Genomic DNA, 57,671 nt, shown 5'->3' on the forward strand with positions numbered 1-57,671 from the left:
CCGCCTTAGCAAAAAACCGCAGACAAGGTTTGCCCAGCTCGTCATTAAAAACCTCAAACTGGTTGAACGCGAGTCCGTTGCGAATTCCCGTACCGAAAGCTTTTGCAGCTGCTTCTTTCACTGCAAAACGCTTGGCAAGGAAACGGACTGGCTGCTGATGCTGCTGATAATGTGCCCATTCAGCATCCGTCAGAACACGGCGAGCCAATCGCTCGCCTGAACGTTCAATAACAGCATCAATACGGGCGATTTCGACAATATCGGTGCCGAGCCCAAGAATCGCCATTAGCGGCGAGCTTCGCGCATCAGACTCTTCATTTCGGCAACCGCCTCCTTCAGACCGCTCATTACTGCGCGTCCGATAATGGCATGCCCGATATTTAATTCGTGCATTTCCGGTAGCGCGGCGATAGGCAGAACGTTATGGTAGGTCAAACCATGACCAGCATTGACTTTAAGCCCTTGCGCAGCAGCGTAAGTCGCCGCATCGCGAATGCGCTCAAATTCATGCTGACGAGTTTCATCATCGGGTGCATCGGCATAGGCTCCCGTATGAATTTCGATATAAGATGCACCGCTGGCAACAGCGGCATCAATTTGCCGTTTATCCGCATCAATAAATAGCGAAACCAATATGTTAGCCTGGCTAAGTTTGGCTACCGCGTTATCGATTTTTTCCTGCTGCCCCGCCACATCCAGCCCGCCTTCGGTTGTCACCTCCTGGCGTTTCTCCGGTACCAGACAGCAAAAATGCGGCTTCACTTCACAAGCGATATTCAGCATTTCTTCCGTGACAGCCATTTCCAGATTCATACGGGTTTGGAGCGTCTCTCTCAGTATCCGTACATCACGATCCGTAATATGGCGACGATCTTCACGCAAATGTACTGTAATGCCATCCGCACCAGCCTGTTCCGTAACAAAAGCAGCCTGAACGGGGTCGGGATACGCCGTTCCACGCGCATTACGCAGTGTCGCGATGTGGTCAATATTAACGCCAAGTAACAGTTCAGCCATGATAAACCCTCGATAAAGTCATGCACGATACGTTGGAGTTTACACCGATGTCACAGCGTCGGGGTACTGAGGAGAAGGGATTATTTATCAGAAGAGGTGGATTTGGACACATTAGCAGCAGGAACGAACTGTCGAAACAGTTCACGACTTTTCAACGGTTTCCCCCCCAGATACGGCTTTAACGCGATGCGGGTGAAACGCTTTGCAGCCTTCAGTGTGCCGACATCAGGAAATTCACGCGATGCCAGCGAGCGTAACTCGTGTCCGGTAAAGCTTTTATTATCGACAATCAGACTGGCAATAAATCCCCTTTCTTCTCGATACTGGTAGGTCATAGTATCTGCTACAGGTTCACCGCTGCCAGCACAATGCAGGAAATCGACGCCATATCCCAGATAGCCCAATAACGCTAATTCAAAGCGTCTTAATGCCGGTTCTGGAGAAGCATCCTGTGCAGCAAGGTGTTGTAAGCAGTGGAGATAATCGAAGAAAAGAGCGGAATAATTAGTTTCATGTTCCAGCACACGAGACAGCAGCTCGTTAACATATAAACCGCTATACAGCATCGAGCCCGTCAGCGGCAGCGCCAACGAGACAGGCTCCGCACTGCGTAAGGTTTTCACTTCCCCCCGCCCGCTCCAGCGTACCAGCAGCGGAGTAAAAGGCTGTAAACAGCCTTTTAGGCTAGAGCGTCGAGCTCGCGCACCTTTAGCAAGCACGCGAACTCGACCATCGCTTTCGCTAAACAGATCCAGCAATAAGCTGGTTTCACTATAAGGTCGCCCATGCAAGACAAATGCGCGCTGCCAGCCTTCCATCGGCGTGAACCTTACAAGTCTTCGCTATAACCCAGGCTGCGCAGGGCACGTTCGTCATCTGCCCAGCCGGATTTCACTTTAACCCACAGTTCAAGGTGAACTTTGGCTTCAAACATCTCTTCCATATCCTGACGAGACTCGATACCAATGGTTTTAATTTTGGCACCTTTGTTGCCAATGACCATCTTCTTCTGGCCTTCACGTTCAACCAGAATCAGGCCATTGATGTCATAACCACCACGTTCGTTAGTCACGAAACGCTCGATTTCAACCGTTACGGAATACGGCAATTCTTCACCCAGGAAGCGCATCAGTTTTTCACGGATAATTTCCGACGCCATAAAGCGCTGTGAGCGATCGGTGATGTAATCTTCCGGGAAGTGATGGGTTGCCTGCGGTAAGTGTTTACGCACAATGCTGGCAATCGTATCGACATTCGTGCCCTTCTCCGCAGAGATCGGAACAACATCAAGGAAATCCATCTGCTGACTGAGGAACTGGATATGCGGCAGCAGCTTAGTCTTATCCGTGACGTTATCGACTTTATTGATCGCCAACAGCACGGGAAGTTTCTGATCGCGCAGCTTATTCAACACCATGTCATCGTCGTCGTTCCAGTGTGTACCTTCAACAACGAAAATGATCAGTTCAACGTCACCAATTGAACTGCTGGCAGCACGGTTCATCAGGCGGTTAATCGCCCGTTTTTCTTCAATGTGCAATCCCGGCGTATCCACATAGATCGCCTGATAAGGCCCTTCGGTGTGAATACCCATGATGCGGTGCCGCGTTGTCTGGGGCTTACGGGACGTAATGGAGATCTTTTGCCCCAGCAATTGATTCAATAACGTCGATTTACCGACGTTTGGTCGACCAACAATCGCGATAAAACCGCAGTGTGTCTGTACTTCGCTCATTCAAGCTCCAGTTTTTTCAACGCTTGTTCAGCCGCAGCCTGTTCGGCTTTACGACGGCTCGATCCTGTACCAATGACCGACTCGCTAAAGCCGCTCACCTGACAGTGGATAGTAAACTCCTGATCGTGTGCTTCCCCACGAACCTGTACCACCAGATAGGTTGGTAGAGGTAGGTGACGCCCTTGCAGAAATTCCTGCAACCGCGTTTTCGGATCTTTTTGCTTATCGCCGGGACTGATTTCATCCAGGCGCGTTTGATACCAATTCAAGATCAAACGTTCGATATTCAGGATGTCACTGTCGAGAAAAATGCCACCAATCAGGGCTTCGACCGTATCCGCCAATATCGACTCACGCCGGAAACCACCGCTTTTTAACTCACCGGGGCCGAGGCGCAAGCACTCTCCCAGCTCGAATTCACGCGCGATTTCCGCCAAGGTATTACCTCGCACCAGAGTGGCTCGCATCCGGCTCATGTCTCCCTCATCAACCTTGGGAAAACGATGATACAGCGCATTAGCGATCACAAAACTCAGGATGGAGTCACCCAGGAACTCGAGTCTTTCATTATGTTTGCTGCTGGCACTGCGATGTGTCAACGCCTGTAACAAAAGCTCGTACTGCTGAAAAGTATAGCCCAGCTTTCTTTGTAAACGATTTATCAGGATGGGATTCATGTGTTACCAATAGATCAACGATGCGTCAAAAACAGCAGCATACGGAACAGCCCTGCTTACCAATTCGGTCAAAACTGTTTCGTTTGCATTGGCTCCCATGAGGGAGCCTGCCTTTCTGCCCGTCATACTTCGCGTTGCATGCACGTTAGCGGTGTTCAAACGATAACGTTTTGCCCTGCAATTCGCATTATTTAGGGCACGTTCTTTCAAAAAGTACTTCAGAAATATTCTACAACGGACAGCATTAGAATGCTGCCTGTATCTTATTTCAGTAATGCTTACTTTGGATTAATGAATGCCACCAATGCGACTCAAACGTACGCCAGTGGGCCATTCACCTTCCTGCTTCTCAAAGCTCATCCAGATAGCAGTAGCTTTACCGACCAGATTTCTCTCCGGTACGAAGCCCCAATAGCGACTATCCAGACTGTTGTCTCGGTTATCACCCATCATGAAGTAGTGCCCTGCGGGAACAACCCATGTAGCAAGTTGCTGCTGCGATTGCTGATAATAACCACCAAGCTGATCCTGCTGGCCCGGTACTAACAAAATATTATGCGTTACATTGCCTAATGACTCTTTGCGCGCGCCCATGCGAACGCCATCGACACTGTTGTCATTGGCAGGCACCTGATAGAAACCGCCACGCGATTCCCCACCAGGCTGGTTAAAAGTCTGAACAAAATCGCTAGGCTGCACATTACTGTATGTCACCGCCAGTGCTGTATCACACGCCTGCTGCCCCTGGCAGGATGGACGAATCGTTACCTGCTTAGTTATTGGGTTATAGCTGACGCGATCGCCCGGCACGCCAACCACACGCTTGATGAAATCCACCTTCGGGTCGGACGGGTATTTAAACACCACGACGTCACCGCGCTTCGGGTGTCCCGTTTCGATCAGCGTTTTTTGCGTAAAGGGTTCTTTAATGCCATAGGCAAATTTCTCCACCAGAATAAAATCACCGATCAACAGCGTTGGCATCATCGAACCGGATGGAATCTGAAACGGCTCATAAATAAAGGAGCGCACAACCAATACCAGTGCCACTACCGGGAATACGGATGCAATGGTTTCGATCCAGCCGGGTTGTGGAATGGCTTTCGACGAAACCGCACCATCAGCCAGATCGGCACCGCTCATGGCGGCAAATTTTTTCCGGCGAGCCGGAGCCCAAACGAAGCGCTCTAAACACCAGACAATCCCCGTGACCAGCGTCACCAATGCCAAAATTACGGCAAACATATTGGCCATGCCAACTCCTCAGAATTTATTTACTGTCCTTGCCGACGTGCAGAATTGCCAGAAACGCTTCTTGTGGCAGTTCGACATTACCGACCTGCTTCATACGTTTCTTACCGTCTTTCTGTTTCTGCAACAGTTTCTTCTTACGGCTGACGTCACCACCATAGCATTTGGCCAGTACGTTTTTACGCAATTGCTTAACCGTAGAGCGCGCAATAATGTGGTTACCAATCGCGGCCTGAATCGCAATATCAAACTGCTGACGAGGAATCAATTCTTTCATCTTTTCGACGAACTCACGGCCACGATATTGTGAATTATCACGGTGAGTAATCAGGGCCAATGCATCAACACGTTCGTTGTTAATTAATACATCAACGCGCACCATATCTGATGCCTGAAAACGTTTGAAGCCGTAATCCAGTGATGCATAACCACGAGAGGTGGACTTCAGGCGGTCAAAGAAATCGAGCACCACTTCGGCCATCGGGATTTCATAGGTTAACGCAACCTGATTGCCGTGATACACCATGTTCGTCTGCACGCCGCGCTTCTCAATACAAAGCGTAATCACGTTGCCCAAATACTCCTGAGGCATCAGCATGTGACACTCGGCAATCGGCTCGCGCAGTTCCTGAATATTATTCAATGGCGGCAGTTTAGACGGACTATCGACATAAATGGTTTCTTTCGCCGTCGTTTCTACTTCATACACAACCGTCGGTGCAGTGGTGATCAATTCCAGATCGTACTCACGCTCCAGACGCTCCTGAATGATCTCCATGTGCAGCAGCCCCAGGAAGCCACAGCGGAAGCCAAAGCCCAGCGCCGTAGAGCTTTCCGGTTCATAGAACAGGGAGGCATCATTGAGGCTCAGCTTGCCTAACGCATCACGGAATGCTTCATAGTCGTCGGAACTGATCGGGAACAGACCGGCATAGACCTGCGGTTTGACTTTCTTAAAACCCGGCAACGCTTTTTCAGCCGGCTGACGCGCCAGCGTCAGGGTATCCCCGACAGGGGCTCCCAAAATATCTTTGATGGCACACACCAACCAGCCTACTTCGCCGCAGTTCAATACATCGCGGTCGATCTGCTTCGGTGTGAAAATGCCGAGACGGTCGGCGTTATACACCTGCCCCGTACTCATCACCTTAATTTTGTCGCCTTTGCGCATCGTACCGTTTTTGATACGTACCAGAGATACAACGCCAAGGTAGTTATCAAACCAGGAGTCGATAATTAGCGCCTGTAGCGGCTCATCAGGGCTGCCTTCCGGCGGCGGAATATCACGTACCAAACGATCCAGAACATCCGGCACGCCAATCCCTGTTTTTGCAGAGCAGCGCACAGCGTCGGTGGCATCAATACCAACAATGTCTTCAATTTCTTGAGCAACGCGATCGGGGTCAGCGGCAGGCAGGTCGATCTTGTTAAGAACCGGCACCACTTCCAGATTCATATCCAACGCGGTATAGCAGTTAGCCAGCGTTTGCGCTTCAACACCTTGCCCGGCATCAACAACAAGCAGCGCGCCTTCACAGGCAGCGAGCGAGCGAGAAACTTCATAAGAGAAGTCAACGTGCCCTGGCGTATCAATGAAGTTTAACTGGTAGGTTTGGCCGTCCTGCGCTTTATAATCCAGCGTTACACTTTGCGCTTTAATCGTGATTCCACGTTCACGTTCCAGATCCATCGAATCCAGAACCTGCGCAGCCATTTCACGCTCGGTTAAACCGCCGCAAATCTGGATAATACGGTCAGATAACGTCGATTTACCGTGGTCGATATGGGCAATAATGGAGAAATTTCGTATATGCTTCATTATAAAAATTTTTCTACCTTGATATTCCTGAAATTCTTGCCGATGGGCATGCGCATAGGTGAAAACAGCAGCGATGTTATTCCACCTGAATCGCAGCATTCTACATGCGGGAAGCGTGAAAACCTAGTCATGTCCGGTGCATTCCCCTTGATTATGACGGTTTTATTTGGAATAGCAGAACAACAAGAGGAAAGCAGGAAGTAAAGTGTCATTACGTGGCAAACAGCGTGTTGAAAGATAGCAAGATAGTGAACACGGTTTCCGCACCACATGCCCTTTGCGCCAACACGTACGAATCAATTTTGCAACAGCGTTCCAGGCAGCGCGATTTGCAGGATAACAGGCTCATAACGCTTATTTTTACCTAACCGTTTTGCCCAACGTTTAACCCCGATAAACGCCAAACCGCCACCCAATAATGCACCAATAACGGCAGCCAGATCGGTACTGAACAACGTTTGGAATATCGCCGCCCCGAACAGCAGCCCAACCAGAGGAACACAGTAAACCAGAGCGGCAGAAAGCAACAACCGCCCTTCGGAAATACCCAACTCCACTTTTTGCCCCACTTCCAAAGGCCGATCGTAAGGGACATGCAGCGTATTTTCAGCAGAAAGCCCAAGCTGGCTTAATAAGCCAGTTCCACACGATGAGCGAGATTTACAACTGCCACACCCCGCACTGGGCTCACAGCGCAGCTCTGCAATGCCATCCTGCCATGACACAACGGTTGCCCATTCTTTAATCATGGTTGCGCCTTCAAAAGGATGCTGTCAGCCACGCGCTTAGCCGTAGAAGGAGGAATATCACCGACAACGGTAATCTCGCGGTTGCCCCGCATGACGGTGTGAATAGAACGTCGACCGGTAAGTAGTGACTGCTCCTCGCTCACGTCAGAAGACGGGCTAATATTAATCGAAAAACTAAACAAACCATCGCTGTACAAGCGAGTTTCAATCGGAATGGACGAACCAGGCAAGATTTTCTTGCTGTGCGAAAGCGCTTTCATTCCTGTCGGTAACCATTCTGGCTCCCAGGTGAAATCCCCTTTTTCTACAGCAGACGTAGGTAAAACGGGAGGCAACTTGATCCCTTCCAGCGGACGCATCACGCTAACCACATCATCGTCAACAATCAGTGATGTCGTTAAGAATTGTTCCAACCGCTTGTCACCATTACGATCCTGTAAATCGATACGCAGTGGAAGTTTAGATTCCGCATCAATCCACACCGTATAACTGTAGCGAGTACCATCGCGTGAAATAACGCGAACGCCTAATGCCAGACGATCGGCAATACGCACCCGCCCATCTGCGGGAACAAAATCATAATAGGGCGATAACTTCTGGAAATCAGCAAAGACGAGGGAAGGCAGAGAATCGACGATATGATCGCTGGCTAGCGTAAATGGCTCAAAACCGGGATCGAAATAGCTGATCTCATTACCACGCTGCACAATCTCGCGTCGCGGCCCATCCATAAACAGCAGTTGCGCCAAGGAATGATTGTTGACCACAGCATGACGATACCGTACCGACTCAAATCCTTGCAGGGTGATATTGATAAATGAAATTTCGTAATTCAGAGAACGAACAGCGCCATTCATCTGTTGCAGCAACGCGCCCGGCTCAACATTCTGAGCCGGGGCGAACGTAGAATAAAACAGGCTGCCAATCAGAAAACAGGCGGCGGACCAAACGCGCTTCATTACCGGGGCTGTGTTCCTAATGATTGAGTGCCGGGAACCTGAATTGCCGCTTGCTGATCGTCCTGCGGCAGAGCATGCTCGGCATGCAACCGGCGCTGTAATTCGTAGTCCTGCAAAATAGCGTTAAGGCGATTACGCTGCATATCAGATTTCTGTTGACCGCTGTGAGGGGCTATATTTTCTGACGGTACACCCAAGCTCACAGGGGAGGCTGTCCCCATAGCGGGTAAGGTACTGAACACGCCGGATTCCACAACATGTTCGGCCGAATTGCCCTGCTGATAATTTTGTACGCCAACAATCACGGCTAAAGATACGCAGGCCGCGACACCAACTTGCGTCAGTTGGCTGCCCCACGGGCGAATCTTGTGCCAGAACGGCATCTTCGCCCACTCGACAGGTTGTGGCTGAGATTCAGGCTGCGCTTGTGGAACCAGACGAACGGGCTCTTTTTCGATTGCAGCGGCAACACGAGAAGCGATGTCCAGGTGAATCACGTTTTCACTCACATCACCACGCATCGCATCGCGGATTAGATGATAACTTTGCCAACTTTGCTGCAACGCGTCATCGCGTGACAATGCGCCTAACAGTTCGGAATCTACTGCTTCGCCATCCATTAAAGCGGAAAGTTTCTCTTTCTGCATACCGACACCCTTACCTTGTCAAATCCATCATTAGTCATGCGGATAGCTGGAAACGCTCGCTAGCGCTGAATAAGCGGTTGTACTTTATTATCAATAGCTTCCCGCGCCCGAAAAATACGAGAACGAACCGTGCCGACGGGACAATCCATAATCACGGCAATCTCTTCGTAGCTTAAACCGTCCAGCTCACGCAGCGTGATCGCTAAACGTAAATCTTCCGGCAAAGACTCGATAGTTCGGAAAACTATGCTTCGTAGTTCTTCTGACAACATTAAATTCTCAGGGTTCGATATTTCTTTCAGTGCACCCGCATTTTCATAGTTTTCCGCGTCATTAGCATCAATGTCGCTGGAAGGCGGGCGGCGCCCCTGAGCTACCAGATAATTCTTGGCTGTATTCACGGCGATACGATACAACCATGTGTAAAATGCACTATCACCGCGGAATGATTCTAACGCGCGATACGCTTTAATAAACGATTCCTGTACCACGTCCGGCACGTCCCCTTGTGGAACATACCGCGATACCAGGCTCGCTACCTTATGCTGATAACGAACGACCAATAAGTTAAACGATTTTTGATCGCCTTTTTGGACTCGCTCGACCAGAACCTGATCTGCCAGTTGCTCGCTCATCCGAGGTAATCTCTACTCAAACCGTTCTCCACACACAAAATAGTACTGCCAGCTATATAAGTCATATTTAGAGCAAGCTCCTCATTAGAACCAAGACATTCAATAAAGTTCCGGGTCATCATTTTTTCTTTTACTTAGCACCGTTACTCGTCTTTGCGATGCGTATCATGACGCATTCTCTTCATCACACATTGTATTTATCTGAACACATTGTATTTATCTGAACACACGGTCTTCATCTGAGGCTTCTACGCTCTTGCGAGGATGATACGATAAATCCAGGGTATTCGCACGATTCACCCTATGACGTCATTCGCTTATTCTTTATAGCGTAGAGAAGAGGCTAAAAACCAATACAGCAACCGACCATTGGGTGCTACCATCAGATTTCCTCTTCTTTTTGCATCCACGACACAACCATGCAAACGACCACTGAATACGTCTGTGATGTTTTAATCATTGGCAGCGGCGCTGCCGGGCTTTCACTGGCATTGCGTCTGGCTTCTCAGGCCAACGTGACGGTATTAAGCAAAGGCCCGCTGAACGAAGGTGCGACATTTTATGCTCAGGGCGGCATCGCTGCTGTTTTCGATGAAGCCGATACCATTGATTCTCATATCGAAGATACCCTGATCGCCGGCGATGGCCTGTGTGAACGGGAAGCCGTTGAATTCATCGCCAGTAATGCTAAACACTGCGTGCAATGGCTGATCGAACAAGGCGTGCTATTTGATACCGAAACCAGCACCAGCGGCGAAGAACGATACCATCTCACGCGCGAGGGTGGCCATAGCCACCGCCGAATTCTACACGCCGCGGATGCAACCGGAAAAGAAGTAGAAAATACGCTGGTGCAAAAAGCGTTATCCCACCCGAATATTCGGATTATGGAACGCTGCAACGCCGTCGACTTAATTACCTCTAATAAGCTGGGTTTGCCCGGTACTCGCCGCATTGTTGGTGCTTATATCTGGAACCGTGAACGCGAACGCGTCGAATCCTGTCGGGCGAAAACGGTAGTTTTAGCGACGGGTGGCGCATCTAAGGTTTATCAATACACCACGAATCCCGATATTTCCTCCGGCGACGGTATCGCCATGGCCTGGCGTGCTGGTTGTCGCGTGGCAAACCTGGAGTTTAATCAGTTTCACCCAACCTGCCTGTTCCACCCACAGGCGCGAAACTTCCTGCTGACGGAGGCGTTGCGCGGTGAAGGCGCGTACCTTAAACGCCCCGACGGCACACGTTTTATGCCCGATTTCGATGCCAGAGACGAGTTGGCTCCGCGTGATGTGGTCGCCCGAGCGATCGACCATGAGATGAAACGGCTTGGTGCAGACTGCATGTATCTGGACATCAGCCACAAACCCGAAGCGTTCATCAAACAACACTTCCCCACTATTGATGAAAAATTACAGTCTCTTGGCATCGATCTGACGCGAGAAGCGATACCGATCGTACCGGCAGCACACTATACCTGCGGTGGTGTGATGGTCGACCAGCATGGACGTACCGACCTTGACGGTCTGTATGCGATTGGCGAAGTCAGCTATACCGGATTACACGGCGCAAACCGCATGGCGTCCAATTCACTGCTGGAATGTCTGGTTTATGGCTGGTCAGCCGCCGAGGATATTTTGCAACGATTGCCGCAAATCAAAGCGGTAAAAAAATTGCCGGATTGGGATGAAAGTCAGGTCGACAATTCCGACGAGCAGGTGGTGATCCAGCATAACTGGCACGAACTGCGTCTGTTTATGTGGGACTACGTTGGGATCGTGCGTACCACTAAACGGTTGGAACGGGCGCAACGCCGTATCCATCTGCTCCAGCAGGAAATCAACGAGTACTACGCCCACTTCCGTATTTCCAACAATCTGCTGGAACTGCGTAACCTGGTGCAGGTCGCCGAACTCATCGTCCGCTGTGCGCTGGAAAGAAAAGAAAGCCGTGGGCTGCATTACACGCTGGACTACCCAGAACAGTTCGAGGCACCGACACCAACCATTCTGGTGCCATAAGTCAGTTAGAAAAGGCAGACGCGGCGATAATGCGTCTGCCAGCTACATGAAAAGATAGAAATCTTTTGTCAGTTGCTGAAAATCGCTCGAATAACGCTTTGCTGCATCACGGATTACCAATGCGGAGTTCACACACGCCCGTTTCTGGCGAGACAGCGCCAGCAAAACGCGGTGCGCAGTTTTATCTTCCTGTTCCGATACGCGAAGCTGCTGATGAACAAACCAATGATGTTGCTGCGCCAGAGGAAGAAAATGCACCACAACCTGAACGGGCAACACCACGCAAAAAAGCCCTTCGGGCATCAGCAGTTGATGCGCGCAGTGCAATAGCGCTTCATGGGTTAACGAGGTGGTATAACGCGCCTGCTCACGCTCAACCGAACCACACGCGATCCCAGGCTGGAAATAAGGCGGATTACTGACAATCAACGAATAATCGGCGCATCGCATCGCGGCGAAATTCACGATATCCTCGGCATAGACCGCGATTCTGTCAGCCCATGGCGAGGCAACAACGTTGTCTTTCGCCTGCTGACTCGCAGCGCTATCCAGTTCGACGGCATCAATGAGAACATGTGGTTCAGAACGCTGTGCAAGCATCAGCGCGAGGAGGCCGGAACCGCTGCCGATATCCAGAATTCGCGTGGCAGAGGAAACCGGAGCCCAAGCTCCCAGCAAAATACCATCGGTTCCCACTTTCATTGCACAGCGATCGTGCGCCACAAAGAATTGCTTGAAGGTAAATCCATCCCGACGCAATGTCAGTTTATTATCAGCCTGATGACTCATGAAAATAAGATTCCAAACGCAAACCGCAGTAGCATAGGTGAAACATCAGCGCAGGAAAAGTGTCGATGTCTGCTTAAACAGGTGAAGAAATCGGCCAATCCGTCTATAATCGGCGCCCCAAATAGAGGTAGACCATGACTGTAACCAATTTCTCCGAGCTCGATCTTGATGAAAGCCTGTTAGACGCCCTGCGTGATATGGGTTATGAACGTCCGACTGCGATTCAAGCCGAGGCAATCCCTCCGGCAATGGAAGGCCGTGACGTGCTAGGCTCCGCGCCAACAGGAACAGGTAAAACCGCCGCCTATTTGCTGCCGGTTTTGCAGCATCTTATCGATTTTCCTCGTAAAAAATCAGGTCCACCTCGTATTCTGATCCTCACACCAACCCGTGAACTCGCCATGCAGGTAGCCGATCAGGCGCGTGCATTCGCGGCACATACGCATCTGGATATCGCCACGATCACTGGCGGCGTGGCCTATATGAACCACGCAGAAGTGTTCAGCGAAAATCAGGATATCGTCGTCGCGACGACTGGCCGTCTGCTGCAATACATCAAAGAAGAAAACTTCGATTGCCGCGCGGTAGAAACGCTGATTCTAGATGAAGCGGACAGAATGCTGGATATGGGCTTCGCCCAGGATATTGAACACATTGCTGGGGAAACCCGTTGGCGCAAGCAAACGCTACTGTTTTCTGCGACGCTGGAAGGGGATGCGATCAAGGATTTCGCCGAACGTCTGCTCAACGAACCCGTTGAAGTCGAATCCGATCCCTCTCGTCGGGAACGTAAAAAAATTCTGCAATGGTATTACCGCGCCGACGATCTCAAACACAAAACAGCCCTGCTCTGCCATCAGTTAAAACAGCCAGATGTTACGCGTTCTATCATCTTTGTACGTAAGCGTGAGCGAGTGCATGAGCTGGTAGCCTGGCTGCGTGAAGCTGGCATTAACTCGTGCTATCTCGAAGGCGAAATGGTGCAAGCTAAGCGTAACGAAGCGATCAAACGTATGAGTGACGGCCGGGTTAACGTGCTGGTGGCAACAGATATCGCAGCGCGTGGTATTGATATTAATGATGTCAGCCACGTATTTAACTTCGACTTACCGCGCACCGCAGATACTTACCTTCACCGCATCGGCCGCACCGGTCGCGCGGGTCGCAAAGGCTGTGCCATCTCTTTCGTTGAAGCGCACGATCATCTGCTACTGGGAAAAATCAGCCGTTACCTGAATGAGCCGCTAAAACCACGCATCATTGAGGAACTCCGCCCAGAAACCAAAGCGCCAAGCGCCAAAACGACGGGCAAACCGTCGAAAAAAGTGCTCGCTAAGCGGAAAGAGAAAAAAGAGAAGGAAAAAGAAAAAGTTAAAGTGAAAGTTCGCGATCGCGATAGTAAAAACATTGGTAAGCGTCGTCAACCCACGCAGAAAACCAGTGAGCCGACCAGCGAATAAAACCGTTGCTGTAAACACAATAAAAACACAGATGTAAAAAAGGGAGCTTCGGCTCCCTTCTTGTTAAGGCTTCAGTAACAACTTACAGGCTGGCGGTAAAAGTACGAGCGATAACGTCGCGCTGTTGTTCCGGCGTCAGTGAGTTGAAACGAACAGCGTAGCCAGATACGCGGATAGTCAACTGCGGATAGTTTTCCGGGTGCTTAACAGCATCTTCCAGCGTCTCACGGCGCAGGACGTTTACGTTCAGGTGTTGACCACCTTCCACACGTACTTCAGGTTTGATTTCCAGTGGAATTTCACGATACTCGATCTGACCCAGATCGCTCACTGGAACGATTTGATCTTCGCTATAAACTGATTTCGCACATACGCAACGTGCCTGTGATTTTTCTTCGTCCAGCAACCAGAAAGAATTGATCAGCGCGCTGTCGTTAGCCTTGGTGATTTGAATACCAGTAACCATAATTGCCTCCGTAAAACGGCGTGTTATTGTCTTAGTTAAAAACTAACTGAGTTAAAATCGCTATCGGCAGAAAAATGCCAAATTTCGTAACGATCGTATAAAACTGTTTGCCTCTGCCCTCTTATATACCAGCCTGATAGCCAGACATCTTTGACTTAAATCAATTTTAAAACCCTGCAATCCCACTACGTGAAGGCAATTTATTGTTTTATATCAATTTTACAAAAGCACTCAATTGCAAATATTTTTGTAAATTTTCAATTTTTTTTCAAAAAACCCTCTTTAATCCCGACAATCGTGGTTACGGTTTTACCTGAGCACGATAGATCGGTAAGCTACCCACAACACCATTCAACCTGTAAAAAAAGAGTGCATGATGGCGACCTCTCTCACCTGGCATGACGTGCTGGCACAAGAAAAGCAGCAGCCTTACTTCATCAATACCCTTGAATTTGTTGGGAAAGAACGAGCAGCGGGTAAGACGATCTATCCCCCTCAGAAAGATGTTTTCAACGCGTTCCGTTTTACCGAACTGCATCAGGTCAAAGTCGTCATTCTGGGACAAGATCCCTATCACGGCCCGAATCAGGCACACGGACTGTCATTTTCTGTACGTCCGGGTGTCCCCGCTCCGCCTTCCCTGGGCAATATTTATAAAGAGCTGGCAAACGACATCCCTGGGTTTGAAATTCCACGACACGGTTTTCTGCAAAGCTGGGCGGAACAAGGCGTTTTACTGCTAAACACCGTATTAACGGTTGAGGCCGGGCAAGCGCACTCGCATGCCAATCTGGGCTGGGAAACCTTTACCGATCGCGTCATTGCCGCATTGAATGAACAGCGGGAAGGCCTGGTCTTTCTCTTGTGGGGTTCACATGCACAGAAAAAAGGCAACATCATTGACCAGAAGCGCCACCATATTCTGAAATCACCGCACCCTTCTCCACTGTCTGCACATCGTGGATTTCTGGGCTGTAAACATTTTTCGCAGGCCAATCAGCTTCTGGAACAGCAAGGATTATCGCCAATAGATTGGATGCCAAGGCTTCCGGAAGAGATCTAAGTGCAACAGTTTGGTTGCTTTCAAAGAATGGGGGCAACCAACTATCCTTTACAAAGAACCGTTTATAAAGAAGCATTTATAAAAAATCGTTAACAAGAAGTCGCTTACAAGCGTATTAAGCCAATGAAAAACATTGATTGAATGTGGATAAATCGAAAGGAATAAATAATAGGAAGTAATGCGATGATTTGGTGGAGCTAAGCGGGATCGAACCGCTGACCTCTTGCATGCCATGCAAGCGCTCTCCCAGCTGAGCTATAGCCCCACAACGTGTGGAATGTTCACGATAATCAACCAAACAGAGGGAGTGTTTGGTGGAGCTAAGCGGGATCGAACCGCTGACCTCTTGCATGCCATGCAAGCGCTCTCCCAGCTGAGCTATAGCCCCGTATCTTACAGCATCACCGTGAAAGCAAGTACTGTGCGAACGCGTCGCATAATATGAAACCCGATTCGCAGTGTCAACGGCTAAATCCGCTTATCCGATTAACCGCTGAAAAAGACGCCAAAGGTAAGAAAAAACAGGCGGCAATTTCGGTGTCATATCATCATAAGTACAATAAAAAGCTGCCAACGATAACGCGATTTATTATCATCAATTTACGTTACGCTTCTGTCTTCTATTAAGCACTCCGCACATGCGCTATTTTTCTATGATTGTATTTTCTCTGATGGTATCTGTGTCTGGCATGTTGCCCGTTCGGGCGCAGCCAACCATTCCCGATATTACCGAACAAGCAAAAGCCCAATTTGAAATCAGGCACGTTGAGATGCAAAGTGGCGAACAACATGCTTATCGACTTTTCATCGCGCTTCCCCGTCAACCCGTGCCAGAAGGCGGCTATCCGGTGCTGTACATGTTGGACGGTAATGCCCAGTTTCCGGTTGCCGTAAACAGTTACAACGCGAAAAATGGCGTGGCACCGCTGATTGTCGCTGTCGGTTATCCGATCGATAAACCTTACGATGTTCCCGCCCGCACGCGTGACTACACGCCGCCAACAACGATTACCGACCCAGATTTTGCCGCGGGCGGCGAAGCTGAGGCGTTTTATCAATTCCTGCAATCCACGGTAAAACCCTGGGTTGAAGCGAACTACGCCGTGAATAAGCAAAAACAAACGCTGGCCGGGCACTCTTTCGGTGGCCTGTTTACGCTCTATACGCTTTTTAACCACACCGAATCTTTCCAGCGTTATATCGCTGCGAGCCCATCTATCTGGTGGGGAAACGGTGTTGTGATTCCGGTAAGAACGCCGCTGCTCGCTACACCGCCGCTGTCGATTACTGTCACAGCTGGAGAAAATGAGGATGAACCTGTCAAAACTCAGGCAGGTAAAGCCGTTGATGAAAAGCGGGCGGAACGGCTCAGCCAAAGAAAAATGGTGGAAAGAGCAAAAACGCTGGTCGCACAACTCAACGAACAGGGCACAAAAACCGACTTTATTCTGTTCCCTGGCAAAGGACACGGCGACGTCATCCCGGATGCCATAGGCAAAGCGGTCACTATCGCCGGTCAATAATCATTATTTGATGTCATAAAAAACCCCGACATTTTGCCGGGGTCTGTTCTATATAACGCTATTCACGCAATAGCGATTACTGCTGGGCTTCACGCTCCGCGATAAACACCAGTGCTTTATCAATACGCGCCAGCGAACGCTGTTGGCCGATCGCCTGTACAGTCACATCAACACCCGGAGACTGGCCAGCGCCCGTTACCGCAACACGCAATGGCATACCGACTTTCCCCATCCCCTGACCCAGCTCATCTGCCGTGCCCTGAATAGCGTGATGGATGTTCTCCGCTGTCCAATCGCTAATTGCCGCCAGCTTCTCACGAACCAGCTCAAGCGGCTGACGGGCGACCGGGCGCAAGTGTTTCTTCGCAGCATCGGCATCAAACTCAGCAAAATCTTCATAGAAATAACGGCAAGAGTCCGCCATCTCTTTCAGCGTCTTACAACGTTCGCCCAGCAAGCCAATCAGTTCACTCAACTGCGGCCCGGTGCGCGTATCAATACCCGCTTGCTCAATATGCCATGACAAGTGCGTTGCCACGTATTCTGCTGGCAGATGGTTAATATAGTGGTGGTTCAACCATTGCAGCTTTTCAGTATTAAAAGCGCTTGCCGATTTGTTGACGGCATCCAGTGAGAACAGAGACTTCATCTCATCAATGGAGAAGATTTCCTGATCGCCAGATGACCAGCCTAAACGCACCAGATAGTTCAACAGAGCTTCCGGCAGATAGCCGTCATCGCGGTATTGCATCACACCGACTGCGCCATGACGTTTGGACAATTTCTTACCGTCGTCACCCAGAATCATCGACACATGCGCATATTCCGGCACCGGTGCACCCAGCGCTTTCAGGATGTTGATCTGACGCGGCGTATTGTTGATATGGTCTTCACCACGAATGACGTGTGTAATTTCCATATCCCAGTCATCGATAACAACACAGAAGTTATAAGTCGGTGAACCGTCAGTGCGGCGAATAATCAGGTCATCGAGTTCCTGGTTGCTGAATTCGATCGGCCCACGAATACGGTCATTAAAGATAACCGAACCGTCTTGTGGGTTAAGGAAACGTACAACATGTGGCTCATTATCAGCATGATGTTCGTGAGAACCACGGCAACAGCCGTCGTAACGTGGCTTATCACCCTTTTCCATCTGCTGCTCGCGTAGTGCTTCCAAACGCTCTTTAGAACAGTAGCACTTATAGGCCGTGCCGTTTTCCAGCATCTGATCAATAACGGCGTTGTAGCGGTCAAAACGTTTAGTCTGGTAGTACGGGCCTTCATCCCAGTTCAGGCTCAGCCAGTTCATACCATCCATAATGGCATCAATCGCGTCCTGAGTTGAACGCTCCAAATCGGTATCTTCAATACGCAGCACGAACTCGCCGTCCTGATGACGGGCAAACAGCCAAGAGTAAAGTGCGGTACGAGCGCCACCGACATGAAGATAGCCAGTAGGACTAGGGGCGAAACGGGTTTTGATTTTCATTTGGGATTACAGCCTTATTACGCAACGGCTGTCGGCAATACCGACATCAGCTCAGAGAACAAAAGTGGGCAACATTCTATCACTCTGCTTCGATTCCTCAACGCCGTAACATGCCGCACACGCTTTTATTCTGGTAGAAATGACCAGATACCTCGCTGAATTGCGCAAGGATGCAGCACCAGCGGCGATAAATACGACGCCTTGCCTAATTTTGCAACGAACAATCATTTTAGTTTTAAAAAGCGTTGACTCATATTCAAGTATCCCTATAATGCGACTCCACACAGCGGGGGTGATTAGCTCAGCTGGGAGAGCACCTCCCTTACAAGGAGGGGGTCGGCGGTTCGATCCCGTCATCACCCACCACTCTTTACTAGAATTAAGTAAGAGTCGCTCGCTGTGTAGAGTAAGAAGATTTGAGATTGGGTGATTAGCTCAGCTGGGAGAGCACCTCCCTTACAAGGAGGGGGTCGGCGGTTCGATCCCGTCATCACCCACCAATCTCTACCAGCTGGTCTTCTTATTAGAAGTTGAAGTAACACAAGAAGTAAATGTAGTACAGAAGTGGGTGATTAGCTCAGCTGGGAGAGCACCTCCCTTACAAGGAGGGGGTCGGCGGTTCGATCCCGTCATCACCCACCACTTCTGCGGGTCGTTAGCTCAGTCGGTAGAGCAGTTGACTTTTAATCAATTGGTCGCAGGTTCGAATCCTGCACGACCCACCACTTCCGCAAAGTGAATCCTCTCTGAAGTAAATCCACCAAATACTATATTATTATACGTGTCGTGTAGGTGAGACAAAATCATTAAAAATGGTTTTGAACAACGCTTGCGTTGGCCCTGCAAGGGTGAGCCTTAGAATAAGGCGAATAACCTGCGCTCAGGTTTGAGCCGAGCGAAGCGAGACAGCAACGCGCCAGCGTTGACCCCGAAGGGGCGAGGCCAAAGGCCGAGTCATCCTGCACGACCCACCACTTCCGCAAAGTGAATCCTCTCTGAAGTAAATCCACCCAATGCTATCTACTGCACATATCGTGTAGGTGAGAGCCGTTGTCAGTTTCACATTAATATTCCTAAACTTCGATGAAGTACCACAGCGTTGCTCAACTGCGGCACCTAACTATCATGCCAGTACGGCTAAATCCGCTGCATCAAAACCGCGCAACTTATCAGTCTGTCCTGCACGTACTTTTTGTACCCATTGCGCATCAGAGAGCAGAACTCGGCCGACCGCGATCAAATCAAATTCTTCTCGCTCCATGCGCGCATACAGATTGTCTAGCGCTGCCGTACCGGAACCCTCGCCACCAAACGCCGCAAAGAAATCCGAGCTCAGCCCTACCGAGCCAACGCTGATTGTCGCCGCACCTGTCAGCTTCTTCGCCCAACCGGCGAAGTTCAACCCTTCAGCCCCGTCAATTTCGGGGAATTCCGGCTCCCAGAAACGACGCTGGGAACAGTGGAGAACATCCACACCCGCCTCAACCAGCGGTGCCAACCAGTCCATCATCTCCTGTGGGGAAGTGGCAAGCCGTGCGCGGTAATCCTGCTGTTTCCACTGACTCACGCGCAGGATCAGCGGGAAATCGTCACCAATAGCGGCTCGGACCGCGCGAATAATCTCTGCGGCAAAGTGAGAACGCTCACGGATCGTTGCTCCGCCGAAAACATCTGTACGCTTATTCGTACCCGGCCAGAAGAATTGATCGATCAGATAGCCATGCGCGCCATGCAACTCCAGCGTGTCAAACCCCAACCGTTTGGCGTCGACTGCTGCGCGGGCGAAAGCCGCTACGGTATCGGCAATAGCTTCTTCCGTCATCACCACACCACGGGGCTCATCCGGCCCAACCAGTCCCGATGGGCTTTCAACAGGGGCATCCGGTTCCCAGCCACGACCGTGCGTTGACCCCGTATGCCAAATTTGTGGGCCAATACGACCACCAGCGGCATGAACCGCTTTAGCCACCGCATCCCAGCCTGCTAGCGCTGCCTCACCGTGGAAAAATGGTATTCCTGGCATATTGCGCGAAGCGGGACGATCGACCACCGTCCCCTCTGTAAGAATCAGTCCTACGCCGCCTTCGGCACGGCGTCGGTAATATTCCGCATTCGCCAGACCGGGAACCCCCTCTTCTGCCATACCTCGTGTCATGGGTGCCATAACGATGCGATTGGGAAGGGTCAACCCTTTCACCGTGAAGGGACTAAATAGAATATCGTCAGACATGGATATTTCCTTTTAAGGTTTAACGCCATAGCGGCGTTGAACATGGATTAAAAACGCAATTCATGCAGTTAAGCAACCCCTGTTAGCATCGTCTCTTGTAAAGAGAATGCCACCCTGCTTGCACTTATAAATGATGTATGACATATATAATAAATGTCAATCAACATTTAAATATGGAATGAACAGTATGAAATACTCGACGTTTGGGCGGAATACGGGTTTACGCGTTTCAGAGCTGGCTCTCGGAACAGGAAATTTTGGCACAGGTTGGGGGTATGGTTCAGAAAAAGAGCAGGCTAAACAGGTGTTTGATCGTTATGCCAACGCTGGCGGTAACTTCATCGACACGGCAGATGCTTACCAGTTAGGCCAATCTGAGCAGATGGTCGGAGAATTCATTGCCTCAGAACGCGATCATTTTGTCGTGGCGACGAAATACACCTTAAGTGCCATGCTGGATGCCGGAATTTCCCAAACAGGCAATAGCCGCAAGAACATGATTTCATCGGTAGAAAACAGCCTGAAGAGACTAAAAACCGATCGTGTTGATCTGTTGTGGGCGCACTTTGATGATCGGCTAACCCCGCTTGAAGAGATTGTTCGCGCTTTCGACGATCTCATTCGAGCAGGGAAAATCCAATACGCAGGCTTCTCTAATTTCCCAGCCTGGCGTATTGCCCGAGCGGACACCATGGCGGAACTGCGCGGCTGGTCACGCATTGCCGGTATTCAGGTGGAATATAGCCTGGTACAGCGCACCGCAGAACGAGAACTACTGCCGATGGCTGAAGCAATGGGGCTGGCTGCAACGCTTTGGTCTCCGCTGGGTGGCGGTTTGCTGACGGGAAAATACCGTCAAAGTAAAGAAGGTCGACTGATCGGTTTTGGCGGAAGATTACTACACACAGAGCAAGATACGACCTTGCTGGATGAGGTATTTCGCGTGGCAAACGATTTGAACGTCATGCCAATACAGATTGCTATCGCCTGGCTGCGGCATAAGTCCGCCCGTTCCAGCACCAGTTTGATCCCCATTCTGGGTTCGCGCACGCTGGCACAGTTGGACGACGCGCTACTCGCATTAAATGTAACGCTAAGTGAAGATCAAATAGCACGGCTGGATGAAGTCAGTGCTATTTCTCTGGGAACGCCACACGAGCAGATTGCAGGAACATTGCCACGGGCTCAGGGAAGCGACAGCGCCCATATCATTACGCCATGGCCACCACGAGCCTGATCTGGCTATTGATGAAAGGCATCATCTATTGAGTCTGATTTTTTCATACTCTAAGATGATGCCTGACAAAGAAAGGAGAACAACATGGCCCGTGTATCAAAACAGCAGATGGAGCGTAACCGAGAGGAAATTATCCAGGTTTCTTCACAGCTCTTTCGCGAACGGGGCCTGAATGGCGTCAGCGTGAACGATTTGATGGCTGCGGCCGGGTTAACCCACGGCGGCTTTTATGGTCATTTTGCCTCAAAAGATGAGCTCGCTGCCATCGCCAGCCGAAAAGCGCTTGAGGATTCCCATGCGCGCTGGCAGGAAATAAGCCAGCACGCCGATCAACATGATCTACAAACGATGGTCGAACACTATCTTTCCCCCGACCACCGTGACAGCGCTAAAAATGGCTGCGCAATCACCGCATTAGCCAGCGATGTCGCCAGAGAAGGTGAAGATAAGCCGGTACGCGAGGTTTATCTCAGCGGCGTCAGAGCCATGCTGGACAGGCTGGAAGCCCTCTCTACGATAGAAGATAAAGAACAGCGCAGGCTGCATGCTCTGGCGCAATTCGCACTGCTATCCGGCGCGCTGACGCTGGCTCGTGCAACGGCTGGCGATGCCTTATCAGATGACTTTCTCAGCGCTGCGAAAAAGGTGCTGCTTGGCGAAGCATAGGCATATTATGAAAAGGGGCCTACCGCAACCGTGATAAGCCCCAACCGCGCTTCCCATCAAAAATATCCCCTTTATACCCTAAATAATTCGAGTTTCAGGAAGGCGGCAAGAGAAGGAATCCCGATGAGCTTACTCAGGTAAGTGATTCGGGTGACTGAACGCAGCCAACGCACATGCAACTTGAAGTATGACGGGTATATACAGGCTATCCCCTGCCCTTCCACCGTTCAGGTCACCGGATCTTCTCATAACATAGTGTTATTGCGTTATTCTCATCCATCATTAGACCACCACAATTGCAGTGCTATGCTTTTCGTGTTGACACGCTTCACCTAATTTTTTGACAGAAAATATCAAATTTATTTGTTTTCTATTCAGGCGCTAAATCGACGACACTGCCGCCTTATCTCCAATAGCACTTTTCGCTAACTCATGAGGTTGTCTAGTATGATTTCTCAGTTGAATCAGTGGTTCACGCGTTTAACCGATCATCCCGATGCAGGTAAACTTTTACTGCGTTTAACCGTGGGTATTCTGCTGCTGTTTCACGGCGTAGCAAAAATTGAGCACGGTGTGGGTTGGATTGTACAGATGCTGCAAGGCGCTGGCCTGCCAGGTTTTATCGCTTACGGCGTCTACGTAGGCGAAGTCGTTGCGCCAATTCTGATTATTCTGGGCGTGTTTACCCGTATTTCTGGCCTGATTGCTGCGTTGACGCTGGTTGTCGCTACGCTGATGGTGGGTACCGGTAAATTCTTCACCCTAACCGAAGTCGGTGCATGGGCACTGGAAGTCGAAGCGCTCTATTTCTTTGCTGGCATTATCATCATGCTGGTTGGCAGCGGTCGTTACTCTGTCGCCTCTAACCCTGCTTATCGTTAATTCTTGCAGCCACAAGCATTAATAGCAAAAACAAAAAACCCGCAAATTTGCGGGTTTTTTGTTGTCTGCAACATACAAATCAGATTTCCCAATCGTGATTATAGCGCTTGGGCTTGAACTGAATCACATCGCCTTTCTGCAACCCTTCCAGGCTCACATCGTCTTTTGCAACTTCGGCTTCAATCAGCTCAGACTGCTCACCCAATTTCAACGACAGACGAGTCAAAGCGCCCAGCGGACGAATATCGCGTACGGTCACCGCCTGATAGCCATCTTGTGCCTGAACGGACAACGACACTTCATGCGGACGGAACAGAATGGTTTCTTCCGTTTGCGCGACTTTCAACCGATTACTGTCGCCAAGGAAATGATAAACAAACTCGCTGGCTGGATTGTTATACACCTCTGCCGGTGTACCGATTTGTTCAATCACGCCTTTGTTCATCAGCACGATACGGTCAGCGACTTCCATCGCCTCTTCCTGATCGTGCGTTACAAATACCGATGTCAGATCGATATCTTCATGCAGCTGAGATAGCCAGCGACGCAACTCTTTACGCACCTTGGCATCCAGCGCGCCAAAAGGTTCATCCAGCAGCAAAATGCTCGGTTCGACGATCAATGCACGTGCCAGCGCAATACGCTGACGCTGGCCGCCGGAAAGCTGTTCAGGATAGCGATCCCCCAGCCAGTCCAACTGCACCAAATTCAGCAATTCATGCACTTTCTTTTCGATCTCGCTTTTCGACAGGCGGATATTCTTCGGCTTCATTCGCAGCCCAAACGCGACATTATCGAACACCGTCATGTGGCGAAACAGCGCATAGTGCTGGAAGACAAACCCGACGTTACGTTTACGCACATCGTGGACGGACACGTCCTGACCGTGGAAAATGATACTGCCGCTATCCGGCTGTTCCAGCCCGGCGATGATACGCAGCAGCGTCGTCTTACCACAGCCAGATGGCCCCAGCAGCGCCACCAGTTCACCGCTGTGGATCGATAAATTAATCTCGTTCAGCGCCCGAAACTGGCCAAATTGTTTATTAATATTGCGAATCTCAATGCTCATTTTTGGCCAACTCCTGTTGTTTCTGTATTTGCTTCGTCAACCGACCTTCACTCCATTGGCGCAGTAACAGCACCACCAGCGACATCAGCAGCAGCAGAATCGCCACGCTGAAGGCAGCAACGATGTTGTACTCGTTATAAAGAATTTCGATATGCAGCGGCAGTGTATTAGTCAGGCCACGAATATGGCCGGAAATGACGGAAACGGCGCCAAACTCCCCCATAGCACGTGCGGTACACAGCACCACACCGTAGATTAGCGCCCACTTCACGTTTGGCAGCGTGATGTGCCAGAACATTTGCCAGCCGTTCGCCCCCAGCAGTCGCGCCGCTTCTTCTTCCTGCGACCCTTGTTCTTCCATCAGCGGAATCAGTTCACGGGCAACATAAGGTAATGTGACAAAAATCGTCGCCAGTACAATACCCGGCACGGCGTAAACAATTTGCAGATCGTGTTCGAGCAGGAAAGGATAGATTTTGCTTTGCGCCCCAAACAGCAGCACATACACCAGCCCGGCAACAACAGGGGAAACAGAAAAGGGCAAGTCGATCAGCGCCAGCAGGAAGCTCTTACCACGAAATTCGAATTTCGTCACACACCACGCCGTCGCCAGCCCAAACACGACGTTTAACGGCACAGAAATGACGGTTGCGAGTAACGTCAGCTTAAGCGCAGAGATCGCATCCGGCTCGCTAATCGCGTCCCAAAATGCGCCAACGCCTTTATCCAGCCCCTGAGTCACCACCATCATCAACGGCAGAACCAAAATCAGGAAAAAGACGACCCACGCCAGTGAGACCAGAATGTAATAGGCTGCGGGCTGTTTTTTTCTTTTAGCTGCGCTGGCCTGAGAGGAAATAACCTGTTCCATGACGACCAGCCCTTACAGTTTCGGTTGAATGCGGCGCTGCAACACGTTAATCAGCAGCAGCATGATGAAAGAGACCAGCAGCATGAATACCCCGATCCCGGTTGCTCCCTTGTAGTCATACTGATCGAGCTTAGAGACGATCAGCAACGGCAGGATCTCGGTTTTAAACGGAATATTTCCCGCAATAAACACCACTGAACCATATTCCCCCACACCGCGGGCAAAGGCTAAAGCAAAACCCGTCAGCCACGCCGGTAACAACGCAGGAAGTAATACATGGCGGAAAACCTGAAGCGGTCGCGCACCAAGACAGGCTGCGGCCTCTTCCACTTCTTTAGGAATATCGGCCAACACCGGCTGTAGCGTTCTGACCACGAAAGGCAGCGTGACGAAAATAAGCGCCAGCGTGATACCAATACCGGTATAGGCAATCTTGAACGGAAACAGAGAACCAATCAGGCCATTCGGTGCATACAATGCCGTCAGTGCAATCCCCGCTACGGCGGTTGGCAGCGCGAAAGGCATGTCGATCATGGCATCGATCACCTTACGGCCAGGAAAGGTATAACGCACGAGCACCCACGCCAGCAGCGTCCCGAGAATACCGTTAATAAAAGCCGCAGCCAGTGCAGTGCCAAACGAAAGCCGCAGGGAAAACAAGACCTGGCGGCTGGTGATCAAATCCCAAAACTGGCCGAACGTTAGTTGGCTGGCATACAAAAACATCGCAGCCAACGGAATAAGAACTATTAATCCTAAATAGCTCAGGCTAAACCCTAACGTTAGCCCGAAACCGGGAATCACTGAGGAAGAACGCTGTGACATACCGTGCCTTTAATTTTCATACTCACTACTCAGCCAACAACTGCTTGCCGACACGCGCTACCTGACAAAACGTTTCAGGCGGCAGTTTCCCTGCCCTTTTTAACCTGAAAAAAGCCGCTACGGTAATAGCGGCCTTGATCCGTCAGACGTTAAAAATTACTTATTGATCTCTTTAAAGATTTTGTCGAACACGCCACCATCGTTAAAGAATTTATCCTGTGCTGATGTCCAACCACCGAAATCCTTATCAATCGTGACCAAACTCACTGGTGCAAACTGATCTTTGAACTCTTCGGCAATCTTGGCGTTACGTGGACGGTAGAAGTTTTTGCCAATAATACGCTGTGCTTCATCGCTATAGAGGTATTGCAGATAAGCCTCAGCTTGTTTCTGGGTCCCTTTACGTTCAACCACTTTATCGACGACGGCAACTGGCGGTTCAGCCAGAATCGACAGAGACGGAGTGACGATTTCAAGCTGATCGCCGCCCTGCTCTTTCAGAGAGAGATAAGCTTCGTTTTCCCATGCCAGCAATACATCGCCCAACTGACGCTGTACAAAACTGATGGTCGCACCACGTGCACCGGTATCCAGTACAGGAGCATGGCGATACAGCTCTGTGACAAATTTCAGTGCGGTTTCATCATTGCCGCCTGGCTGCGCCTTGGCATAGGCCCATGCAGCCAGGAAGTTCCAACGTGCGCCACCGGAGGTTTTCGGGTTTGGCGTGATCACTTCAACGCCCGGTTTCACCAGATCGTTCCAGTCTTTGATTTGCTTCGGATTACCTTTGCGCACCAGGAAAACGATAGTGGAAGTATAAGGGGTGCTGTTGTCAGGCAGACGCGCCTGCCATTTAGGATCGATTAGCGGTTGATTCAGGTTGAGCGCATCAATATCACCGGCCAGCGCCAGCGTCACCACGTCGGCCTGCAAACCGTCAATAACCGAACGCGCCTGTTTTCCAGAGCCACCGTGCGAGTTTTTGATGGTGATATCTTCACCCGTGGTCGCTTTCCAATGCTTAATAAACGCCGCATTGTATTGCTGATACAGCTCACGCGTCGGATCGTAGGACACGTTTAATAATTCGGTAGCCGCCGAGGCCACACCGGAAAACAACAGTGCTGCCGTAGCAACAGATAACCCCAGACGACGTATTGACATTCTTATCACTCCCTAACCTTAATGCTTGAAAGTATTTAGATGAATGTGGCCGACTGACGCCTTTTGTACGGCGATACCCTAAATAATTCGAGCGGCAAGAAGGCGGCGACACTACGCCCCCAGGAGCTTACATCAGTAAGTGACTGGGGTAAGCGAGGACAAATCGGCTAGCCGATTTGAACGCCGCTTGCGGCGGCCCGCGAGGGCGAGGCTCAAACTGAGCCGAGTATTACCAACGCACATGCAGCTTGAAATATGACGGGTATGTCAGGCTGACAACATGGAAGTGACAATAGTGGATATAAGGAAGGGGCAAAAATATTGTTTCGCGATAATTTATGCTATCGCGTTATATTGTTAATGGTTATGTCATAGTTTTCAGTCTAAGCAATTTTGTTGCCGCTGACACCTTCTAAGACCGCGTCGGAAATATACCTGATGCCGTGCGGCATCAGGTATATATGGCGGAAGGTCGGTTTAAGTAAAGGCGGGTGTCTTTCTGTCCTACTCTTCTTCATCCAGCTGTAAAGCAACGTAGAGCAGCAGACGGTCGTCAAAATTCCCCAGATCTAATCCCGTGAGTTCAGAGATACGATTAAGACGGTATTCCAGCGTATTACGGTGGATAAACAGTGCTTTCGCCGTCGCGCCGGGTTGAACGTTGTTGCGAAACCAGGCTCCCAGCGTTCGGCGCAGCAGACCATTACCGTCCATTGCCTTAAGCTTCGAGAGCGGACGCACCAGCTCGTTTGCCTGCCAGCCGCCGCGCAGGCTATCCAACAGCACAGGCAACATCAGATCTTGATAGTAATAACAGCGTTGGGCGGGCATACGCTGCTTCCCGACGCTCATGGTCGTGCGCGCCGTACGGTAAGAACGCGCGATACTGCCGGGGCCGGAAAAATAGTTCCCTAGCGCCAGCCGCACCCGCAGCCGACTACTTTCCGCCATACGCGACATCAACGTGTCTACGCGACGCCGATGCTCTTCCGCATCCCAGCGCCCATGGCTGTTCAGCGCCGGTTTTAGCACCACCATTTCCGTTAGAGAAACAATCGCGATCAGATTGTCACGCTCCGGCGTGGTCAACAGCGTCTGTAACTGCTGTAGCTCTGCCATTGCCGAGTCTACGCCAAGTTGCCCACTGTCCACTTCGATCACCGCGGCGACGCGAGGTTTATTCAGATCGATGCCTAAACGCTGCGCCCATTCCATGAGCGCGGGAGACAGGTCGTCGGTACGGATCAGGTTCAACACCAGTTCTTCACGCAGACGACTATCCTGCGCCAGCATATGCAGCAGCCTCGCCTGTTCCAGCATCATTTCCGCTGTCATGCAGACGAGCTCGCCATATTGTCGCAGCTGGCTGGGATTTCCCGTCAAGCCGATAACGCCAACGATCTCACCATCAATACGCAAGGGTAAATTAATACCCGGACGCACGCCGTGCAGGTGGCGCGCCACGGCCTCATCAATATCAACAACCCGTCCCTGCGAGAGCGCCAACAGCGCCCCTTCGTGCAATTCCCCCAATCGTTCCTGATCGCCACTGCCGATAATTTTACCGCGAGCATCCATCACGTTGATATTGCTATCAATGATCTGCATGGTTCGCGCGACAATATCCTGTGCCATCTTGGCATTGAGATGATACGACGCCATTTTTACCTCTGAGAGGAACATTGACAATTGCACCAGCATACCGCCACGCGATGCGCCACACATTGTGCAAATTAACAAAGAAACGGGAATTAGGTTAAATCTGTGGGAGAACTCACAAAAGCGCTTTCATGGAGAAACGAGAAATCGCTGGGCACCGAAGTGCCCAGCCAGACAATCACCGTAATACCTTGTCTTAAAAGGCAATTACTTTATTACACGTTGTACAACTCAATTACTGAGCCAGCAGATAAATCGAACTGTCGCCGCGTCGTACATTCAAGGCTAATACCGCCGGTTTGCTGTCCAGAATTTTACGCAGTTCACCAATATTCTGTACTGCCTGCTGGTTAACACCGAGAATGATGTCGTCCTTCTTCAGACCGATTTTAGCCGCAGCAGAACCGGGTTTGACGTTATCTACTTTAACGCCTTTTTCGCCATCCACCTGAGTATTGCTCAGCTCCGCACCTTCAATACCGGAATAGAGATTACCGGAAGCTACCTGAGCCTGATTACTTTGTTGCAGCGTCACCTCGACGGTCAGCGGTTTACCTTCACGCAGCAGCCCAAGCGCCACTTTGCTGCCCACCGGCAACGAACCAACCTGAGCACGCAATGCGGAGAAGCTGCTAACCGCTTTACCATTCAGCGTAACGATCACATCACCAGCCTTGATGCCCGCCACATCTGCCGCCGATTTCGGCCGCACTTGACTCACAAACGCGCCGCGCTGCGCATCCACTTTCATCGCCTGTGCCAGCTCGGAATTCAATTCCGTTCCGGTAATGCCCAGCTCGCCGCGTTTCACTTCACCAAATTCGACAATCTGTGCGACGACACTTTTCACCATATTGCTAGGAATAGCGAAGCCAATCCCGATATTACCGCCACCTGGGGCAAGGATCGCGGTATTCAGCCCAATCAGCTCACCATTCAGGTTCACCAGCGCACCGCCAGAATTCCCACGGTTGATCGCCGCATCGGTCTGAATAAAGTTCTCGTAATTTTCAATATTCAAGCCGCTGCGCCCCAGCGCGGACACAATACCTGATGTCGCCGTTTCTCCCAGACCATATGGATTACCAATCGCGACCGTGTAATCACCAACTCGTAACTGATCGGAGTCCGCAACCTGAATCGCCGTCAGGTTTTTAAAGTCTTTCAACTGTACCAGCGCGATATCTGAACGCGGGTCTTTACCTAACACTTTACCGTCATACTTGCGACCGTCGCTGAGTCGAATCTGAATCTTATCGGCGTTATCCACCACATGGCTGTTGGTCACCACATAGCCTTTTTCCGCATTAATCACGACGCCCGCGCCCAACGCCTGGAAGTTTTCCTGTTTTGGTTGCGGTTGACCGTCGTCATCGTCACCCTCTCCCTGACACATCGGCGATGACTGGAACGGCGATCCTTCCTGACAGAAAGGCGAGTTTTCACCAAAAAATGGCTGAAGCTGCGGCGGAATATTTTCTTTGCCTACATTATTCTCTCTCCCCTGATCGGTGGTATGTCCTTCCACGTAGATACTCACGACGGAAGGCATAACCTTTTCCAGCATAGGAGCCAGGCTGGGTAATTGACCCGATGACGCAGCAGATGCCGCTGACTCAGCCGCATTCGCCGTAGTTGAACCCATCGCCATCGCCAGACTTAACGCCAACGCACTCAGGACCAGTGATTTTTTTTTCATAGGAGTCTATCTCATAGTAATCAACACGCGAGTCTTACGGCCCGTGTACCCGACACCGGGTACACTCAGTGGTCGTGCTGTATGAGATAAATATGGACCAACAAGGTTCCCGAGGGGAAGATCGTGAAGCGTAAGGAAATATTGAACGGCTTTACAAAACTCGCGATTTCCATTGCCGTCTGTTCATCGCTAATCTGCCGCCATCAGTTTGCGGTATTCGTCGTAGGCGTACAAATCTGTCATACCGCTGATGTAATCCTGAATCAGACGGGCTCGATAGTAATACTCACGGACAATTTGCTCGCTTTCGGGTAAGCCTTCCAACTCGGCAACGGCTTCACAATAGGCTAAGCAATACTTTCTGGATAGCTTGTGGTAAAGCCGCGTTTCAATCGGATAACGCTTGTGTGTATCCTCACGAACGAGCTGACTGAAATCCTGATAGGGCATCTCAAGCAGCGGGCTATAAATATCCAGCAGGCCGCGAATCACGCGATCCCCCTGTAGCTCCAGTTGTTCAACCTCATGATGATTAAAAACGTGCTTTAAAGCGACGTGTTTGAAAATGCCGAGCAGGCGGTTCTGCGGGCTGTCGTCCTCAAGCAACGCCTGATTAAACGATCCGGCATAGACTTCTGGCAGGTTATCGATAAAACGCTTCGCGGCATGGGGCACCATCTGCTGCACGGTATTAACGCGAAGATTCATAAAGAACTGGTCGTCGTGACTGCGCCATTTTAAACGCTCACGCTCTTTGTAGGCATGTTCAATCGTTTTGGCGAAAATGTCTTTCTCCGTTCCTTCTCCCCAATTTTCACGCAACAGATCGTACAGTTCTTCAATCGTGAGAATCTCTTTCTCAACGGCATCTTCCAGATCCGCGATACAGTAGGAAACGTCATCGGCCGCTTCCATAATGTAGCTCAGCGGATGGCGATGAAACTCCCCCATATCCAGCTCTTCACGCAGTTTGGCGACAAACGCTTCTTCTGCCAGATAGTAGCCCGGCTTCTTCATCAAATAGTGGTAATCCGCTGGCAGCTCGCCGTGCCAATACGCGGGACGGGTATATTTCAAAATACAGGCTACCTGCCCGTAGGTCAGGTTGAGCTTCAGCAATGTGTGTACCAGCCGGATCGCCTGTGCGTTACCTTCAAAGTGGCTTAGATCCTGACGGATCTGCCCACGCAATTCGTCCAGCCCATCCTGCTGCATCCGCAGCACAGACACGTTACAGTCATCGACACGTTCCGGAGATTCACTGTCCAGATAATGGCTATCCAGCAATTTTCTGAACCATTGGTTAATCGCGGATTCACCAAAATGACCAAAAGGCGGATTGCCGATGTCGTGCATCAGGCATGCCATTTCAACCAGGCTTTCAAACGGCGTTTGTCTGTCGGCCAGCCCGAGCGATGCCAGTCGGCCATCAGTTTGCAGGCGGTGCAAAATCTCTTTTGCGATGTAGCGACCAACCTGCTGCACTTCCATCGAATGGGTTAAGCGGGAACGGACGGCTGCGTTACGTTCCAGCGGAAAGACCTGGGTTTTTTGCTGTAAGCGGCGGATGGCAGCGGAGTTAATAATACGACCCCGATCGCTCTCAAACTGGCGCACAATCGTATATTCATCCTCAGCCGTTTTAGGCCGGCTGAAATGGCGCTGAAAGCTCATTTTTTTGGCGAAATCGATACCAGACATACGCTTCTCCCCGTCATCCCGCTACAGCAAAATAATGCACACTCCATCTCATCCCGCTAGCCATGATAGACTAACCCCAGCTACACGCCTTCCATTTATAACAGAATTTGCGGGGAACCTTATGAAAGTCGGTATTATCGGTGCGATGGAACAAGAAGTAACGCTGCTGCGCGATCGGATTGAAAACCGTCAAACCTTTCAGCGTGCGGGTTGCGAAATCTACACCGGACACATCAACGGCGTAGACGTCGCACTGCTGAAATCCGGTATTGGGAAAGTCTCCGCTGCACTCGGCACCACGCTGCTGCTGGAACACAGCAAGCCGGACGTGGTGATTAACACCGGTTCAGCAGGCGGGCTGGCACCCACACTGAATGTCGGCGATATCGTCGTTTCTGATGAAGTGCGTTACCACGATGCTGACGTCACGGCCTTTGGCTATGAACCCGGCCAGATGGCGGGCTGCCCTGCCGCTTTCCCTGCTGATGAAAAACTCATCGCACTGGCGCAGGAAGCGATTACCGATTTACAGCTGAATGCCGTGCGCGGCCTGGTTGTCAGCGGCGATGCCTTCATTAACGGCGCAGAGCCATTAGCCCGCATCCGCACCACCTTCCCGCAGGCCATTGCCGTGGAAATGGAAGCCACCGCGATCGCCCATGTCTGCCATCAGTTTGCCGTCCCGTTTGTGGTGGTTCGCGCGATTTCTGATGTGGCCGATAAAGCCTCACACCTGAGTTTTGATGAGTTCCTGAGCGTTGCCGCACAGCAATCAACGCGAATGGTAGAAGTGATTCTGGCCAAGTTAGCTGCTCGCTAATCGATGACCTTCAGGCTCCTTTGCTGGCTGATCGGGCTGCTGCTTTGCAGCACCGCTTATGCTATTCCCCAGCGTGTCATCAGTCTCGCACCACACGCAACCGAGATGGCCTACGCGGCAGGCATGGGCGAACAGCTGGTTGCGGTCAGCGCCTGGTCAGATTACCCGCCGGAAGCGAAAAAACTGGAACAGGTCGCCTCCTGGCAGGGCATCAATTTGGAGCGCATCCTCGCACTCAAGCCCGACCTGATTCTAGCCTGGCGCGAGGGCAACCCACAGCGCCCGCTGGAACAGCTCGCCAACTTCTCGATTCCCATCGTTTATCTGGATGCGAAAACGCTGGACGATATCCCGATGTCATTGCGACAGTTGGCAACCTATAGCCGCGCCCCTGAGCAAGCCGAACGGGCTGCGGTAAATTTTCAGCAGCAAATAGGCAAGTTACAGCGCGCGGGTGAGAAGCATAAGGCGACACACACCGATCCGTTGCGGGTATTCATTCAATTCGGCACTCAACCGCTGTTTACCTCTTCGGAAGCGACGCTGCAAAGCCAGATCGTTTCACTATGTGGCGCAGAAAATATCTTTGCCGACAGCCCCGTGCCTTGGCCGCAGGTCAGTCGTGAACAGGTATTAAGGCGGCAACCACAGGCCATTATTGTCAGTGGTACACCAGATAAAATTGCCAGCGTTCAGGCATTTTGGCAGCCACAGCTCGCAGTCCCGGTGATTACCGTCAATGAAGACTGGTTTAGCCGCAGCGGCCCTCGGTTGCTATTGGCAGCACAGCAAATTTGTTCTCAATTAGCTGAATTAAGACTGGCATCCTCGCCAATAAAATGATCACCAATTAACACAATAAAATCATCTCGATAACAATAGCTTCATTAGTATACAAGTTGTAACACTAGCAGGCTTTTATTTCGCCAATATTTGCCGATAATCTGAGCGTAAGAGTGGAGTCATAGACATCAATAAAAGGTGTTGATTACCACTCGGCGATAAAGCCAAAGCAATATGCAGTAAATAAAAATTTTGAACCGATATCGGTTCCTTTACACCAGGTAGCTTTAAACATGAAAAGTGCGTTGCTTTACGCGGGCCTATTGATGGCGGCCTGTAGCACGGCATATGCAGGGAGTCAGGGCGGGCAAATTAATGCCCAATTGACGATATTACCGTCGTGTGGCGTCACGCCGCAATCCGGTCAATATCAAATGAACTGTAACGTAGCGTCTGTACCTCAACCTAAAATTACTGAGTCACGTATTCAGATCGATCAGGCAAAATTTTCGACCTCCGCGACAAAAACGACGCAGGGTACGGAAACACGTTTGATTACGGTCGAATGGTAACCACGGTAAAACACGGAGCGTATTTTTTTAACGCTTCTGTGAAAGGCTTATTGTCTGCTATAAAAAATGTCTGCTATAAAAAAACCGTGTCTCAATAAGACACGGTTTTTATTTTTTCGTCGGTGAATAACCGCAATACGCAATCAGACGCTGAAAGAGGAACCACAGCCGCAGGTAGATTTCGCATTCGGATTCGTCACGATGAAGCGAGAACCTTCCAATCCTTCTGTATAATCGACCGCACCACCCACCAGATATTGCAGGCTCATCGGGTCAACCACCAGCGCCACGCCCTGTTTCTCAATGGTCATGTCGCCGTCGTTGATTTGATCATCAAAGGTAAAACCATACTGGAAACCGCTACAGCCGCCGCCCGTGATATATACGCGCAGTTTCAGCTCTGGGTTTTCTTCATCAGCAATCAGGTTTTTCACCTTACTTGCCGCCGCATCGGTAAATTGCAGAGGCAGTGCTGCTATATCGTCGCTCATATTTTTACTCCCAACTCAGGGCTTATCAGGTGATAGACCCATATTCATACGCTTATTATCCGGCAGTCTGCGAAAACGTTCAAGATTTGACAGCAGCTGTTGAAATAATCGCCGCATTATGCCGCCTCCTCTCCCCCACAGCCAGTACTCTCTGTGGGTATGGCGCGGTGTGTTTTCAAGTGAAACCCCGTACAGCGATTTCATAACGGCGGTCAGTTCATTAGAATACCCCTACATTTTACGATCAAGACCAGTCAGGACCGCGTAATGAACAAATCTGAAAGCCTGTATGCTGCGGCACAGCAACTTATTCCCGGCGGTGTGAACTCACCCGTTCGTGCTTTTAACGGCGTCGGCGGCACGCCACTGTTCATCGAACGAGCAGACGGTGCCTACCTCTACGACGCCGATGAGCAAGCGTATATTGATTACGTGGGATCGTGGGGTCCGATGGTGCTGGGTCACAACCATCCGGCGATTCGTGATGCTGTGATTGCTGCCGCAGAGCGCGGTCTGAGTTTTGGCGCGCCTACCGAGATGGAAGTGCAAATGGCACGTCTGGTCACCTCGTTGGTGCCCAGTATGGATATGGTACGGATGGTCAACTCCGGTACAGAAGCCACCATGAGCGCAATCCGTCTGGCACGAGGTTACACGGGTCGCGATAAAATCATCAAATTTGAAGGCTGCTACCATGGTCACGCCGACTGCCTGCTGGTAAAAGCCGGTTCCGGCGCGCTGACGCTGGGTCAACCGAACTCTCCCGGCGTTCCGGCCGATTTCGCCCGCCATACGCTGACCTGCGTCTATAACGATCTGCCATCCGTTCGCGCCGCATTTGAACAATACCCTGATGAGATCGCCGCGATTATCGTCGAGCCCGTCGCGGGCAACATGAACTGCGTTCCACCGCTGCCAGATTTTCTTCCCGGCCTACGCGCCTTGTGTGACGAGTTTGGTGCACTGTTCATCATCGATGAAGTGATGACCGGCTTCCGTGTTGCACTGGCAGGTGCACAGTCACACTACGGCGTAGTGCCGGATCTGACCTGTCTGGGAAAAATTATCGGCGGCGGCATGCCAGTCGGCGCATTCGGCGGTAAGCGTGAAGTCATGCAAGCACTGGCACCGACCGGCCCGGTTTATCAGGCGGGAACGCTGTCTGGCAACCCCATCGCCATGGCCGCCGGCTTTGCCTGTTTAACTGAAGTCGCGAAACCCGGCGTACATGAAAAGCTCACCGCATTGACCAATCAGCTAGCTGATGGCCTGCTGGCTGCCGCGAAAGCCGAAAACATTCCGCTGGTAGTGAATCAGGCGGGCGGCATGTTCGGCCTGTTCTTTACTGATGCTGACAGCGTCACAAGCTATCAAGATGTGATGAAGTGCGACGTCGAGCGCTTTAAGCTGTTCTTCCACATGATGCTGGAAGAAGGGATCTATCTCGCGCCGTCCGCGTTTGAAGCAGGCTTTATGTCGCTGGCACATGCACCGCAAGATATCGAACGCACCATCGAAGCAGCACAGCTCTGCTTCTCACGCCTATAACGCGAACGCGTACACCATGGCGTCACTCAGTGGCGCCATGGCTGCTCAATAACAGCCCCTCCCCCGCCTTACATTTTTTCATCAGGATGCTCATTTGAGAATGACAAGCCCTCTCAAATTGGTTATGAGTAAGTCTACTTGCCTGAAAATAGCGGAGAAGTCATGTTAAAGGTTCTAGGACGCACGTCGTCGATCAACGTTCGGAAAGTGCTGTGGCTGTGTGACGAATTGGCAATTCCTTTTCAGCGCGAAGACTGGGGCGACGGCTATAAGTCACCGCAGTCACCGGAATTTTTGGCCCTTAACCCCAATGCCATGATACCGGTTATTCAGGACGACGATTTCGTCATGTGGGAATCGAACGCGATTTTACGCTATCTCGCTAACGCGAAAGACGGAAGCTGGCTCTACCCACAGGAGCCGCGTAGTCGCGCCCCGGTTGATCAATGGATCGACTGGCAGGCCACCGAGCTCAATCCCTCATGGCGTTACGCCTTTATGTCGCTGGTTCGCCAGTCTCCCGCACATCAGGAACCGCAGCTATTGGTAGAATCCTGCGCGCTTTGGTCACGCACCATGGGCATTTTGAACCAGCAATTGGAGCGGACTGGTCACTACGTTGCAGGGCAAGCGTTTACGCTGGCCGACATTCCCATCGGGCTATCGGTCAATCGCTGGTATGAAACACCGCTGGAACACACAGACTATCCTGCCGTCCGCGCCTACTATGAACGCTTAAGCGAGCGTGCAGGCTACCTGACCTGGGGACGAAACGGCACGCCATAACGCTATTCTGTGCTACCCGGCCCGATACCGCTCATTTCACAGGCCAGTGCGCCAGCACGCTTAAGCGCATAGGTGTAGCGTTCATCAAACGGGTAGCAGCAAGACAGCCGAAGCGCGTGCTTACAGCGGCCGCTCAGCGTGTAAAGTTCACCGGGCGTGACGCAAATTCTTTCTTGCAGCAGACGATGAAATAACTCCACCCCATCCACGCCGCCCGGTAATTCCAGCCAGAAGACAAAACCGCCCTGCGGCTGCGTTGCACGTGTACCCTGCGGGAAATGTCGAGCGATCAGCCCGCGAGCCTCATCCATCTGCGCGGCATAGCGGCGGCGCAGCGTGCGCAGATGATGATCGTAACCGCCGGACTCCAGAAACTGCGCCAGCGTTTCTGATAACAGCGCCGATTCCGCCATCGACGACACCGCTTTCAGTCGCGCCACCTTTGCCCGAAAACGCCCCGACGCCATCCAGCCGATACGAAAATCGGGTGCCAGCGTTTTCGTGAAGCTGGAGCAGTAAATCACCCAGCCTTCACGGTCGAAGGCTTTCACCGTCGGCGACAGCGGCCAAGTAAATTGAAGTTCGCTGTACAAACCATCTTCGATAAGCGGTACTTGATAATCGTTCACCAACGTTGCCAACCGCTTTTTATCTGCCAGCGTCATGCTGCACCCTAGCGGATTCTGCGCGTTTGGCATGGCGATAATCGCCTGTAAGCGATTTTCTGATAACAGTAACTCCAACGCATCCAGCGCGAGCCCACGCTGCGGATCGGTCGGAATCTCCACCGTTTTCAATCCCAAACTGGCGAGCAGAGGAAAGAGATAAAAATAGGTTGGCGTTTCCAACCCCACGCAGTCGCCCGGCTGCGTCACCGCGCGTAGCGCTAACTGTAACGCCTCCATACAGCCGTGAGCGATCGTGATGTCCTCACGGGTCAATGTCATCCCCAAATCCATCGCTCGCCGTGCCACTTCGCGCCGCAACCGCTCACTGCCCGGCGGTAGCGCATAGCGACCAATCAATTCAGGCTGTCGCCGCAGCAAGGAAGCGGCAATACGGCTAATCTTCTCGGTAGGATAGAAATCGGCATGCTGCGGGCATGCCAGAGAAATATTGGTGTAGTCAGGGTGCGTCTGGGCAGCAAATACGGTATCAATCAAATCCAGTTTTTCACTGCCCGGCACAATCACCTGCGCACGGTGAGGTTTGCTTTCCGTCAGCGACGGCAGACGCCCCCGCACAAAATAGCCGGACTGCGGCCGTGCTTCGATCAACCCGCGATCTTCGAGAATACGCCAGGCGTTCAGCACCGTATTCACACTCACCTGATGCGAACCGGCAACGCGGCGAATAGAAGGCAGACGGCTCCCCGGCGCTAACGTCCCTTGATGAATCGCCGTGGCGAAGGTTTCCGCGAGCTGTTGATAGAGCGTACTTTCTTGTGAGTCGATAATGGACACAGTTCCCCCGCCAGCCGATGAGTACAGTTAACAATTAATGCATTTTGTACCCATAACAATAATCATTTTGTGTATCTGTAACCATTTCTTTTTTCTGCCTACCATAGTGTTCTCCCCCATCATCAGGATAACACCATGCTCGACCCTTCTTTTTTCAGCTACGTCACCGTCATGTCCATCACGCCGGGACCCAATAATCTGCTGCTGGCGACCTCAGGCGTCAATTTTGGCCTGCGTCGAACGTTGCCGATGATGATGGGCATTTCCGTTGGCTGTGGGATACAAACGGCGCTGATGGGTGTGGCCTTAGAGCTTCTGCTGAGCTGGATGAGTATGATTCGCCTCCCGCTCACCGTGCTGGGGTGCGTCTATCTGCTGTGGCTATCGTGGAAAATCGTGCGCTCATCGGCACCGGAATTACAAGGACGAGTACAGCCGATGACCGTACTGCAAGGGACGCTCTTTCAGGCGGTGAATCCGAAAGCCTGGCTGATGTCCAGCAACATCGCGCTGCTTTATGCCGCCAGCGGCGGCCTTTTCACCACGGTAATCGCCTTTATGGCGCTCAATCTACCCTGTATTTTAGTCTGGGCGCTGCTCGGCGATCGCATCGGTAAACATCTTCAGGAACCGTGGAAACTGAAAGCCTTCAACGGCATCATGGCGCTTTCTCTGGTACTCACCACCTTCTGGATGCTGGTCGAAGCCATCCACCTCTCAGGCTAATCACACGGCGTCGGCGGGCTTACCTTCCCGCCGACGCTCGCGTTATTTCACCTGCTTGCGTAGCAGATACACAAAGTAAGGTGCACCAATAAATGTCGCGAGCAACCCTGCCGGAATCTGTGCGGGAAAGAGGATCATCCGGCCAAACCAGTCTGCCATTACCATCAGCGCGCCACCAATCAGCGCAGAGCTAGCGATTTGCGGCAACACACGGCTAAAGCCCAGCATCCGCGCCATATGCGGCGCCATCAGGCCCACAAAACTCATCGGCCCGACCATCATGGTTGCCATCGCGGTCAGCACCGATGCCAGTAACAAGACCAGCAAACGAACCGGCATGACGGCCACGCCAAGCGCTCTGGCCGTGGTGGTACCCAGCGGCAGAATACGCAGCCAGCGCTGGCACAGCGGGACAATCAATAATAGCAGAACGGCAATCACTGCCGTGCGTATCGCGTCAGTCGGTTCAACCGCATAGGTTGATCCCGACAGCCAGGTCAGCACGGTGCCCATACGCGGATCGCCACTGGCCAGCAGCAGCGCAATGACGGTGGTGAACGCCATGCTCAGTGCGATCCCCGCCAGCAGCATACGCTGCGTAGAGAAACCACCGCGTCCGGCGATCATCACCATGACCAGCAACGTCAGCGCCGCGCCCGCACTTCCGGCGGGAAGCAGCCACACGAACGCATTGCCGGGGATGAAGAACAACAAAATAATGACGCCAAACGATGCACCGGAGCTAATTCCCAGCACTTCAGGACTCCCCATCGGGTTGCCTGTCAGCTTCTGGATTAGCGTTCCCGCCACCGCCAGCATCACTCCAGCGGTCAGCGCCGCCAGAACCCGAGGCCAACGCCATGAGAGCAACTGCGTTAACACCTCACCGCCGCCCCACTGCCAACCTTCGGCATCTTTCCCCAACATCAGCGCCGTGATAACCACCATTCCTAGTAGCACGATGCCAAGCACCAGCCATGTTCCCCACAAACTGCGCTCAGCCGTCGGGGTGCTGTTATTGTCGATCATCGCCGGTTGACCGCTATTACGCAGGCGCGGCAGCAGCCACAGTAACAGCGGCGCGCCAATCAGCGCGGTCGCCGCGCCCGTCGGCACGTCAAGCCACACCCGGCTCAGCCAGATAACCCCCTGATCGGTCACACCGAGCAGCAGCGCCCCCAGCAGCGGAGCTAATAAGAGACGATGGAGTAAACGCCGTGCACCCAGCATTTTCGCCAGCAGCGGCGCAAACAGGCCGATAAAACCGATAATGCCCGCCGCATTCACCAACTGCGCACACAGAAAAATCCCCAACCCAAGCGCACTCAGACGTGCCAACGACAGCCCAAGCCCCAGATTACGCGCAACGCCATCATCCAGTCCCAGCAGCGTTAGCGGGCGAATCAGCAGCAGCGCCAGGCAGAAACACACCGCGAGACGCGGGAGAACAAATTGTACATTGCTCCAGTCCTGCTGGTTCAGTACCCCGCTGCTCCACAAGAATAAGCCTTGCAGTTGTTCATGATGGAAGAGCACCAGCAGTTGATTGACCGCGCTACAGTAGAAACTCAGCACCAGCCCCGCCAAGATCAGCGTCACTGGCGATAACCGTTTGCCCCAGGCGACGCCAAATACTAACGCGCCAACCATCAGTGCCCCCATCATCGCTGCGGCCTGCTGGATCACTGCGCCGCCGGGCAGCGCCCACAGCGTGACTACCGTAATGCCTAGCTGTGCCCCCGTGGCAATCCCCAGCGTTGACGGCTCAGCCAGCGGATTGCGCAAGACCTGCTGGAACAGCACACCGCACAGCCCCAACCCAGCGCCAATCAGCGGCGCCAACACCATGCGCGGCAGCAAACTGTAGTGGAACAGAAGCTGCTGCATGTTGTTCAACGCAGGCTGCGTCAGCGCCTCAAACCACTGCGACACAGGCAATTGCTGCTGCAAATTGTAGCTGCCCACGCCCAGAATCACGAACAGCAGAAAACCAATTAAAACAATGGGAAGCACCAACGGGTGCACAGCACGCTTGTGCGCGACAGACGGAGAATTAGGCATATTTTCTCGCCTCCAATGCCTGATTCAATACGTGGCAGAAGCGCATCGCCGAGAGCGTTCCACCATACAGCCAGACGGCAGGCACACGTTGCAAACGCTGGTTACGCACAAACGGCATGGCCTGCCAGAGCGGATTATTATCAAGCTGTGCGCTGATGGCACTATCGCCATGCTCGAAGCAGAGCACGTTGGCATCGCCGACGTCTGCCAGGCTTTCAATCCCCACAATCGTACTGCCCCAGAAGCTGGTTTCGCTGCGCCAGGCATTTTCTATCCCGACATGATCCATCACTTCCTGAAAAAGGCTGTTCTTGCCAATCACCAGCACATGGCGGCTATCGACCAGCGTAATGAGCAGCAGGGGACGCTCGGTATATGGCTGAAGCGTAATCTTTTCCTGTTGGATAAACTGCGCCAACTCCGCCAGATGCCGTTCTCCAGCGGCCTTCATATTTAGCGCGTCAGCCAGCTTCATTACTGATGCCTGTGCCGACGTCAACGGCTTCCCCTGTTCGCTGCTGAAGCCAAAACCCAGCAGTGGAGAAATACGGGACATTTTCGCGACCGAAGGGCCGTAACCTTCAGAATAAAGAATCATGGACGGGCGAATCTGCGTCAGCAATTCAAGGTTAGGCTCGGTGCGCAGCCCCACATCAATCACCGACTCAGGCAATGCCGGCTCTTTCACCCATAGGTTATAATTATGCTTATCGGCAATCGCGAAGGGGGTAATGCCTAACGCCAGAAGCAATTCAACGGGCAACCATTCCAGCGCCACAATGCGGTTCAAATCAGGACGTGAAGCGGTGGCTCCCCTACTCGCCGCCGAATAAACCAGCGGAGACAGCAGTAGCGCCGTCAGCAAGCGACGACGTAACGGGTCAGGAGAACGCGGGGAAGAAAACAATTCAGGCATCATTAGCAGGTAAACCGAGTTAACAAACGAAGCTGACCGGTGCGCCACCAGCCGGATGAGGCAGAATGCCCATGGGAATACCGTAGATACTTTCCAGTACATCCCCTTGCATCAGCGTGACAGGCTCGCCTTGTGCAATCATTTTACCACCGCGCAGCGCCACCAAATGATCGCAATAGCGGGCAGCCATATTGATATCATGTAGCACTGCAATCACGGTAATACCGCGCTCGTGGCTCATGCGCTGAATCAGCGCCAGGACCTCAACCTGATGCGCAATGTCCAGTGCGGAAGTCGGCTCATCCAACAGCAGGCAGCGGCTATCTTGCGCCACCGTCATCGCCAGCCAGGCTCGCTGCCGTTCGCCGCCGGACAGGCTATCCACCAGACGGTTAGCAAATGGCTTTAGCCCAACGAGCGTGATGGCTTCTTCGACCTTTTCCCGATCGGCGCTGCCGAAACGGCCTAATGCGCCATGCCACGGGTAGCGCCCCACAGCAACCAACTCACGCACGGTCATCCCTTCAGCAGCGGGAAGCTGCTGTGGTAAATAAGCCACCTGACGGGCGAACAATTTGCTGTCCCAGCTTCCGATCGCCTGTTCTCCCAACAATGCCGTTCCGCTGCTGGCGGGCTGGTGACGTCCCAAAATTTTCAGCAATGTCGATTTGCCTGAGCCGTTGTGTCCAATCAGACCACAGACTTTCCCGACGGGGAACGTGATAGAGAGCGGGTGTAGCAGCGTGCGTCCGGCGACGGAAAAGCTGACGTCGTCCAGTCTGAAGGTGGTATCAGGCAGTACAGTTTGATTTTGCATAGCGCTTTTGATTTTTAATGTCACGGACGGAAAGGAGATAAGCGGCGATCGCTATTCCCGTAACTATCGAACCAGACCCATAACGATCAAGCTAAAAGAGAACGATAATGATTACGATAAAGGCAGCATGATAGGCGCAACGGAATACCAATCGCAAGACTTTTACCTATTGGCATCGGTTAGCATGGCAGGAAAAGCGGTATCAGGCAGGATGTGGTGCTCGCCCCAAAATAGTAGAGAAAAAAATCCCCACAAATTCAGCCTATTAGGTACATTTTATATCACTATTGAGGCGATTTCGTGCGCTTCGAACATTGTTATCTTCATGTTACGTCGTAGCACGCGCCCGACATAGGGGGCTACGCCAGCCCCCTATGAACCCCGGCTTTTGGCGGAAATTATGCCGCTAAAGCGGTGCCTTCGTCGGTATCAGGCTTAGAGGACCGCTTGCGACACGCTCCCGACATGGCGCAAGCTTGAGCCGCGTCCATGCGGCTCATCCTAAGCCTGCTATCTCCTCAGCATAATTTTTTACGCCGGATAACGACAAAACACGTGATACCCCTGCCTTTGTCTATAAGAGACAATAGATTAACCAGGGGCAGTGAGAAGAATTTATTGACCAAACATTTCTTTGATCCAGTCAGCGACACCTTCTCCGTTTTGCTGGTTTTGCTGTGCTGAAGGCTGCGGCTGACTACTCTGACACAGCGCCTGCGGGTTATCCGTCCAGACCGGCAAGACGCGTCCAGCGCTGCTGCCGTTGCAGATAAAGTTCCCGCTGGCATCCACTGTCATCGTCGTAATACCTTCCGGCGGCGTCAGCATCAACGGCAGCGGCGTTTGGTTTTCCAGATAGCGACGATAGATCGTCAGCGCCCCGTTCGCCCCCGTCAGCTTGGCCGGACCGTTGTTATCACGCCCTACCCAGCTAATCGCCACTTCTTTACCATCAATCCCAGCAAACCAGCTGTCACGCAGGTCATTAGTGGTACCGGTTTTCGCCGCCAGATGATAATTCGGGAATTTCACCGCCAGCGAACGCGATGTACCGCGCTCAACCACTTGCTGCATGCCGTATAGCGTCAGATAGGCCGCCTGCGCAGGAACCGCGCGTTCAGCCTGCGGGAAGCTCTGATACAGCACCGTACCATCTTCCGCAATCACCGAACGCAGTGAGGAAAGTGGGGCACGGTTGCCGCCGCTGGCGATCGTCTGGTATTCCTGCGCCACTTCCATCGGCGTTAGGCTGATCGCACCCAACAGCATCGCTGGTACAGTCTGAATGACGTTTTCGGGGATACCTAAACGCTTCAAGGTTGCCGTGACCTGATCCAGCCCTACGGCCATCCCCAGATTGACGGTCGGGACGTTCAGCGAGTTTGCCAACGCATCGACTAACATGACGCGACCACGGAATTCACGATCGTAGTTCTTCGGCTGCCACAGTTGTCCGTTAGGCTGCTTGATCGACAGCGGCTCATCCGCCAACAGGGTATTCAGACGATAGGTGTCCGGCTGGCTCAATGCCGTCAGGTAAGTCGGCGGCTTCGCCAGCGATCCGACAGGGCGACGCGCCTGTAGCGCACGGTTAAACCCAGCGTACTGCGTTTGAGCACCGCCAACCATCGCGCGGACTTCGCCACTGAAACGATCGACAATCACCATCGCGGCTTCCAGATCGCTGACGTTACGCCCTGCACGCAGTGCCGGCACGCCGACTTCCACCGCTTTTTCCGCCGCATCCTGCGAGACCGGATCGAGCGTGGTGAAGACCTTCACGCCGGAGAGATCGTTAACCTTGTCGCCAAGTCGCTGTTGCAATTCCTGACGCACCATCTGCATAAACGCGGGCTGAGGACTGATTACGCCGCCTTTCGGCTGCACGCCCAGCGGACGCGCACTCAGCATGTTGTACAGATCGGCATCAATGACCTGCTGATTCTGCAATAGTCGCAGCACCAGATTGCGTCGCTCTAACGTAATATCTGGGTTACGCCATGGGTTGTACAGCGATGCCCCTTTCACCATCCCCACCAGCAGCGCCTGCTGATCGAGACTCAGCTCATTCACCGGACGGCCAAAGTAATACAGGCTGGCAAGCGGGAAACCGCGGATCTGATCGTTACCGCTCTGACCGAGATACACCTCGTTAAGATACAGCTCAAGGATGCGATCCTTGCTGTAGCGATAATCCATGATCAGCGCCATATAGGCTTCGTTGGCTTTACGCCACAGCGAACGTTCGTTGGTCAGGAACAGGTTCTTCACCAACTGCTGCGTCAGCGTACTTCCGCCCTGCACTGCGCGTCCTGCGGTGATATTGGCTAAAAACGCACGGCCAATCGAGTACAGGCTGATGCCATCGTGTTCATAAAAATGGCGGTCTTCAGTCGCCACCAGCGTATCCACTAACAGATCGGGGAAACCGGCACGCGGCACAAACAGGCGCTGTTCGCCATTCGGCGACTGCATCATAGTGATCAGTTTCGGATCGAGACGGAAGAAGCCGAAATTACGCTGGTTGTCCAGATTCTGGATCTGTGACAAACGATCGTTGGCAAACGTCAGGCGCGCCTGAATCTGCCCTTCTTTTCCATCAGGGAAATCAAACGGGCGGCGCAACATATCAATGCTGTTACCACGCACGCTGAATTCACCCGGACGGGTAATGCGACTCACCTGACGGTATTGCATACCTTCCAGCAGGCTAATCATCTCTTTTTGGCTATAAGCCATGCCGGGCTCAAGGTTGACCATGCGGCCATAAACAGCGGCGGGCAATTGCCAGACTTTGCCTTCAATACGGCTGCGGATCTGGCTATCGAGGTATACACCGTAGATCGCCATCGCCACGGCAAAGATCAGGAACAGCTTGATCGCCAGCCCCAGCCAGCGCCGTCTTCTCTGTGATTTCCGCGTCATCGCGTCATCGCCATCGTAATCATCATCGTCGTCATAGTCGTCCTGATAATCGTCATAGTCATCATCATAGTCGTCATCCCTGCGACGTCGTATGGCCTGCTTGCGTTCAGGCTTACGTTTTGGCGCTTTCCCTTTGCGTCCGATAGGTTCGCGGTCATCCCGAGACATTACAATAACTTCTCCATCAGGTTGTTCACGGCTATCAGCTTTGCGCTCAAGCCGCCTACTCTGTTTCCAGCCCCCTTTTTGGGAAAGCGGAAACGTCTGAAATTAGTGATTCTGATATTTCTTGGTACGCCTCGTCGGCGCCGTATTCGCCGGATCATCCGGCCAGACATGCTTGGGATAACGCCCCTTCATCTCTTTTTGCACGTCGCGGTATGTCCCTTGCCAGAAGGCCGCTAAATCGCGCGTAATCTGTAGTGGACGCTGTGCGGGTGATAAAAGCTCCAGTACCAGCGCCACACGACCTTCTGCCAGCAGCGGGCTCTGCTGCTCGCCGAACATTTCCTGCATCCGTACCGACAGTACCGGTGGCTTATCGTCATAATAGGCAATGGGCAAACGGCTACCGCCAGGCGCGGTGTAATGCGTGGGCAACGCGTTATTCAGTCGCTGACGCAGCGACCAATCCAGCAATCGCAGCAGCGCGTCGCTCAAATTAATCTGGTGTAGTGCACGTAAATCGCGCACGCCAGACAGTGACGGCTGTAACCAGATTTCCAACGTTGCCAGCAGCCTGTCATCATCCACTCGCGGCCAGTCAACCTCAGGCAACCACTGACAAGCGCACTGTAAGCGAGCACGTAACTGCAACGCCGCAGCGTCCCAATTCAATGCTTTAAGCCCCTGCTCCCGAATCCAGGATAGCATCGCCTGCTGTAATGCCTCGTCAGAAGGCTTGTTCAACGGGCGCGTTCGCAGAGTCAGGCAACCAATCTGGTCGCGCTGGCTGGCGCGCAGAGTACCCTTTTCTTCGTCCCAGTGCACCACGTTACGCTCATTTATTAATCCGGGTAACCGCCGCTCCAGCCGTTCAATATCCAGCGGCAACGCCAATAGAATCCGCGCATCTGCGCTCTGGCTATTTTGTAATAGCGAAGGTGCCAGCAGCCATTCGTTACCTGACAACGCTTCATCAGCCGACATCATCGCGCCGCTACCGTTAGCAAGCTGGTAGCGCCCATCCTGACTGCGCCGTCGTGCGATACGATCAGGGAAAGCCAGTGCCAGCAGCCAGTCGGCTTCGCCGCCGTCAATATGCCCCGAAGTCGTCGATAAACGGCGCGTCAGCTGTTTTGCTCGCCGCAACCAATGAGGGAGCGGGCGATGCAGCCAGTCAGCCAGATTAATCGATCCGCTACGCGGTGGCTCTTCAAGTATCGCCGCCAGGCACCCTGCGGTAGCCAACGCGTCCGGACCTTGCTGTGATGCGGCATACAGCAGGGTTGCCAAACGGGCATCGCTGCCTAACGCGGCGATCTTACGCCCTTCGGTAGTCAACCTATCCTGCTCATCCGTAATACCAAGCTGGCGCAGCAGGTGTCGCGCAGCATAAAGCGCAGGAGCCGGTGGCAAATCCAACCAGGTCAGCTGCGCTACATCGGTACAACCCCACTGTAATAAATCCAGCCAGACGCTGCTTAAGTCGCTATTCAGGATCTCGGCTTCACTTTGTGCCGCAGCACGTTCTGCCTGTTCGCGAGAGCACAGGTGCCAGCAAATACCGGGACTTAAACGCCCCGCACGCCCCGCGCGCTGCACCATCGAGGCTTGGCTGATGCGCTGTGTTACCAGCCGAGTGACGCCGCTTTTCACATCAAAGCTGGCTACACGCTCAAGACCGCTGTCCACCACCAGCCGGATACCTTCAATTGTCAGGCTGGTTTCAGCGATATTAGTGGCTAATACCACCTTACGCCGGCCCGGCTCCGCAGGCAGAATGGCCTTTTGCTGTTCCGCCAGCGTCAATGCGCCATATAAAGGACAGAGATCCGTCTCGCTCGACACGCCATTTTCCAGCAGCGCCTGCACGCGGCGAATCTCTGCGACGCCAGGTAAAAACAGCAGCAGCGAACCGTCTTCTTCATTGAGTAACCGCCGTACCTGTCGCGCAACGCCGTCTTCCAAACGCTCCTGACTATTTAGCGGCGCATAGCACCGCTCGACCGGATAACTACGGCCTTCGGAAACCACGCAAACGGCTTCCGGCAACAGCGCTGACAGCCGCGCATTGTCGAGCGTGGCGGACATAATCAGCAGTTTTAAATCGTCACGCAGCCCCTGTTGCACATCCAGCAGCAGCGCCAATGCCAGATCGGCCTGCACGCTGCGCTCATGGAATTCATCAAGGATGATTAGCGCTACACCTTGCAGTTCCGCATCCTGTTGCAGCAAACGGGTTAGCATGCCTTCGGTGAAAACTTCCAGCTTCGTTGCACTACTCACGCAGGTTTCTGAGCGCATCCGATAGCCTATCGTTTGCCCTGGCTCTTCACCTAGCTGCTGTGCCAACCGCCAGGCAACACTCTTCGCCGCCAGACGGCGCGGTTCCAGCATGATGATGCGCCCGTTCAAATTGCCCTGTTGCAGTAATTGCAACGGCAGCCAGGTTGATTTCCCCGCCCCCGTTGGGGCATTGAGCAGCACCTGAGGCGCGGTATGTAGCGCCGTTATCACATCATCCAGCACGGCGCTGACGGGCGGTAAAATCACAGACATCTCCGTATAAGGTTAACTTTCAGCGGCGAGCATTGTAGCATCTGGATGAATGTAGCATCGGATGGAATCAGAACAAGAGAGTGCACCATGCCAGCCCCCCGCCGCCTGTTTTTTGCCTTATCATTGCCGGAAACCACACAGCAAGAAATTATCCGCTGGCGTGCCGAACACTTCCCTCTGGACGCGGGCCGTCCGATCGCGGCGGCCAACCTCCATCTGACGCTGGCGTTTTTAGGCGATGTGAGTGAGCAAAAAGCGCAGGTCTTACAGGCCTTAGCAGGCAGAATCCGCCAGCCCGCGTTTACCCTCACGCTAAATGACGCTGGACATTGGCCGCGTCCCGGTGTTGTCTGGCTAGGCTGCCGCCGAGCACCGCGTGGATTGTTACAGCTCGCGGAACTGCTGCGTTCTCAAGCTGCACGCAACGGCTGCTATCAAACATCATTACCTTTTCATCCACACATTACGCTATTGCGCGGCGCGACTCGTCCCGTGGCGATTCCCCCCGCGACGTTCAGTTGGCAGACCGACATGACGCACTTTTCCCTTTACCAGTCTCTTTTCGATAACGGTAAAACCCGCTATCAAAAGCTGGAAAGCTGGTCATTCATTAAGTTAGATATACCCTAAATAATTCGAGTTGCATGACAAAACGTTAGCGTTTTGAACAACGCTCTGCGTTGACCCTTTAGGGCAAGGCTCATTTATAGCCTTGTAACGCGGCAACCGAGCGACAAATTCGTCGGGAACGAATTTGACCAGCCAACGGCTGGCCTTCGGTGAGAGACAGGATGTCTCTCATTTCATCCCCAGGAGCTTACACAAGTAAGTGACTGGGGTAAGTAAGGACAAATCGGCTTAGCCGATTTGAACGCCGCTTGCGGCGGCCCTTCAGGGCGAGGCTCAGAACCGAGCCGAGTATTGCCAACGCACAAGCAGCTTGAAGTATGACGGGTATAAACGAATAAAACAGGATACGCATGAACTACACCCCACGCTTACAACCTGCTCGCTTAATTAAACGTTACAAACGCTTTTTGGCCGATGTCGTGACGCCGGAAGGCGAGACGTTTACGTTGCACTGTGCCAATACCGGTGCCATGACGGGCTGTGCCACACCCGGTGATACCGTGTGGTATTCAACGTCCGAGAACCTTAAACGTAAGTATCCGCAAAGTTGGGAACTGACTGAAACACAACAAAATGACTGGATTTGTGTCAATACTCTGCGTGCCAACACATTATTGCACGAAGCCTTATTAGAGAATCGCATAGAAGAGCTAGCAGGCTACTCTGATGTAAAAACGGAAGTGAAATACGGTACGGAAAACAGCCGAATCGACCTGCTTTTACAGGCGCCAGACAAGATTGACTGCTATATTGAGGTGAAATCTGTCACATTATTGCAACATGAATGTGGTTACTTTCCCGATGCGGTTACACTCAGAGGGCAAAAGCATCTGCGTGAGCTGCAACAGATGGTTTCCAATGGAAAACGCGCCGTCCTTTTTTTCGCCGTTCTCCATTCAGGAATCCAGCAGGTTTCTCCTGCCCGGCATATTGATTCACGGTATGCGGAATTATTTATCGAAGCACAGCGGGCAGGGGTTGAAATTTTATGTTACGGCTCCACATTATGCCCTGACGGTATTACGTTGACGCATAAGCTACCGTTGTTGGGATGAAGCACAAGCATTGCATAACACGCCGAACGCACCACCCAAGGCGTAACACATTGTTTATTATTTAATGTAAGCAGGTTGTTCCTCACACTTTATCAGGCCGGTGTCAGGAAGCATTGCCAACCCCATCTTCATCTGCTATTTATAGCGGCCTGTTTTTTCCCCCCTTTGGGGGCCGATATACCCAGATAGCTGAAGTTCTGGTCGACAACGCCGCAACTTCACTGCATAAAAGGGTATTATGCGTGTCGTGTTATGTAGGAGAAGCAACATGCAAGAAGGGCAAAATCGTAAGACATCTTCTCTGAGCATTCTCGCAATTGCCGGAGTAGAGCCGTACCAAGAGAAGCCGGGCGAAGAGTATATGAACGACGCTCAGCTGGCTCATTTCAAGCGTATTCTTGAAGCATGGCGCAACCAACTCATGGATGAAGTGGATCGGACTGTATCGCACATGCGCGATGAAGCCGCTAATTTTCCCGATCCCGTGGATCGCGCGGCGCAGGAAGAAGAGTTCAGTCTCGAGCTGCGTAACCGTGACCGTGAGCGTAAGCTGATTAAGAAAATCGCCAAAACGCTGGTGAAAATCGAAGATGAGGACTTCGGATTCTGCGAATCCTGTGGCGTCGAGATTGGCATTCGCCGTCTGGAAGCTCGTCCGACTGCCGATCTGTGTATCGACTGCAAAACGCTGGCAGAGATACGCGAAAAGCAAATGGCAGGATAATATCCTGTCTAAAATCGGCTCCTGCCACTCGCAGGGGCCGTCTTCGGATCATGTACCGCTGATGAATGATATTCATCACTCTATCTTCTGTCTGGATAAAACGCTGACGAGATAGCACCAACCTCTTATGTCTGGAACCGATTGTTTTACCGGAAAAAATAGTTTTTCTGAAGCTACTCGCATTTCTGAAACCGACCGTTATATCGGGCGCTTTGCTCCTTCTCCCTCTGGTGACCTGCATTTTGGCTCATTGATCGCCGCACTGGGTAGTTATCTTCAGGCTCGTTCTCAACAAGGGCGCTGGCTAGTACGTATTGAAGACATCGATCCTCCGCGGGAAATCCCCGGGGCCGCTTCTCGCATACTCGCGCAATTAGAACACTACGGTTTGCACTGGGACGGCGGTGTGGTTTACCAGTCACAGCGGCATGCGCGTTACCGTGAGATCCTTCAACAGCTTCAACAGCAGGGAATGAGCTATTACTGCACCTGTACGCGTAGCCGTATTCAGCAGCTAGGTGGGCACTATGATGGCTATTGCCGAACGCGCAACCTGCCCGCCGATAACGCCGCGCTCCGTCTGCGCCAGGCGACGCCGGTATTTCATTTTCACGATAAATTACGTGGCGATCTGTATGCCGATAACGCCCTCGCTCGGGAAGATTTTATTATCCACCGCCGCGATGGACTTTTTGCCTACAATCTAGCCGTGGTGATCGATGATAACGATCAGGGAATTACCGAGATCGTACGCGGTGCCGATCTTATCGAACCAACCGTTCGTCAAATCTCGCTCTATCGCCAATTGGGCTACACGATCCCCACCTACGTTCATCTGCCGCTGGTGCTGAATCTCGAGGGAAATAAGCTTTCCAAACAAAATCACGCCCCTTCACTACCGAACGGCGATCCGCGTCCTGTGCTGCTTGCCGCACTGCAATTTTTGCATCAACCACTGCCAGAAAATGGCCAGGATATGACGCTTTCCGCGCTTCTGGCATGGTCTGTGGCGCACTGGTCCCTGGATACCATCCCGTTGCAGGCGGCAATAAACGCGTCCGCGATCACATCAGCATTCTCAAAGGGGCATTGGTGAGCTATGATTAGCCGCTATTTTTCGTGGCGCGCCATCCTTAGCCGCCCCTTTGGGGGGCGACGCCAATGCTGTGCTGTTGATTTATCCATCACTATCGAGGTGTATTATCTTTTCCCGAGTTGCTAATTTTTGTCGTAAAGTACTGAATCGTGAGAACGAAATGGTCGAATCAGAGGAACCGCGTCAGCATCTGACGGTGATCCCGCGTGACCAACATACAATTTCACGCAGCGACATCAGCGATAACGCGCTGAAAGTACTTTATCGCCTGAACAAAGCGGGCTACGAGGCTTATCTGGTTGGCGGCGGCGTACGCGATCTGCTGCTGGGCAAAAAGCCGAAAGATTTTGATATCACCACTAACGCCACGCCCGATCAGGTGCGTAAGTTATTCCGCAACTGTCGTTTAGTTGGGCGTCGTTTCCGTCTCGCACATATCATGTTCGGGCCAGAGGTGATTGAAGTTGCCACGTTCCGTGGTCACCACGATCAGCATCAAGAGCAGCAAGAAACTAAAAACTCTTCTCAGCAGGCTCAGAGTGGCATGCTGCTGCGCGACAACATTTTTGGATCGGTTGAAGAAGACGCCCAACGCCGCGATTTCTCAATCAATAGTCTCTACTACAGCATTGCTGATTTCAGCGTACGCGATTATACCAATGGCCTGAACGATCTGCGTCAGGGTGTCATCCGTATGATCGGCGATCCCGAAACGCGCTATCGTGAAGATCCGGTGCGCATGCTGCGTGCCGTTCGTTTCGCCGCCAAGCTGAACATGACCGTCAGCCCAGAAACCGCCGAACCGATTCCTCGTCTGGCTTCATTGCTGCACGATATTCCCGCAGCACGTATGTTTGAAGAATCGCTGAAGCTGCTTCAATCGGGCTATGGCTATCCAACCTATAAAATGCTGTGTGAATACCAGCTGTTCCAGCCGCTTTTCCCGCTGCTGAGCCGTCATTTCACACCAAACGGCGATTCCACGCTGGAGCGCATGGTTGCTCAAGTGTTGAAAAACACCGATAAGCGTTTGCAAAACGACATGCGGGTGAATCCGGCATTTTTGTTCTCCGCCATGCTGTGGTATCCGCTGATCGAGCATGCACAAAAGCTGGCTCAGGAAAGTGGTCTGGCCTACTTCGATGCATTCTCGCTGGCAATGAACGATGTACTGGACGAACAGTGCCGTTCTCTGGCGATCCCTAAGCGTATTACCTCGTTAGTCCGCGATATCTGGCAACTGCAAACGCGTCTGTCTCGCCGTCAGGGTAAGCGTGCTTATAAGCTAATGGAACATCCTAAATTCCGTGCTGCGTATGACCTGCTTTGCCTACGCGCCGAAATCGAAAACCATCAGGAGCTGCTGCGTCTGGCTCAATGGTGGGGGGAATTCCAGGTTGCAGCACCGCCACGCCAACAAACCATGCTGAGATCGCTGGATGACGGCCCGACACCACATCGTCGCTCCCGTCCTCGTCGCCCACGTAAACCGACGACGGCACGCAGGGATCAAGCCTGATGGCACGCGTGTATCTGGCGCTGGGCAGCAATCTTGCCCAGCCTTTGCTGCAGGTACGCGCCGCACTGGCAGCGCTGGATGCGATTCCACAGACTCGCGTCATTCGCTGCTCCTCATTTTATCGTAGTCGCCCGCTCGGCCCACAGGATCAACCGGATTATCTTAATGCCGTCGTTGAGCTGGAAACCGCATTAGCTGCCGAATCATTGCTCGATTGCACACAGGCTATTGAGCTGGAACAAGGTCGCGAACGTAAAGCACACCGCTGGGGCCCGCGCACGTTGGATCTGGATATTCTGCTGTTTGGTGATGCCACGATCCAGACAGAACGTCTGACGGTGCCGCATTACGATATGAAAAATCGTGAATTCATGCTCTACCCGCTCGCGGAAATTGCCCCTGATCTGGCATTCCCCGACGGCGAAACGCTCGTGCAACGGCTAACCCATGTCGATCGCAACGGTCTGACATTGTGGGACGACAACACTCCTACCTGAGCCACAATAAAGCCAACATACAAGCAGATTGAAGCATAGTGGGTATATCGCTACACGTCGGCTTACATTAGAATGTTCCCCTCAATTCTTCGCCCTATTGACATAGGAAGACCGTCATGAAACCGACGACTATCTCCCACTTGCGCCAATGGAAACAAGAGCAGCGAAAATTCGCTACGATAACAGCTTACGACGCCAGCTTCTCTCGTTTGTTTTTTGAACAAGGCATTCGTGTGATGCTGGTGGGTGACTCTCTGGGAATGACCGTACAAGGTCACGATTCCACCTTGCCCGTGACTACAAACGACATCGTTTACCATACTCAGTGCGTCCGCCGTGGTGCTCCGCTGGCTCTGGTTCTCTCCGATATGCCATTTATGACCTACGCCACGCCGGAACAAACATTCAGTCAGGCGGCAGAGCTGATGCGTGCCGGTGCGAATATGGTGAAACTGGAAGGCGGAAGTTGGCTTGCCCCAACGGTAAAAATGCTGACTGAACGTGCCGTGCCGGTTTGCGGTCATCTGGGCCTGACGCCGCAATCCGTTAACATCTTCGGTGGTTATAAAATTCAGGGGCGAAGCGAAAGCGACGCTAATCAACTGCTGGCCGATGCACTCGCACTTGAAGAAGCCGGAGCACAGTTACTTGTGCTGGAATGCGTACCTGTCGCACTGGCTAAACGCGTAACGGACGCGCTGTCAATTCCTGTCATCGGCATTGGCGCAGGCAATGTTACCGATGGGCAGATTCTGGTCATGCATGATGCCTTTGGCATTACCGGCGACAACACGCCTAAGTTTGCCAAGAACTTTCTGGCGCAAAGCGGTGGCGATATCCGCGCAGCAGTGCGGTTGTATGCACAAGAAGTCGAACAGGGTATCTACCCGGCCGAAGAACATTCATTTCATTGAGACATTCATTTCATTGAGAAATGTCGTTTCATTAAAGAACGAGCATTTCATTAATCAGGCTATTTTTGGGAGTATGGGTGTGTTAATAATCGAAACCCCTCTGCTGCTGCGCCGCGAAGTTCGTCGCTGGCGTCAGGAAGGGAAACGCATAGCTTTGGTTCCCACTATGGGCAATTTGCACGACGGGCACATGACGCTGGTCGATGAAGCCAAAGCACGCGCCGATATCGTTATTGTCAGCGTTTTTGTCAATCCCATGCAGTTTGAGCGGCCAGATGATTTAGCCCGCTACCCCCGGACGTTGCAGGAAGATTGCGAGAAATTAAACCGCCGTGGTGCCGATCTGGTTTTCGCACCGAGCCCGGATGTGATATACCCAAATGGGTTGGAGTCGCAAACGTTTGTCGATGTGCCTAGGTTGTCTTCTATGTTGGAAGGCGCTAGCCGCCCCGGTCATTTCCGCGGCGTGGCCACCATCGTTAGCAAGCTGTTCAATCTGGTACAGCCGGATTTGGCCTGCTTCGGCGAGAAGGATTACCAGCAGTTAGCGCTGATTCGGCAGCTTGTCCGCGATATGGGCTATGACATTGATATCATTGGCGTCCCTATCGTACGAGCAAAAGACGGTTTGGCATTGAGTTCGCGTAATGGCTATCTCAGTGCTGAAGAGCGCCAGCTGGCACCGACGCTGTATCAGTTGATGATGGCACTTTCAGCGCAGTTGGACAACGGCGATCGCCAGATCGATACCTTGCTGGAACACACGGCAGATAAATTGCGCGAAGCGGGCTTTACGCCTGATGAACTGTTTATCCGCGATGCTGATACGCTGCAACCGCTGAGCACTGCCAGCACGCGTGCAGTGATTTTGATGGCTGCCTGGTTAGGCAAGGCCAGATTGATTGATAACCACCAGGTCGATTTGACTGTATGAACCGAGGTAACAAAGCGATGATACGTACCATGCTGCAAGGCAAGCTGCACCGGGTCAGAGTGACTCAGGCTGACTTGCACTATGAAGGCTCTTGCGCCATCGATCAGGATTTTATGGATGCCGCAGGCATTCTGGAATACGAAGCGATTGATATCTACAACGTTGATAACGGCCAGCGTTTCTCCACCTACGCCATTGCAGGCGAAAGAGGTTCACGCATTATCTCTGTGAACGGTGCCGCCGCTCGCTGCGCGTGCGTGGGTGACAAGCTGATTATCTGTTCCTATGTGCAGATGTCGGACGAACAGGCCAGAAGCCACAGCCCTAAGGTTGCCTATTTTTCTGGCGAAAACGAGCTGCAACGTCAGGCCAAAGCGATTCCGGTTCAGGTCGCCTGATCGCCAAATTTATGACGAAACCGAGCGGTAGTAATGGATAGATCGTAAAGACGCTGCAAGTACCTCCCTGTAAGCTCGAGCCGCGCCATCCCTGGCGCGGACGCTTCACTCTTCTATTCCATTACTACCGTTTTCACTTCTTAGATTAGTCTGCCAAAAGGCTAACACGGTGGTCACTCCGCCTTCTCATTTATACACTACGTCCGCAGCCCACGTCCCCGCTCAATCAGCCACCAGACAAGCAGATAAAACACCACGATAAAGGCAATCAGTACCGACATGGTGAACAGCAGTGGCACATCCTGAATCCCGAGGAAGCCGTAGCGGAAACCGCTGATCATGTACACCACAGGGTTCAGCTTGGAAACAGCCTGCCAGAACGGCGGCAACAGCGTCAGCGAGTAAAATACCCCGCCCAAATAGGTCAGAGGCGTCAGCACAAACGTCGGAATCAAACTGATATCATCAAAGGTTTTCGCAAACACCGCATTCAGTAATCCCGCCAGCGAGAACAGCGTTGCAGTCAGTAGCAGCGTTAGAACGATGATCCACCAGGCATGAACATGCAGCGGAACGAAGAACAGCGACACCGCAGTGACCAGAACCCCGACGCACAGACCGCGCGCGATCCCCCCACCAATATAGCCCGCAATGATCACGTGTGTTGGCACCGGCGCAACCAGCAGTTCTTCAATATTGCGCTGAAACTTGGCGCTGAAAAAGGAAGAAGCTACGTTGGCATAGGCGTTAGTAATCACCGCCATCATGATCAGACCCGGCACGATAAACTGCATGTAGGTAAAACCGTGCATTTCCCCGATACGTGAACCGATCAAGTTGCCGAAAATAATAAAATACAGCGTCATGGTGATCACGGGTGGCACCAGCGTCTGAATCCATATACGGCCAAAACGGGTCACTTCTTTAACCCAGATACTCTGTAGCGCCACCCAATACAAACGC

At 52.2% G+C, this 57,671-nt stretch carries 53 protein-coding genes, 6 tRNA genes and 1 other RNA gene (2 of these 60 only partly in view); 28 read left to right on the forward strand and 32 right to left on the reverse strand.

Annotation, left to right across the window (positions count from 1 at the left end; genetic code table 11):
- The 7 genes from acpS to lepA form a co-directional block, all read right to left on the reverse strand.
- A protein-coding gene (acpS, locus tag E2566_RS15655) for a holo-ACP synthase (RefSeq protein ID WP_107170768.1) crosses the window boundary here: on the reverse strand, positions 1-286 show its 5' portion. Its footprint begins 95 nt before the window's first position; the window shows 286 of its 381 coding nt (coding positions 1-286); its start codon is at positions 284-286; its stop codon lies off the left edge, out of view.
- Positions 286-1,017 carry a pyridoxine 5'-phosphate synthase gene (gene pdxJ, locus E2566_RS15660; protein ID WP_107170769.1) on the reverse strand — a complete coding sequence of 244 codons (732 nt, stop codon included), beginning with the start codon at positions 1,015-1,017 and terminating at the stop codon, positions 286-288. The genes acpS and pdxJ overlap by 1 nt, the downstream gene beginning before the upstream one ends.
- A gap of 80 nt (positions 1,018-1,097) precedes the next feature.
- Positions 1,098-1,835, reverse strand: coding sequence for a DNA repair protein RecO (recO, locus tag E2566_RS15665; RefSeq protein ID WP_107170770.1), 738 nt, complete (start codon positions 1,833-1,835; stop codon positions 1,098-1,100).
- A gap of 11 nt (positions 1,836-1,846) precedes the next feature.
- Entirely contained in the window at positions 1,847-2,752 is a 906-nt protein-coding gene (gene era, locus E2566_RS15670; RefSeq protein ID WP_107170771.1) for a GTPase Era, read from the reverse strand.
- Positions 2,749-3,429 (reverse strand): ribonuclease III, encoded by a 681-nt coding sequence (rnc, locus tag E2566_RS15675; protein ID WP_012822897.1) that lies wholly within the window; start codon positions 3,427-3,429, stop codon positions 2,749-2,751. The genes era and rnc overlap by 4 nt, the downstream gene beginning before the upstream one ends.
- 288 nt (positions 3,430-3,717) lie before the next feature.
- Positions 3,718-4,683: a signal peptidase I gene (lepB, locus tag E2566_RS15680; RefSeq protein ID WP_107170772.1), complete on the reverse strand. Its 966-nt coding sequence runs from the start codon at positions 4,681-4,683 to the stop codon at positions 3,718-3,720.
- Between the two features lie 16 nt (positions 4,684-4,699).
- Positions 4,700-6,499, reverse strand: coding sequence for a translation elongation factor 4 (lepA, locus tag E2566_RS15685; protein ID WP_039476015.1), 1,800 nt, complete (start codon positions 6,497-6,499; stop codon positions 4,700-4,702).
- Between lepA and E2566_RS15690 the strand changes: the two genes are divergently transcribed.
- The gene (locus E2566_RS15690) at positions 6,491-6,703 is read left to right on the forward strand and encodes a hypothetical protein (RefSeq protein WP_133169879.1); all 213 of its coding nucleotides are present in this window, start codon (positions 6,491-6,493) and stop codon (positions 6,701-6,703) included. The two genes, lepA and E2566_RS15690, sit on opposite strands and share 9 nt — an antisense overlap.
- A gap of 92 nt (positions 6,704-6,795) precedes the next feature.
- Here E2566_RS15690 and rseC read toward each other — a convergent pair whose 3' ends face one another.
- From rseC to rpoE, 4 genes are read right to left on the reverse strand one after another with little or no spacing between them, the layout of a single operon-like run.
- Positions 6,796-7,248, reverse strand: coding sequence for a SoxR-reducing system protein RseC (rseC, locus tag E2566_RS15695; protein ID WP_107170773.1), 453 nt, complete (start codon positions 7,246-7,248; stop codon positions 6,796-6,798).
- Positions 7,245-8,207: a sigma-E factor regulatory protein RseB gene (rseB, locus tag E2566_RS15700; RefSeq protein WP_107170774.1), complete on the reverse strand. Its 963-nt coding sequence runs from the start codon at positions 8,205-8,207 to the stop codon at positions 7,245-7,247. The genes rseC and rseB overlap by 4 nt, the downstream gene beginning before the upstream one ends.
- Positions 8,207-8,854 (reverse strand): anti-sigma-E factor RseA, encoded by a 648-nt coding sequence (gene rseA / locus E2566_RS15705; protein ID WP_107170775.1) that lies wholly within the window; start codon positions 8,852-8,854, stop codon positions 8,207-8,209. The genes rseB and rseA overlap by 1 nt, the downstream gene beginning before the upstream one ends.
- Positions 8,855-8,913: 59 nt before the next feature.
- On the reverse strand, positions 8,914-9,489 hold the full coding sequence (rpoE, locus tag E2566_RS15710) for an RNA polymerase sigma factor RpoE (RefSeq protein ID WP_005973561.1): 576 nt from the start codon (positions 9,487-9,489) through the stop codon (positions 8,914-8,916).
- Positions 9,490-9,908: 419 nt separating this feature from the next.
- Between rpoE and nadB the strand changes: the two genes are divergently transcribed.
- Positions 9,909-11,510: an L-aspartate oxidase gene (gene nadB / locus E2566_RS15715; protein ID WP_107170776.1), complete on the forward strand. Its 1,602-nt coding sequence runs from the start codon at positions 9,909-9,911 to the stop codon at positions 11,508-11,510.
- A 42-nt stretch (positions 11,511-11,552) separates the two neighbouring features.
- On the opposite strand, the gene trmN is transcribed toward nadB, so the two are convergent.
- Positions 11,553-12,299, reverse strand: coding sequence for a tRNA(1)(Val) (adenine(37)-N(6))-methyltransferase TrmN (trmN, locus tag E2566_RS15720; protein ID WP_107170777.1), 747 nt, complete (start codon positions 12,297-12,299; stop codon positions 11,553-11,555).
- Positions 12,300-12,433: 134 nt separating this feature from the next.
- On the opposite strand from trmN, the gene srmB reads away from it, so the two are divergent.
- Complete coding sequence (gene srmB / locus E2566_RS15725; RefSeq protein WP_107170778.1) at positions 12,434-13,759, forward strand: ATP-dependent RNA helicase SrmB; 1,326 nt, start codon at positions 12,434-12,436, stop codon at positions 13,757-13,759.
- A gap of 82 nt (positions 13,760-13,841) precedes the next feature.
- Here the strand turns inward: srmB and grcA are convergent, their stop codons facing one another.
- On the reverse strand, positions 13,842-14,225 hold the full coding sequence (grcA, locus tag E2566_RS15730; protein ID WP_107170779.1) for an autonomous glycyl radical cofactor GrcA: 384 nt from the start codon (positions 14,223-14,225) through the stop codon (positions 13,842-13,844).
- Between the two features lie 376 nt (positions 14,226-14,601).
- On the opposite strand from grcA, the gene ung reads away from it, so the two are divergent.
- Positions 14,602-15,288: a uracil-DNA glycosylase gene (gene ung / locus E2566_RS15735; protein ID WP_107170780.1), complete on the forward strand. Its 687-nt coding sequence runs from the start codon at positions 14,602-14,604 to the stop codon at positions 15,286-15,288.
- 189 nt (positions 15,289-15,477) lie between these two features.
- Here the strand turns inward: ung and E2566_RS15740 are convergent.
- Positions 15,478-15,553: transfer RNA gene (locus tag E2566_RS15740), tRNA-Ala, on the reverse strand.
- A 47-nt stretch (positions 15,554-15,600) separates the two neighbouring features.
- Positions 15,601-15,676, reverse strand: a tRNA-Ala gene (locus E2566_RS15745).
- A gap of 265 nt (positions 15,677-15,941) precedes the next feature.
- Here E2566_RS15745 and E2566_RS15750 point away from each other — a divergent pair.
- Positions 15,942-16,811 (forward strand): alpha/beta hydrolase, encoded by an 870-nt coding sequence (locus E2566_RS15750; protein WP_240618662.1) that lies wholly within the window; start codon positions 15,942-15,944, stop codon positions 16,809-16,811.
- A gap of 76 nt (positions 16,812-16,887) precedes the next feature.
- On the opposite strand, the gene gltX is transcribed toward E2566_RS15750, so the two are convergent.
- Positions 16,888-18,303 carry a glutamate--tRNA ligase gene (gltX, locus tag E2566_RS15755; RefSeq protein WP_107170783.1) on the reverse strand — a complete coding sequence of 472 codons (1,416 nt, stop codon included), beginning with the start codon at positions 18,301-18,303 and terminating at the stop codon, positions 16,888-16,890.
- Between the two features lie 290 nt (positions 18,304-18,593).
- Between gltX and E2566_RS15760 the strand changes: the two genes are divergently transcribed.
- The 5 genes from E2566_RS15760 (at position 18,594) to E2566_RS15780 (ending at position 19,277) form a co-directional block, all read left to right on the forward strand.
- Positions 18,594-18,669: transfer RNA gene (locus tag E2566_RS15760), tRNA-Val, on the forward strand.
- Between the two features lie 58 nt (positions 18,670-18,727).
- Positions 18,728-18,803: transfer RNA gene (locus E2566_RS15765), tRNA-Val, on the forward strand.
- 66 nt (positions 18,804-18,869) lie between these two features.
- A tRNA-Val gene (locus E2566_RS15770) sits at positions 18,870-18,945 on the forward strand.
- 7 nt (positions 18,946-18,952) lie between these two features.
- Positions 18,953-19,028 (forward strand) — tRNA-Lys (locus E2566_RS15775).
- Between the two features lie 120 nt (positions 19,029-19,148).
- Positions 19,149-19,277: non-coding RNA, RtT sRNA (locus E2566_RS15780), on the forward strand.
- 149 nt (positions 19,278-19,426) lie between these two features.
- Here E2566_RS15780 and E2566_RS15785 read toward each other — a convergent pair.
- Complete coding sequence (locus E2566_RS15785; RefSeq protein WP_107170784.1) at positions 19,427-20,533, reverse strand: NADH:flavin oxidoreductase; 1,107 nt, start codon at positions 20,531-20,533, stop codon at positions 19,427-19,429.
- Between the two features lie 187 nt (positions 20,534-20,720).
- Here E2566_RS15785 and E2566_RS15790 point away from each other — a divergent pair, with 187 nt between their 5' ends.
- The 3 genes from E2566_RS15790 to E2566_RS15800 all read left to right on the forward strand — a co-directional run bounded on the left by E2566_RS15790 (position 20,721) and on the right by E2566_RS15800 (position 23,318).
- On the forward strand, positions 20,721-21,770 hold the full coding sequence (locus E2566_RS15790) for an aldo/keto reductase (protein WP_107170785.1): 1,050 nt from the start codon (positions 20,721-20,723) through the stop codon (positions 21,768-21,770).
- Between the two features lie 84 nt (positions 21,771-21,854).
- Complete coding sequence (locus E2566_RS15795; protein ID WP_107170786.1) at positions 21,855-22,436, forward strand: TetR/AcrR family transcriptional regulator; 582 nt, start codon at positions 21,855-21,857, stop codon at positions 22,434-22,436.
- A 447-nt stretch (positions 22,437-22,883) separates the two neighbouring features.
- On the forward strand, positions 22,884-23,318 hold the full coding sequence (locus E2566_RS15800) for a DoxX family protein (RefSeq protein WP_039352393.1): 435 nt from the start codon (positions 22,884-22,886) through the stop codon (positions 23,316-23,318).
- A 79-nt stretch (positions 23,319-23,397) separates the two neighbouring features.
- Here E2566_RS15800 and E2566_RS15805 read toward each other — a convergent pair whose 3' ends face one another.
- The 7 genes from E2566_RS15805 to dgt all read right to left on the reverse strand — a co-directional run bounded on the left by E2566_RS15805 (position 23,398) and on the right by dgt (position 32,312).
- The gene (locus tag E2566_RS15805; RefSeq protein WP_107168726.1) at positions 23,398-24,390 is read right to left on the reverse strand and encodes a sulfate/molybdate ABC transporter ATP-binding protein; all 993 of its coding nucleotides are present in this window, start codon (positions 24,388-24,390) and stop codon (positions 23,398-23,400) included.
- On the reverse strand, positions 24,380-25,261 hold the full coding sequence (gene cysW, locus E2566_RS15810) for a sulfate ABC transporter permease subunit CysW (RefSeq protein ID WP_107168727.1): 882 nt from the start codon (positions 25,259-25,261) through the stop codon (positions 24,380-24,382). The genes E2566_RS15805 and cysW overlap by 11 nt, the downstream gene beginning before the upstream one ends.
- A gap of 12 nt (positions 25,262-25,273) precedes the next feature.
- Entirely contained in the window at positions 25,274-26,086 is an 813-nt protein-coding gene (cysT, locus tag E2566_RS15815; protein WP_107168728.1) for a sulfate ABC transporter permease subunit CysT, read from the reverse strand.
- Between the two features lie 156 nt (positions 26,087-26,242).
- Positions 26,243-27,247: a sulfate ABC transporter substrate-binding protein gene (locus E2566_RS15820; protein WP_370642206.1), complete on the reverse strand. Its 1,005-nt coding sequence runs from the start codon at positions 27,245-27,247 to the stop codon at positions 26,243-26,245.
- A gap of 510 nt (positions 27,248-27,757) precedes the next feature.
- The gene (locus E2566_RS15825; protein WP_107168730.1) at positions 27,758-28,915 is read right to left on the reverse strand and encodes a CdaR family transcriptional regulator; all 1,158 of its coding nucleotides are present in this window, start codon (positions 28,913-28,915) and stop codon (positions 27,758-27,760) included.
- 232 nt (positions 28,916-29,147) lie between these two features.
- Complete coding sequence (gene degP / locus E2566_RS15830; RefSeq protein WP_107168731.1) at positions 29,148-30,611, reverse strand: serine endoprotease DegP; 1,464 nt, start codon at positions 30,609-30,611, stop codon at positions 29,148-29,150.
- Between the two features lie 189 nt (positions 30,612-30,800).
- A complete protein-coding gene (gene dgt / locus E2566_RS15835) occupies positions 30,801-32,312 on the reverse strand; it encodes a dGTPase (protein WP_107168732.1) in 1,512 nt (503 codons plus the stop codon).
- 121 nt (positions 32,313-32,433) lie between these two features.
- Here dgt and mtnN point away from each other — a divergent pair, with 121 nt between their 5' ends.
- From mtnN to E2566_RS15850, 3 genes are all read left to right on the forward strand, one after another.
- Entirely contained in the window at positions 32,434-33,132 is a 699-nt protein-coding gene (mtnN, locus tag E2566_RS15840) for a 5'-methylthioadenosine/S-adenosylhomocysteine nucleosidase (RefSeq protein ID WP_107168733.1), read from the forward strand.
- 3 nt (positions 33,133-33,135) lie between these two features.
- The gene (gene btuF / locus E2566_RS15845; RefSeq protein WP_107168734.1) at positions 33,136-33,975 is read left to right on the forward strand and encodes a vitamin B12 ABC transporter substrate-binding protein BtuF; all 840 of its coding nucleotides are present in this window, start codon (positions 33,136-33,138) and stop codon (positions 33,973-33,975) included.
- Between the two features lie 233 nt (positions 33,976-34,208).
- Positions 34,209-34,487, forward strand: a complete 279-nt coding sequence (locus E2566_RS15850; RefSeq protein ID WP_107168735.1) for a hypothetical protein — start codon at positions 34,209-34,211, stop codon at positions 34,485-34,487.
- Positions 34,488-34,630: 143 nt separating this feature from the next.
- Here the strand turns inward: E2566_RS15850 and erpA are convergent, their stop codons facing one another.
- Positions 34,631-34,978 (reverse strand): iron-sulfur cluster insertion protein ErpA, encoded by a 348-nt coding sequence (gene erpA / locus E2566_RS15855; RefSeq protein WP_005969047.1) that lies wholly within the window; start codon positions 34,976-34,978, stop codon positions 34,631-34,633.
- A gap of 267 nt (positions 34,979-35,245) precedes the next feature.
- Between erpA and hemL the strand changes: the two genes are divergently transcribed.
- Both hemL and E2566_RS15865 read left to right on the forward strand, forming a co-directional pair.
- On the forward strand, positions 35,246-36,526 hold the full coding sequence (hemL, locus tag E2566_RS15860) for a glutamate-1-semialdehyde 2,1-aminomutase (protein ID WP_107168736.1): 1,281 nt from the start codon (positions 35,246-35,248) through the stop codon (positions 36,524-36,526).
- 162 nt (positions 36,527-36,688) lie between these two features.
- A complete protein-coding gene (locus E2566_RS15865; RefSeq protein WP_107168737.1) occupies positions 36,689-37,312 on the forward strand; it encodes a glutathione S-transferase family protein in 624 nt (207 codons plus the stop codon).
- 2 nt (positions 37,313-37,314) lie between these two features.
- On the opposite strand, the gene E2566_RS15870 is transcribed toward E2566_RS15865, so the two are convergent.
- Positions 37,315-38,775: an aminotransferase-like domain-containing protein gene (locus E2566_RS15870; RefSeq protein ID WP_107168738.1), complete on the reverse strand. Its 1,461-nt coding sequence runs from the start codon at positions 38,773-38,775 to the stop codon at positions 37,315-37,317.
- A 135-nt stretch (positions 38,776-38,910) separates the two neighbouring features.
- Between E2566_RS15870 and E2566_RS15875 the strand changes: the two genes are divergently transcribed.
- Positions 38,911-39,501, forward strand: coding sequence for a LysE family translocator (locus E2566_RS15875; protein ID WP_107168739.1), 591 nt, complete (start codon positions 38,911-38,913; stop codon positions 39,499-39,501).
- Positions 39,502-39,543: 42 nt separating this feature from the next.
- On the opposite strand, the gene fhuB is transcribed toward E2566_RS15875, so the two are convergent.
- The 5 genes from fhuB to hrpB form a co-directional block, all read right to left on the reverse strand.
- Positions 39,544-41,562: a Fe(3+)-hydroxamate ABC transporter permease FhuB gene (gene fhuB, locus E2566_RS15880; protein WP_107168740.1), complete on the reverse strand. Its 2,019-nt coding sequence runs from the start codon at positions 41,560-41,562 to the stop codon at positions 39,544-39,546.
- The gene (gene fhuD / locus E2566_RS15885; protein WP_107168741.1) at positions 41,555-42,481 is read right to left on the reverse strand and encodes a Fe(3+)-hydroxamate ABC transporter substrate-binding protein FhuD; all 927 of its coding nucleotides are present in this window, start codon (positions 42,479-42,481) and stop codon (positions 41,555-41,557) included. The genes fhuB and fhuD overlap by 8 nt, the downstream gene beginning before the upstream one ends.
- A gap of 16 nt (positions 42,482-42,497) precedes the next feature.
- Entirely contained in the window at positions 42,498-43,295 is a 798-nt protein-coding gene (gene fhuC, locus E2566_RS15890) for a Fe3+-hydroxamate ABC transporter ATP-binding protein FhuC (RefSeq protein ID WP_107168742.1), read from the reverse strand.
- Between the two features lie 615 nt (positions 43,296-43,910).
- Positions 43,911-46,388: a bifunctional glycosyl transferase/transpeptidase gene (mrcB, locus tag E2566_RS15895; RefSeq protein WP_107168743.1), complete on the reverse strand. Its 2,478-nt coding sequence runs from the start codon at positions 46,386-46,388 to the stop codon at positions 43,911-43,913.
- 102 nt (positions 46,389-46,490) lie between these two features.
- A complete protein-coding gene (hrpB, locus tag E2566_RS15900; RefSeq protein ID WP_107168751.1) occupies positions 46,491-48,935 on the reverse strand; it encodes an ATP-dependent helicase HrpB in 2,445 nt (814 codons plus the stop codon).
- 93 nt (positions 48,936-49,028) lie between these two features.
- Between hrpB and thpR the strand changes: the two genes are divergently transcribed.
- From thpR to panD, 9 genes are all read left to right on the forward strand, one after another.
- Positions 49,029-49,571 carry an RNA 2',3'-cyclic phosphodiesterase gene (thpR, locus tag E2566_RS15905; protein ID WP_107168744.1) on the forward strand — a complete coding sequence of 181 codons (543 nt, stop codon included), beginning with the start codon at positions 49,029-49,031 and terminating at the stop codon, positions 49,569-49,571.
- 350 nt (positions 49,572-49,921) lie between these two features.
- Positions 49,922-50,626: a DNA/RNA nuclease SfsA gene (gene sfsA, locus E2566_RS15910; protein ID WP_107168745.1), complete on the forward strand. Its 705-nt coding sequence runs from the start codon at positions 49,922-49,924 to the stop codon at positions 50,624-50,626.
- 268 nt (positions 50,627-50,894) lie between these two features.
- Entirely contained in the window at positions 50,895-51,350 is a 456-nt protein-coding gene (dksA, locus tag E2566_RS15915; protein WP_005969032.1) for an RNA polymerase-binding protein DksA, read from the forward strand.
- Positions 51,351-51,477: 127 nt separating this feature from the next.
- Positions 51,478-52,446, forward strand: coding sequence for a tRNA glutamyl-Q(34) synthetase GluQRS (gene gluQRS, locus E2566_RS15920; protein WP_107168746.1), 969 nt, complete (start codon positions 51,478-51,480; stop codon positions 52,444-52,446).
- Between the two features lie 106 nt (positions 52,447-52,552).
- A complete protein-coding gene (gene pcnB, locus E2566_RS15925; protein ID WP_205942465.1) occupies positions 52,553-53,965 on the forward strand; it encodes a polynucleotide adenylyltransferase PcnB in 1,413 nt (470 codons plus the stop codon).
- Positions 53,965-54,462, forward strand: coding sequence for a 2-amino-4-hydroxy-6-hydroxymethyldihydropteridine diphosphokinase (gene folK, locus E2566_RS15930; RefSeq protein WP_107168747.1), 498 nt, complete (start codon positions 53,965-53,967; stop codon positions 54,460-54,462). The genes pcnB and folK overlap by 1 nt, the downstream gene beginning before the upstream one ends.
- A gap of 116 nt (positions 54,463-54,578) precedes the next feature.
- The gene (gene panB, locus E2566_RS15935; protein ID WP_107168748.1) at positions 54,579-55,376 is read left to right on the forward strand and encodes a 3-methyl-2-oxobutanoate hydroxymethyltransferase; all 798 of its coding nucleotides are present in this window, start codon (positions 54,579-54,581) and stop codon (positions 55,374-55,376) included.
- Between the two features lie 79 nt (positions 55,377-55,455).
- The gene (gene panC, locus E2566_RS15940) at positions 55,456-56,310 is read left to right on the forward strand and encodes a pantoate--beta-alanine ligase (RefSeq protein ID WP_107168753.1); all 855 of its coding nucleotides are present in this window, start codon (positions 55,456-55,458) and stop codon (positions 56,308-56,310) included.
- A gap of 17 nt (positions 56,311-56,327) precedes the next feature.
- The gene (gene panD / locus E2566_RS15945) at positions 56,328-56,708 is read left to right on the forward strand and encodes an aspartate 1-decarboxylase (protein WP_107168754.1); all 381 of its coding nucleotides are present in this window, start codon (positions 56,328-56,330) and stop codon (positions 56,706-56,708) included.
- Positions 56,709-56,905: 197 nt separating this feature from the next.
- Here panD and E2566_RS15950 read toward each other — a convergent pair whose 3' ends face one another.
- Positions 56,906-57,671, reverse strand: partial view of an ABC transporter permease gene (locus E2566_RS15950; protein ID WP_107168749.1) — the 3' portion only. The gene runs 5 nt beyond the window's last position; only the last 766 of its 771 coding nucleotides appear in the window; its start codon lies beyond the right edge, outside the window — the gene reads right to left on this strand; its stop codon occupies positions 56,906-56,908.

The organism is Pectobacterium punjabense (genome assembly GCF_012427845.1).
In the GTDB taxonomy this organism is placed as follows: Bacteria; Pseudomonadota; Gammaproteobacteria; order Enterobacterales; family Enterobacteriaceae; genus Pectobacterium; species Pectobacterium punjabense.

Excerpts from the sequence above, each read along its gene's own strand:
- pdxJ (WP_107170769.1), bottom strand. The coding sequence starts at position 1,017 with ATGGCTGAACTGTTACTTGGCGTTAATATTGACCACATCGCGACACTG.
- recO (WP_107170770.1), bottom strand. The coding sequence starts at position 1,835 with ATGGAAGGCTGGCAGCGCGCATTTGTCTTGCATGGGCGACCTTATAGT.
- era (WP_107170771.1), bottom strand. The coding sequence starts at position 2,752 with ATGAGCGAAGTACAGACACACTGCGGTTTTATCGCGATTGTTGGTCGA.
- rnc (WP_012822897.1), bottom strand. The coding sequence starts at position 3,429 with ATGAATCCCATCCTGATAAATCGTTTACAAAGAAAGCTGGGCTATACT.
- lepB (WP_107170772.1), bottom strand. The coding sequence starts at position 4,683 with ATGGCCAATATGTTTGCCGTAATTTTGGCATTGGTGACGCTGGTCACG.
- E2566_RS15690 (WP_133169879.1), top strand. The coding sequence starts at position 6,491 with ATGCTTCATTATAAAAATTTTTCTACCTTGATATTCCTGAAATTCTTG.
- lepA (WP_039476015.1), bottom strand. The coding sequence starts at position 6,499 with ATGAAGCATATACGAAATTTCTCCATTATTGCCCATATCGACCACGGT.
- rseC (WP_107170773.1), bottom strand. The coding sequence starts at position 7,248 with ATGATTAAAGAATGGGCAACCGTTGTGTCATGGCAGGATGGCATTGCA.
- rseB (WP_107170774.1), bottom strand. The coding sequence starts at position 8,207 with ATGAAGCGCGTTTGGTCCGCCGCCTGTTTTCTGATTGGCAGCCTGTTT.
- rseA (WP_107170775.1), bottom strand. The coding sequence starts at position 8,854 with ATGCAGAAAGAGAAACTTTCCGCTTTAATGGATGGCGAAGCAGTAGAT.
- rpoE (WP_005973561.1), bottom strand. The coding sequence starts at position 9,489 with ATGAGCGAGCAACTGGCAGATCAGGTTCTGGTCGAGCGAGTCCAAAAA.
- nadB (WP_107170776.1), top strand. The coding sequence starts at position 9,909 with ATGCAAACGACCACTGAATACGTCTGTGATGTTTTAATCATTGGCAGC.
- trmN (WP_107170777.1), bottom strand. The coding sequence starts at position 12,299 with ATGAGTCATCAGGCTGATAATAAACTGACATTGCGTCGGGATGGATTT.
- srmB (WP_107170778.1), top strand. The coding sequence starts at position 12,434 with ATGACTGTAACCAATTTCTCCGAGCTCGATCTTGATGAAAGCCTGTTA.
- grcA (WP_107170779.1), bottom strand. The coding sequence starts at position 14,225 with ATGGTTACTGGTATTCAAATCACCAAGGCTAACGACAGCGCGCTGATC.
- ung (WP_107170780.1), top strand. The coding sequence starts at position 14,602 with ATGGCGACCTCTCTCACCTGGCATGACGTGCTGGCACAAGAAAAGCAG.
- E2566_RS15750 (WP_240618662.1), top strand. The coding sequence starts at position 15,942 with ATGATTGTATTTTCTCTGATGGTATCTGTGTCTGGCATGTTGCCCGTT.
- gltX (WP_107170783.1), bottom strand. The coding sequence starts at position 18,303 with ATGAAAATCAAAACCCGTTTCGCCCCTAGTCCTACTGGCTATCTTCAT.
- E2566_RS15785 (WP_107170784.1), bottom strand. The coding sequence starts at position 20,533 with ATGTCTGACGATATTCTATTTAGTCCCTTCACGGTGAAAGGGTTGACC.
- E2566_RS15790 (WP_107170785.1), top strand. The coding sequence starts at position 20,721 with ATGAAATACTCGACGTTTGGGCGGAATACGGGTTTACGCGTTTCAGAG.
- E2566_RS15795 (WP_107170786.1), top strand. The coding sequence starts at position 21,855 with ATGGCCCGTGTATCAAAACAGCAGATGGAGCGTAACCGAGAGGAAATT.
- E2566_RS15800 (WP_039352393.1), top strand. The coding sequence starts at position 22,884 with ATGATTTCTCAGTTGAATCAGTGGTTCACGCGTTTAACCGATCATCCC.
- E2566_RS15805 (WP_107168726.1), bottom strand. The coding sequence starts at position 24,390 with ATGAGCATTGAGATTCGCAATATTAATAAACAATTTGGCCAGTTTCGG.
- cysW (WP_107168727.1), bottom strand. The coding sequence starts at position 25,261 with ATGGAACAGGTTATTTCCTCTCAGGCCAGCGCAGCTAAAAGAAAAAAA.
- cysT (WP_107168728.1), bottom strand. The coding sequence starts at position 26,086 with ATGTCACAGCGTTCTTCCTCAGTGATTCCCGGTTTCGGGCTAACGTTA.
- E2566_RS15825 (WP_107168730.1), bottom strand. The coding sequence starts at position 28,915 with ATGGCGTCGTATCATCTCAATGCCAAGATGGCACAGGATATTGTCGCG.
- degP (WP_107168731.1), bottom strand. The coding sequence starts at position 30,611 with ATGAAAAAAAAATCACTGGTCCTGAGTGCGTTGGCGTTAAGTCTGGCG.
- dgt (WP_107168732.1), bottom strand. The coding sequence starts at position 32,312 with ATGTCTGGTATCGATTTCGCCAAAAAAATGAGCTTTCAGCGCCATTTC.
- mtnN (WP_107168733.1), top strand. The coding sequence starts at position 32,434 with ATGAAAGTCGGTATTATCGGTGCGATGGAACAAGAAGTAACGCTGCTG.
- btuF (WP_107168734.1), top strand. The coding sequence starts at position 33,136 with ATGACCTTCAGGCTCCTTTGCTGGCTGATCGGGCTGCTGCTTTGCAGC.
- E2566_RS15850 (WP_107168735.1), top strand. The coding sequence starts at position 34,209 with ATGAAAAGTGCGTTGCTTTACGCGGGCCTATTGATGGCGGCCTGTAGC.
- erpA (WP_005969047.1), bottom strand. The coding sequence starts at position 34,978 with ATGAGCGACGATATAGCAGCACTGCCTCTGCAATTTACCGATGCGGCG.
- hemL (WP_107168736.1), top strand. The coding sequence starts at position 35,246 with ATGAACAAATCTGAAAGCCTGTATGCTGCGGCACAGCAACTTATTCCC.
- E2566_RS15865 (WP_107168737.1), top strand. The coding sequence starts at position 36,689 with ATGTTAAAGGTTCTAGGACGCACGTCGTCGATCAACGTTCGGAAAGTG.
- E2566_RS15875 (WP_107168739.1), top strand. The coding sequence starts at position 38,911 with ATGCTCGACCCTTCTTTTTTCAGCTACGTCACCGTCATGTCCATCACG.
- fhuB (WP_107168740.1), bottom strand. The coding sequence starts at position 41,562 with ATGCCTAATTCTCCGTCTGTCGCGCACAAGCGTGCTGTGCACCCGTTG.
- fhuD (WP_107168741.1), bottom strand. The coding sequence starts at position 42,481 with ATGATGCCTGAATTGTTTTCTTCCCCGCGTTCTCCTGACCCGTTACGT.
- fhuC (WP_107168742.1), bottom strand. The coding sequence starts at position 43,295 with ATGCAAAATCAAACTGTACTGCCTGATACCACCTTCAGACTGGACGAC.
- mrcB (WP_107168743.1), bottom strand. The coding sequence starts at position 46,388 with ATGTCTCGGGATGACCGCGAACCTATCGGACGCAAAGGGAAAGCGCCA.
- thpR (WP_107168744.1), top strand. The coding sequence starts at position 49,029 with ATGCCAGCCCCCCGCCGCCTGTTTTTTGCCTTATCATTGCCGGAAACC.
- sfsA (WP_107168745.1), top strand. The coding sequence starts at position 49,922 with ATGAACTACACCCCACGCTTACAACCTGCTCGCTTAATTAAACGTTAC.
- dksA (WP_005969032.1), top strand. The coding sequence starts at position 50,895 with ATGCAAGAAGGGCAAAATCGTAAGACATCTTCTCTGAGCATTCTCGCA.
- gluQRS (WP_107168746.1), top strand. The coding sequence starts at position 51,478 with ATGTCTGGAACCGATTGTTTTACCGGAAAAAATAGTTTTTCTGAAGCT.
- folK (WP_107168747.1), top strand. The coding sequence starts at position 53,965 with ATGGCACGCGTGTATCTGGCGCTGGGCAGCAATCTTGCCCAGCCTTTG.
- panB (WP_107168748.1), top strand. The coding sequence starts at position 54,579 with ATGAAACCGACGACTATCTCCCACTTGCGCCAATGGAAACAAGAGCAG.
- panD (WP_107168754.1), top strand. The coding sequence starts at position 56,328 with ATGATACGTACCATGCTGCAAGGCAAGCTGCACCGGGTCAGAGTGACT.